Genomic DNA, 52,559 nt, shown 5'->3' with positions numbered 1-52,559 from the left:
TCCACTACGATTCCGAAAGGAATGCCTATATCTGTCCGAACGGACAGGAACTCCGGTATTCGACCACCAATAAGCAGGGCTACCGGGAGTACAAATCGAACGGGGCCAAATGTGCAGGTTGTCCGCTGCTTGCTCAATGCACTCAAAGCAAGAATCATGTAAAAGTCATCACCCGGCATATCTGGCAGGACTACCTCGATCAGGCAGAGGCCATTCGGCTCACCCCAGAAAACAAAGAAATCTATGCAAGGCGGAAAGAGACCGTAGAACGCGGTTTCGGAGATGCCAAGGAGAAGTGTGGCATGCGTTGGACAACCCTTCGTGGAAGGGCAAAAATGTCCATGCAGGCGATGCTTACTTTTGCTGCCCTGAATCTGAAGAGGTTGGCCTGCTGGACCTGGGAGTCACCCGAACCGGCCTGACGGCCGGTCATTCCAAGGGGATTTAAGGAGAAAACCACGATAAATTTCCAATAAAATTACTAAACGGACCTAGAGAGATTTCCTCTAGGTCCGTTTTGTCTACAGTCTGAAACCGCCGGGGTTCCGGCGGTTTTTCCATATCCCGATTATTCGATTCCAAAGTCTCTCGCGAAGACCATCTTGGTGTCGACGAGGACCCCTTCTGCGTTTTCATCGAGGTTAAAGACGCGTGCGCCGCGGAGGCGGTCGTTTTCCTCGCCACCAAGGCCGTAGGAACCGAATCCGGCGCTACCTGCATAGCCGAGCTTGATGCCATAGTAGTCGCCGACAAAGGTGTTGATGTGGTCATGGCCGGAGAAGACGCCTTGCACGTCGCCGCGCTCCAGCATGGCGGCGAACATGCCGCTGTTGAATGGTCCGGTGCAGACGCATTCGTTCTTTTCTCCGACGATGTCATGCTTGTCGACCGCTTTCTGATGGGCTTCTTCTGTCCGTTCAAACGGGCTGGCGTACCACATATACTCAAACTCCGGGAGCGGGATGTGCATGAATGCGAGTGACGGGACTTTGTGTCCTGTTGTCTGTTCCAGCTTTTCAGAAGTCTCGTAGTACCACTGGACTTGGTCGTGGCGAAGCCAGTCCCATGTCTGGTAGCCTTTGAAGTCCTGTCCTTCGATCTGATCCGGCGCATAGCGGCCGCTGTCGAACAGCCAGACGTTGAATGCCGCCGCCGTGTTCTTGGAGTTCTTGATCTCAATCGATGCATTGCCGGTTCCGGTGACTCCGTTAGGACCCGGTTTGTTCACGTTGTGTTCATACGACATGTAGACATCCAGCATATCTGCTTCGGTCATGCCGGTCTTCGATGTGTGGTCTTCATCGTGGTTTCCGAAAGTCACGGCCCAGTGGACGCCCCGGTCTTCCATCGGTTTGGCGATATTATCTATAGCCTGTTTGACCTCTTCTTCCGTGTCGATGTCCCCGTTCATCATATCGCCGTTCAGAATGGCCAGATCCGGTTTTTCCGCATCCAGCACCGTATTCATCAGTTCGATCGTCCGTGGATCAATCTCCTCGTCATCCTGGATATCGTTGAACTGAACAATCTTATAGTTGCCGTCAGCGTTGAATTGCAGCTTTTTGTTCTCGTTCGTCTTCCCCTCTACCGAAGGGCTGATGAGGCTGGTTGTCATCAGAACGACTGCACAGGCAATGGCGATGATGCCGGCCAGCGATTTCCACTTCATGATAAGACCCTCTTTCCTATGTATGTAGTGTTGCGCAGGCTTGCTCCCAATTTCACCGTCCCTCCATGATTTGGCATCTCTTCTCGCTCTAGTGTAGGTAAGGTCTGTTGATACATTGTTAACTGGGTATAAACTTTTGTTAAACATCTGATTAAGCCAGAATAAAAAAACCGCCGAATGCTTCGGCGGTATCGTATACTCTTCTGCTGATGGGCTCGATCATAGTTTTTTGTATTCGGATGTCTCCATGAGCTTTATAAAAAAACCGCTCTTCGCTTCTCTGTACTTATCCATATCGTTTCCTTCATGACTTTTCTTTAGCTCATCATATTCCTTCAAATATTTATTATTTTTCAGTAGAACCTCTCTGAACTTCCAAAAGAAATCTACTTCAGAATCGATAACAGTTAATTGGATTCCCAAAGGAGGAATGGCTGAGTCGTCTTGAAATGCTCTGAAATAATCCGTTTTTGAGCTGCCTTCATTAATCTCATATAACGCATCAAGTGATTTTACTGCAGTCGGAAATTGTTCCCTTGTAACACGCACCTGAATGTCCAGATCGCCTTTAGTCAGACAATTGGGTATGGCTGAACTTCCTACATGTTGGATATCAGCAAATGGCAGCTGTCCGCTTATTATTTTCTTGTTTGACAAAAATGCTTCTTTCGCATGTTCAAAATTGTTCTCGAAAAAAGTGACTTGCTCCATGTTCCTCACCTTCTGTACTCATGACATTCGTTCCTATTGGTTTGCTGTCTACCAACCATTTCAACAACTTGAAAAACCGCCGATTCCCTCGGCGGTTTCGTTTTACTTGGCATTCTCATCCGGCTGATGGATTCCGAAGAGGTTGCCTTCCGGATCGGTGTAGTAGCCCTGCCAGGCCATGCCGGGGAGAGCGTGCTTTGCGAGAGCGACAGTGCCGCCGTTTGCGAGGATCTTCTCATCCGTGGTGTCGTAGTCTTCGACACCCATTGTGCAGGCGAATCCGTTGAGCGGCTGCCCGGACTCCGGTGGCGGGCCTTGGCGCTGCATGAGGGCGCCGTTAATGCCCATTTCGTCCTTGTCCCCGGTCACAGCCCCGAAGTACGGCATGCCGGCGTATTCGCTCCAGTCTTCGAACGTCCAGCCGAATACTTCCCCGTAAAACTTCTTCGCGCGCTCCATGTCATCGACGTGAATTTCAAAGTGAATCGGTCTCCCCAATTTGCATTCCCCTTCCTCATCCTGAATGGTTCTTGTTCGACATGAAACCTAATGATCAACGTTGCGCCAATTACACCCCTTACCAGGTTTTATGTTCGCCTCCGAGTGGGCGAAGCCCTCTCAGTGTGAAAGATTTTCTTTCATCCAACTATGGATGAAGGACTTTCACTTCCGGCCAAAGAAATGGTGTAATCAGCAACACCATCCTTCCGATAAGGGGTGAACGATGAATGATCAGTAAAGTCGGCCAGATTATGCTGTATGTCAATGACCAGGACGAGGCCGTGAAATTCTGGACGGAACAATTGGGGTTTGCCGTGATCAATGAAGAGAACAATCAGCAGGGCCTGCGATGGATTGAAATTGCGCCAACCAAAGACGCGGAAACCAGCATCATCCTTCACGACAAGGAATTCGTTTCGAAGATGTCACCCGGCTTGAACCTGGGCACGCCTTCCTTGATGTTCTTCACGGACAATTTCGATCAACTACATCGTGATTTAAAAGAGAAGACGACTATCGGGGAAATCGTGGAGATGCCGTCGGGCAGGGTGTTTAACTTTGCCGACAATGAAGACAACTATTTTGCGGTGATGGAGAAGAAGTAAATTCCATTAATGAAGGAAGTCCCTTCGAGACGCCAGTTGTCGGCATCCGAAGGGACTTCTCTTTTGTTTATTGTTATTCCCAGTCAGAAAAAGATCAGCAGCAGAATACCGGCGATGAAGCAATAGTATGTAAAGTACACGAGCTTCCCGCTTTTCATGACGCCCATGAACCATTTCAGGGCAAAGTAGGTCATGAACAGGGTGGCGACAAATGCGGCGAGGTAAGGGATCATCAGGTCCGCTTTGTTCGGTTCGTCCACAAAGTCGCTCACACCGAGTACCAGGCCGCCGAGACTCACGGGGATGTAGAGCATGAACGAGAACCGCAGGGCAGTCTCCTGCTTCATGCCGACGGCGATTGCCGAAATGATCGTCGCGCCGGATCGGCTGATGCCCGGTGTCAGCGCAACGGCCTGTCCCAGACCGACGAGGATGGCATCTTTCGTCGTGATGTCGCTTTCGCCCTTGGCGCCTTTCATATTACGGATCAGCCACAGGGCGATCCCCGTGACGAATAGCATGATCGCGATCGTCGTCATGCTGACGTTCTCCGCGATATAGTCGCTCAGCAAAAAGCCGAGGGCCCCTGCCGGGATGGTTCCGATGACGATAAAGCAGACGAAGCGGAAGTCGCTTTTGTATCGTTCATTTTTCGTCTTCAAATAGTGCCATGAGTTGATCGTCAGCCTTGCGATGTCCTGACGGTAGATAAACAGGATCGCAAGCAACGAAGCGGTATTGGTCAGGATCGCGAATGTGAACCCCTGCTCCCCGAGCCCGAGCAGTTCGCTCGCCACCATGACGTGTCCGCTGGACGAAACCGGGATCGGTTCGGTGAATCCCTGGACGAGCCCGATCACGATCATTTTGATGATGAGTATTAAATCAGTTTCCATGTTGTCCTCCTTGTAAAACCCCTCCCCATTCTATCTGACCTGGCCGGTGGATGAAACAAGGAAAAGTCTTCGGGATTCGAAGGCTTTTCTTCTTGAGTTTGTCTGGTAGTGAAACGTCTCAGGAAAGACGGGAGGCCGATGTTGCCCAACTTCATGGACAAGGAGGAACTGTATCAGGTCGCCTGGTACCTCGAGCTGGACCTGGACATGGCGTTGAACGTGCTGAAGGCCAAGGGGTAGATAAGAAACCTGAAAGCCTGCCGAGATCATGAAGGATCGGCAGGCTTTCACGTTCAGAAAAATATTGTCGGACAAGGGTGATGCTGCATGTAATCGGCAGTAGGCGATGATTTCGTCATTCGCGGTCCGGAAAAGGACGAATGACGAGATCGGGGCGTTGAATGATGAAACTGAGTGCCCGAATGACGAAACCGCCGGAATCCGCGGTCGTTTTCCCTGCTGGGGAAGTCACAGAACAAATCCGTTTCCAGGCTTTTCCGGCGTGTTCCAATTCCGGGGCCTTATTGATTAGTTTTCTCATCTTTTTTCCACTTTAGATACTCATACACGATGTCACCGAGAGTGGCCAGAGTAGCAATAAGTGGTATCCAGAACCTAAAGTACACATTATCAAAATCCGGATGGCCTTCCGCCTCTGCAACTGCCCAGTACAAAAACGCCAGAATTAAAGGGCCACCCCAAAGCGTTCGGATGAACTTTCCTTTGGCATTCAGTTCCCCGTAGCCAATCTTAATATCTTTCTTGATACCAACACCCCCGTTTCATCCTCCTCGGCGCCGCCACTCAGTTTCTCAAACATTGAGCAATCATTTTTTACCTTTTAGCTCCAAAAGAATCGGTGCGCTATTAATCAAGATCGAGGCGACGGTCAATACCCATAATGCCCGTTCCATGCCAGGCACGACATCCATTAGAGCTGCCCAATCTTCAGCTTTCACCCAGCCGGATACCAGGCTGTATTCTGCACAATGGGTTAAAGCCGTGAGCGATAACCCCATCGCCATGGCAAGCTTATAATCCTTCCCTGCTTTGTACAAATAAAGATTCGTAATCGTTGCGGCTATCGCGAGAACCCCTAATATGATCCACATAGCTACATCCCCATTTTTATGTACTCCCCTAAATGCGAGTGCTGGTAAATTGGACGTTAGAACTTGCTTTATGATTCTTTTTTCCACTTTCTGTACTTATATACTAAGTCTGCGAAGTAAAGCAGCGTAAATAAAAGTGGAACCCACTCTTCAAAAAATATATTGTCAAACGAAGGATGTTCAGGCGCAAACCAAACAGCCCAGTACAGAAATAGCAGAGCTAAAAAGCCACTCCAAAGCGATCGGATGAACTTTCCTTTGGCATCCAGCTCCCAATAGAAAATCTTGAACTCCTTTTTCATGCCGCCACCCTCACATACACTTTACCATTATTCATAAAACCCATATAAATTTCCAGAAAATCAATTTGTCATATGGATAAATATGTTACGATGGGCAGACAGTTTGACGTGAAGGAAGGACAAAGTGAGTACGACGTATCTGGTGATTATTCTTGCCGCCGGGATTCTCTTATCCGCCCTGTTATCGTATGTATTTAGGGACGGAAAAAGTGGATCGAGGCCGTGAGTTCTTTTACGCGAAATTAACTCACAGAAGGAAAATGATCCGGACCCTTTCCCTCTTTCCATTCTTCATCCTAATCTTAATTGCAGGCTATTATTTGATCGAATGGAAAGAGGAACCCAATATACTGTTTGGTCTTTTCCTTCTCACCCTCCCGTCGATTCAGTTTTTCTACGAATATTGTATGTGGAGGAAACACGAATACGAAAAGAATTCATGATCTCTCAAACAAAAAGGCTTCTCCAACTTATAAGGGGGAATGAGGTTGTCTCGCCAAAAGAAAAGGCTTTTTAACATTGGCTATTGGATCTACCTAATCGGATTGGTCATTGCCTATTTCACCGTTGACCCGAGAAATTTCCATGTACCTTTATTCACCTTAACCATCCTGTTTGGCGCCTTTAACGTGTTTCTTTTTTTCAGGAAAGATCATGCATCGTAGAATGACTCCTATGATATACAGAAGAAGATGGTTGCGTAGTCGTCTTATTCGGGTCAAGAATTCTTTTTCTTTATCGATTTGATTTTTCTAAAGAGGAATCTCACAACATCAACCATCACCCCTACAATGGCTACGGTTATAAAAGACCATATGGAAGGCACAAATGGGCCAGGCCCGAACAGCAAGTTTACAATGGTCCCATACACCAACAAACCTATACCGAAGAAGGTATACCTGCGATCAGCGTCCATCCAACCTTCCCCCTCCCCAATCACTTCTCCGGACCGGCTATGCCCGAGCCTGATGCACGTGTCGCTTGTTCTTAAAGAGCCGTTCCAACACTACCTCGACAATCCAATAAACCAGCGCAACGACAGTTCCAATTAAGATGGAAAGTAGGAGCGCTGGAAGAACGAAGTCATCCTGCATTGCCAAAATTGCGATCAACCCTGCGTTACCGGCTCCGCTGAGTACATAGGCCTGCAGTTTCTTAAACTTGCTGCGAGTGTATTGGGCTGCTGTCCACGACACGCCAATCCCCAAGGTTAAATAAATCGGAGCGATATACATGACGTTAATGATAAATAACTCGGTCCACCCGAAATGATAAACCCCATGCTCGAGCTCATCTTTCGGTGTGTATAGGAGCGAGCTCAGCAATGCCGTTAAGATGACCGATGATGCTATGGCAGCAATAAACCTGACCAACTGAATCCCCCACTTCGCCCTTCCTTTCCGCCATTTTACCATATGCAGGAAAATCCATACATTGCACATCGAAAAAGACCGCCAAGTCGTAGCCGATTTGGCGGTCTAGTGTACTGCGTGTTGTACCAACGTTCCGATTATTTTCGCGCGAAATGTACGAAATCAGTTAGCCGTATGGGTGTATAATCCCCCGCCGAATCTCCCACACTAGGTTCATCTCAGAATCTATTGGAGGAGATCCGCTATGACCATCCAACTGCCGCCGATCCGAAAAGCTGCCGTATATGTCCGTTCGACCTACTGGGGCCGCGCGCCGCTCCATGCATCTGCCGACGACAATGAAGAGCTCCTCTTGCGGGTGGTCGAGGGGCGCTGTGACTATGATCTTTTTTACGAAGCCAGCAGCTACAAGCGGAACGAAGCCGCGATGGAACTGCTGAGGTGGGCCGACATGGGCGAATTCGATGCCATCGTTACGCGGCACATCCATTCATTTGGACTAGGAATCAAGTTCGACTGGGACACGATGATGGGCCTGATGATGGCCCGGGGCATCCGGATCATCACACCGGAGAAGGTGTATTCAAGGGAAAACCGGAACGACATGACGTATCTGGAATTCATGATGCGCGCGCTCCGGGATGAATACGAAATCAAGTTCGGGGCGGAGTGGGACCGCGTGAAGATGAGCTACCGCTTGAGGAAGACACCGGTGGAGCTGATGAGCCTGTACGAGCGGCCTGCTTCTGCGCAGGTGATCGAGTTTCCGGGGAGGTCCGGACGGGAGCAGTTGCCGGGAGAACCGTCTTAAGTCAGGGGCGGCGGTTTCGTCATTCGCGGCGGCGGTTTCGTCATTCGCGGCTCCGGTTTCGTCATTCGTGACGCCGATTTCGTCATTCGTGGCCGCAGTTTCGTCATTCAACCTTAATCGCATGAAAAAGGGACCATCGGCAATCGATGGTCCCTTCTTGCTGTATTTCTTTTAATAAGAGAAGAGCGGCTTTAATGAACGTCCCACATAATGTGCGGGGACAGGAGTGAGATCAAGTTCTCTCGCCCAGACCGAGAGCTGTCCGATGTGGTGGATTTCATGTGCGATGAGGTGATGCAACACCTCATCCACTGTGTACACCTCATCCTCCCACGGGACACGTACCACTTCCTCATTCCGCCCCTCTCCTTTAACCTTCAGAAACTCTACGACCTCATTTCTGCATCGGGCAGAAAGGGATTGTACTTTCTCAAGCGTATCGAAGTCGGCAAAGTCGAACACGATATCTTCCTTGTCCTGAATTCCCCGGATCCAGCTGTATTCGACGTCAATGATATGAAATAGCGTCTTCAAGATACTGCCCACGCCTCCGGTTCTGGACCTGACCAGCTCTTCTTCAGGCAGCTGCCTGCACCAGGCAAACCACTCGTCTCTTACCTGCCAGTTGTATTCAAAGAAAGGGATCATGCGCGTACGCTCCTGTTTATTATTGTTTATATTAGGCTTCACTGAGAGGCCATGAGAATACACAAGTCCGTTCCTTAAAAATTTTCATTAACCTGACCCTGAAGGTTCTGCCTCAACAGCTTCTGTATAATCTTAGTTTTCCAGATCCCAAATCCCATCAAAGCACCAAGCATGTTAAGAATGAAATCATCAATATCAAAGCTTCCTCTTCTAGTAACCACTTGCACCACTTCAATCAAAATTAAAATGACGCTCATCGCAATCGCTAAATCTCTTATTTTATTTATCTTTGTTATGTAGTAAGGCAGATAGATTCCCATTGGCAAGAACAGCAGTAAGTTACCGAAGAGATTTTTTATAGGAATATCCCTATTCATGCTGCCATCGAAAAACCTTGTAACATATGTACTTATAGTTTTAAACGGTACAAAATTCGAGGAGTTTCTGATGTATTCCATCCACGTTAAACCGGACCATAAAAAGCCTCTGGAACTTAAGAACAGCAAAACGGCCAACGCAACTAAATAACACACAAAGCTTATGTTAATAACGATTTTAATACCTTTTTTCATCTAACCCCCCCCAGGCTTAGCTACACGAAGTAATACAACGGCATACAGATAGATTATACCAAAAAGGTCCTGTATTTCCTGATTTTATTTATAACTCGCTAATAAATTGAGTTACCAAAAGGACCATCCGCGATGGATGGTCCCTTTCCTCATGATTCCTCTATATGTGGTGAAAGTACACAATCGTCTCACGAAAGTACATTAAAGGTCCGCGAAAGTACACCAAGAGTCCTTGAAAGTACACCATCCGTGCCCGAAAGTACACTATGCGACAAATACGCCCGCTTTTACTCCTCTTCCCTATACTCCAGAATGTCCCCCGGCTGACAGTCGAGCGCTTTGCAGATGCCTTCAAGCGTCGAGAAGCGGACGGCCTTGGCCTTTCCGTTTTTCAGGATGGACAGGTTGGCCATCGTGACGCCGACTTTTTCGGAGAGTTCGGTGACGCTCATTTTGCGCTTGGCGAGCATGACGTCGAGATTAATAATGATTGGCATTTGACTCCCTCCTCAGACCGTCAGTTCGTTTTCTTGTTTGATGTCGATCGCCTGTTTCAGCAGCCGCTGGAGCACCGCGGCGAAGACGGCGATCACGAGCGACGCGCCGACGATGACCAGGCCGATCAGGGCGAGGCCCGGGGCGTCATCCCATTCGGCGATCATGAAGATGAGCGGAAGCGCGGCCACATACAGTGCACTGATCGTGACGGCACAGTTGCGGATTATCTTGAGCGACGTGACCGACAGCTCCGAGAACGCCTCGTTGCGGTCGATGTAGCCTAGGAGCTTCAATGCCTGGTAAAGAGCCATGTAAAACGGGATGGCCGAAATGTACATGATGGCCATCAGGCCGAGGACAATCGAAGGCAGTTGCATCCCTTCGCCGATATACCCCATTGCTTCCAGGACAATCTTCGGAAGGATCAGTACCGCAATCAGGAGCACCGGGATGCCCATTACGATGACTGCAAGCCTCAGAAGTAACGTAGAACCTTTTTTCATATCGTGCACCTCGTTTCTTAATTGATGGATCAGACAATGAATTCATTTTCCGCACGGATGGAGATGGCCTGTTTCAGAAGATGCCCGAGCACCGCCGAGAAAACGGCGATTACGACTGAAATCCCGACGATGCCCATGCCGATGACGACGAGGCCAGGAGCGTCTTCTATTCGTGCGAGGGCAGCAAACACAGGCAGACCGAATGCAAACATGACGCCGACGATCGCGGCACAGCGCCGGATCTTCCTTAATGCAAGGATAGACGGCTCCGAGAACGCCTCCCCGTGGTCGATCATGACCAACAGCCGCCAAGTCTCACGCAGTGCCATGAAATAAGGTACTGCCGATCCGGCCAAAACGGCGAATAGTCCCCAGTCAGCAAACGGCAGTGCTTCCCCGCGGATCAGCGCAAGCGATACTTCGAAGCCAAGCTGGAGGACGACCGCAAGCACCGGCAGGCCCATCACAATCAAAGTGAGCCTCAGGAACAATGTAGATCCCCTCTTCATCAAGCACACCTCTTCCCGTTGATTCTTCTCGATTATAGATAAATGTATATCGAATATCAATAAATAATGATTGGAATTCGAAAAACTTTTTCTTCACACAAGAAACGTGCTGCACCCTGGTCGGGCAGCAGCACGCTTTTGGGCTGACGGGCGAGTTTGCACGTTCGGTGCTTGAGATTGCACGTTAGGACCGCGAGTCTGCTTGTTGGAGCCGCAGTTTGCATATTCGGCCACCCAGATTTCACATTCGGAAGCTATCCAATGTATAAAAATTGCAACAATTCCCTTTCCTTATCCTTCTGTCCTTGCAGTATAGTTGGGTTAACACGTTTTTCCGGGGGGATGCGGATGAGGAGGAGTACGCTGTACGGATTGCTGATCGGGGGCATCGGGGTGTCCCAGTTCGGCAACTGGATTTATTTGATCGCGCTGAATCTGCTCGTGTTTAACATGACCGGTTCGGCAGCGGCCGTCGCGCTTCTTTATGTCATCGGCCCTTCCGCCCGGGTAGTCATGAGTTTGTTCGCCGGCTCGGTGATTGACCGCTCCGACAAGAAGCGGCTCATGATCGCCTCCGACATCATCAGGGGCGTGCTTGTCTTCATGATGCCATTCGCCGGGTCGATCTGGGTGGTCTATCTGCTGGTCTTCCTGACAAACGCGACCGGTACGTTTTTCGGTCCGAGTTCAACATTCGTCATCACGAAGCTTGTCCCGGACCATGAACGCAAGCGGTTTAATTCGTTCATGGGGATGATGAATTCCGGAGCGTTCCTCGTTGGTCCGGCGCTTGCGGGTGTGCTGATCATGACTGTCGGGACGACTTGGACGGTTTTCCTGAACAGCGCGACGTTCTTCGTCTGCGCTGCCGCCATCGCGCTTCTGCCGGTACCAAAAGAAACGGGTGCCCCATCCGGACGGTTTGGTTGGCAGATGCTGCGTGATGATTTCGGCGAAGTCGCCCGATTTATCCGGTCGGAGCCGTTCTTCTTCCGCATCTACTTGATCTTCCAGACCGCGCTCATGCTGGCGTTTGCCCTGGACTCACAGGAAGTGACGTTCATCAAGCAGGACCTGGCTCTCGGCGACCAGAAGTACGGGCTGCTCGTGAGCATTGCGGGAGCCGGGTCGCTCATTGGGGCGTCGCTATCTGCCGCATTTGCGAAAAAGCTGTCTCTGCAGGCCTACCTCGGATTCGGGACCGTGCTGACAATGGTGGCGTATGCGGCATTCTACAGCTCGGCCGGCTTTTATACCGCGATGGCCGCCTTTGTCCTGCTCGGCATCTTCATGGCGTTCAGCAATGCCGGATACGACACGTTCTATCAGCGCAACGTGCCGACCGCTCTCATGGGACGCGTCGGCAGTCTGGCGGCCATCTTCCAGAACGTCCTGCAGATTCTCTTCACCCTTCTGCTTGGCATGCTGGCGGAATGGTTCAGCGTTCAGGGGGCGGCGATCGGCTTCGCCCTGCTAGCGATTGTGCTCGCGGGCATCCTGTCCGTTTCGGTATTTGACCGGAAGAAAGCCGGATACTTTGAGGCGGAAAGTGCATAAAAGAAATGAAGACCACCAAGGGGGATGTAGACATGGACACACTGATCATTAAAGAACTTGAGTCAACCAGTGAGCTGTTGGCCGCATTTCCGGTCATGAAGCAATTGCGGACGCATCTTGATGAAACCACCTACCTTGAACTTGTGAAAGAAGCAAAGGAAAAGGACAGCTACAGGATTCTGGCCCTTCAGGACGGCAATGAAATTATTTCGGTGATCGGCTTTAAACCGATGATCACGCTCTACTACGGCAGATTCGTCTGGGTGTGCGACCTGGTCACCGATCAGAACCGCCGCTCCGGCGGATACGGTCAAAAGCTGCTGGATTACGTTCACGGCTGGGCGAAGGAGAACAGCTACACAAGCGTCGCCCTGTCTTCGGGCCTGCAGCGTGAGGATGCACACCGTTTCTATGAAGAAAAGATGGAGTATGACCGGGTCAGTTACGTGTTCAGGAAGGCCCTTGACTAACCTAGCCCAGAAAGTTGCAAAGCCCCCGCCGGATTGCGATGAAGCGATTCGGCGGGGGGGCTTTTGTCAGAATGATTTCAATTCCCTCTACATCAAACTCTGATTTTACAGTATAGTGGAAATAACAGGGGGATTTGGGGGATAAAGATGGGGAGTTTTCTGCTGATTTCACTATTTGTACTTTGTGCCGCTCTGGCCGGCATCTTGCTGCTGGTCCGGCTGCTTGCGCAAAAGCAGGCTCCAAAAGGGATGCTCGCCGCATTTCTGGGACTGGCGGCAGTCGCCATCGGTCTTTCGATTTATGAAACGCAATTCCACCCGTTCGACCGCAGCGGAGGAGAATCCTACATGGAGCCGCTCGATTCCCCTTCCGGCCGATACACCGCAAGCGCCTATTATCGTCCGTACGGAGGAGCGGCCGGCGGTGTCACGGTCTGGGTGGATGTTACGGGAGATGGCGGCAAACCGAAGACGGTCTACTACGCGGAAGCCAACAGCCGCTTTGATGTCCAATGGACGGATGAAGGCCTCCTTTCCGTCACGTATGAAGAGCCGGGCTATCCCGATTCCGACCGCAGCGTAGAGCTCAAAGTCGGCAAAGAAATTTATAATGACACCGGAAAGGCTTGCGGGACCTTACTGGTGAAAATGAAATACGAAAATTGCATTGCGAAAATGGAAAGGGAACAATAGGGGGAGGCACTCTTATGAAGACAACGGATAACCTGGAGATCTATAATGACCCGCTCCAATATGACAGGGAATACGGTGGGTACGACGCAGATGTCCGGTTCATTCTCGGGCACCTGCCCCCCGCCGGCTCGGTAGTCATCGACCTTGCCTGCGGTACGGGGCGGATCACGCTGCCACTCGCAGAAGTCGGGTATGAAGTGACCGGCGTCGACCTGCATGAGGGAATGCTTGAACGTGCCCGGGAGAAAGCGGCGGAACAAGGACTGCCCGTCCGCTTCCTCCAGCAGGACTGCCGGTCGCTCGACCTTCCTGTTTCCTCTCAGCTCATTGTCATGGCGGGCAACTCGTTCCAGCACTTCCTGACGAATGAGGACCAAGACCGGATGATGGAAAGCGTCCGGCGGCATCTCGAGCCGGGCGGCCGGTTCATCTTCGATACGCGAAATCCCGTGCCATCGGAACTCGCCGTACCGGACCGTTATGAAGTGGATGCGGAAGCCGGCGGTCGTCGGATCCGAGAGGTTCACACCGAGACCTATGACCCCGTCACACAGATCCTTCATTGCACGACGGAGAAGTTCACCGAAGACGGCGCACCGCTCGGCCAGGATGCCATCTCGCTCCGCTACACCTATCCGCTCGAACTGGAGCGGCTCCTCCGGCAGCAAGGCTTCCGGCTGGAGACCATGTACGGTGACTGGAGCGGGCGCCCTTTTGAAGCGGAAAGCGGACAGATGATATGTGTCTGCAGGATAGAAGAGCCATGATCATCACCGCCAACCAATGGAAAATCACCTTCGAGCTGCTCTTTTATCTGTCAGCAGTCACCGCGATTGTTTCGGTGTTCGAACGTACATCAGAGTGGGAAGCCATACTTGTGTTCCTCGCCCTTGGCACTATCCGGGAGATTCTAAACAAGACGATTGCAAAAGACCTCGATACTGTCTTTGACCACAAGGCCTTTAAATTCCTGGATTCCGTCTTGATAGCTGTACTAGTGGTCGGAATGTACTGGCGCTACCGGGATATCGGCATCCTTATTTCTACCGGAATCACTGCGCTCCTCGCACTATTTACATTTCTATTTCGTTTATTTAAGCGGGACGACCCGGCCAGTGAAGACAAGTTTTAAGCTCCCGTTGAATCCACATCATGGACGTCAACAGTCCGCGTCCCGTGTTATCATTACAGTACAATTCATTTTTCCCTTGGAGGCGAGTGACATGGACAAGCAGGGCCAGGAAAAGTTCCTGAGTTTCATCCTGGAGCGGGTGCAGGATGGCAAAGAGGACGAAGCAAGAGCGATCCTGAAGGAGAATTTCCGGAAGCAGGATGAGGGCACGTTTTCTCAGCAGGAGATCCAGGAGTTCGTTCCGAAGATGATCGGCCTCATCAAGCCGGAACGGCTGGAGGAAGTACAGGCCGTCGTGAGGAAATTCTCCGGGGATTTTGGCAATCGATGAAGTTTGCCCAGTAGAGTCCGCTGTACGGGCTTCTTCTAATACATCTTCACCAAAAAACGACCCATTGCAGGTCGTTTTTTCATTTTCCCCCAATGATCAAAAACCTTTTGGAGTTTGTCCGGATTCCCTTGTCAGTCCGATTTTTTTCGATAAAATCATTCAAGGTGTTGAAGTCTTTCTGATCGCGCCCGAAGTCCGGAACGATGGGGGTATGCTTCAATAAGAAAAGGAGATCTTCCGGCCGCTCATAGTATTCCGTCGCATCATATTCAAGTGCCTGAACATGTGAGAAGCCGGCTTCATGCAATTCTTGTATGTACCTTTTTTTCAATGCGCCATCTTCATGATTTAACGATTGCCCTCTGCCAAACGCCTTTTTGATATTCAATTTATCAGATTCACTCACTTGCTGTGTCATAAACAATCCACCGGTTTTTAGAGCTCGAAATACTTCCTTTGAAGAGAATGGAGCGTGGCGGCTGGTAACCAGATCAAAAAATCCATCCGGGAATTGCAGCTTTTCAGCAGGCATTTGAAAGAACCTGATGTTGGACACAGCTGAATTCCGAAGGTTTGATTCGGCTGTTTGAATCATTTCTTTGGATAAGTCAATTCCAATTGCAAAAAGCAGTGAAGGTGAAAGCTTCAACAGATTTTTCCCGCCGCCAGTGCCGATATCCAACAGCACCTCACTGCTGTTGCACCTGCTTTTCACCTCTTGAACAAAGTCCCATTCCACGCCTTCGGATAAAACCTTCACATCACCAAAATCCCATCCATTCACCTTACCGACTTTGTCGTAAAAACGCTCGTAACCGCTCATATGGATCCCCCCTTCGCATATGTTTACGTCTATCATACGATTCCTGAGGTCCCTGGACCACTTCATGAAAGGCGATGCAAAAAGGACCATCGCCAACGATGGTCCCTTTCCTGATCGACTATTTTGCTGAAAGTACACTAACGGACCGCGAAAGTACACAAGCGTCCCCGAAAGTACACAACCGGCTCTTGAAAGTACACTAAGCTGCCAGACGCCGAGGACCCTCTCTCTGCTTACGGCTGATCCACCTCGATCCCCCGCTCCTTCAGCATCTCAATCACGCCGAGCGCGGCCTGTTCCTTCATCTTCGCCTCGACCATGATGTCGACGTCCTGCCCGTCCAGCTCGGCAAGCAGCCAGTCCAGGTCTTCGGGAACGATGTAGTTATGATGCGGGCGGTCATCAGGTCGGTCGCGGCCCGAGCTGATGTGGACTTTAGGGGTGCCGACCGGCTCCCACGTCTTCCAGACACGGGGAAGCAGTTCGTCCAGCGGTTCGTCCGCCGGATGGCAGCGGTGGTGGTGGATGTCGAAGCAGGCCGGGATGCCGGCCGCTTCACATACATATAGCACGTCCGCCAGATTATATGTACGGTCGTCATTTTCATATCTCAGTTTCGTGCGAATCCACTCCGGGAGCCGCTCCGTCTCGTCAATCAGCCGCCCGAGCGCTGCCTCCGGGTCGCCATATTTGCCGCCGAGATGGAGGATCATATCCTCCGCCCCGGTCAGTTCCATGAGGGTTGCGTGGTGCTCAAGATCCTCGTGCGTCTTCCTGACGACCCCGGGGTTAGGCGAGTTCAGCACCGAGTACTGGCCAGGATGCATCGAGATCCGTAGATTGAATTTATCACGGAGGGCTTTGATTTCCCCGCAGATTTCCTGCACGTCGGGGTCATTCGCCCAGTCCCACGTGTTCACCGGGTGCGTCGCGAGCACGATCAGGTCGCTGCTCAGACGGTAAAATCCGGTGCCGTGGACGATGTTCCACCCGATGATTTTCTTTGTATGGCGCAGATTTGCGAGCGTCAGCTCTTTGAGCACCCGCTCGCCCTCCTTTTCCGCCGTCGCCACCCGGCACGTGCGGAAACCGCCTTTTAATGTCGTATTGATGCAGGCATAACCGACTTTCATGATGCCGTCCTCCCGTCCGATCCTTCATCTCTTGAGTATCTTTACCCCAACATCAGGATTTTACCGGGGACCGGCGAATCTTTACCGCATCCAGGTGAACAATTACCTCTGCACGTTTAGGCGTCTGTCCTTGACACGAATCGTTTACAAACGTAAACTTTAATCAACACTAAAACGGATGGGAAGGGAGGATTGCCGGATGGGTACTGAAACAGATTTCAAAGTCACCGACTCCGAATGGGAGGTCATGCGTGTTGTCTGGGCACACGGCCAAGTATCCAGCAAGGAGATCATCAACGTCCTTGAGCAGAAAATGGGATGGAAGCCCGGCACGACCAAAACCTTCATCGGCAGGCTAGTCACCAAAGGCATGCTGGATACCCAGACGGAAGGCAGACGTTACCTGTACTCGGCGAAAGTTAGTGAAAACAAGTTTGTCCGCCATTCGCTGGGCGACTTTTTCAGCCATGTGTGCAATAAGGAAGTCGGAAAGACAATCGCGGAAGTTCTGTCAGAGGCCACATTAAGCCATCAGGACATTGCCCTTCTCCAGGAAGTGCTAGAGGCGAAAAAGAAAGTTGCTGTGGATGTGGTTCCCTGCAATTGCGTCCCGGGGCAATGTCATTGCAACGTGCATCATCACTGAGTTTCACCCTGTCTTATTACGGTGCAGTAATAGGACAACTTTTTCGCCTTTCATATACCCCCTGCAAGTATTTAAGCCAGACTCTTGACACTATTCGTTTACAAATGTAGACTGAAGTTAGAAAGACTACAAACGTAAACCATTGCTGTCAGCCGGTGATGAATTTTCTCATTATAGGAGGAAAACAAATGAAAGAAATCACTCTTGATGTCCGTGGCATGTCTTGCGGACACTGTGTAAATGCCATTGAAGGAAGTGTCGGTGAACTCCAAGGAGTCCGTCATGTAAAGGTGGACCTTCAGAAAGCCCAGCTGTCCCTCTCTTACGACGAATCAGCGGTATCCCTCTCAGAAATCCAAGAAGCCATTGAAGATCAGGGTTATGAAGTAGCCTAATTCTTTTTTGCCAAAACATACCCCCATGCGGTATGAGGAAGGTGGAATGAAAATGACTGTGTCAGCCAAAGAAGCAAGCATCCAAATCACAGGGATGACTTGCGCGTCTTGCGCAACCCGGATCGAGAAAGGGCTGAACAAGATGGAGGGGGTGGAGCAGGCGTCCGTCAACCTGGCCCTTGAGAAATCCTCGATCATGTACAATCCGTCCAAATTAAGCGAAGTTGACTTTCAAGAGAAAATCGAAGCGCTCGGGTACGGAGTGGTAAAACAGAAAGCAGAATTTGAAATCACGGGAATGACGTGTGCCGCGTGTGCGACACGGATCGAAAAAGGCCTGTCCAAGACGGACGGCGTGACCGCGGCCAACGTCAACCTGGCCCTTGAAAAAGCGACAATCGAATACAATCCTTCTGAAGTATCGGTCCGTGACCTCATCGGGAAGGTTGAAAAACTCGGCTACGGTGCACATCAGAAGCAGGACGGCCAGGAGCCTGCCGACTACCGGGAACAGCACATCAAAGACCAGCAGGGCAAGTTCTTCGCTTCCCTGATCCTTTCCCTGCCGCTGCTCTGGACGATGTTTGCGCACTTCTCCTTCACTTCATTTATGTACGTGCCGGAGATCCTGATGAATCCGTGGGTGCAGATGGCGCTCGCGACTCCCGTCCAGTTCATCATCGGGAAACAGTTCTATGAGGGCGCCTATAAAGCCCTCCGCAACGGCAGCGCGAACATGGACGTTCTCGTCGCGATGGGTACCTCTGCCGCCTACTTCTACAGTGTCTATCAGGCAATCGCGACTGCAGGAACCGGCCATGCGCCCCACCTGTACTTTGAGACAAGTGCGGTGCTGATCACGCTCATCGTCCTCGGGAAACTCTTTGAAGCGAAAGCCAAGGGACGCTCTTCCGAGGCCATCAAGAAACTGATGGGCCTCCAAGCCAAAACGGCGACCGTCCTGAGAGACGGAACGGAAAAAGAGATTCCGCTGGATGAAGTCCTTGCCGGGGACACCATCCTCGTGAAACCGGGCGAAAAGATCCCGGTCGATGGTGAAATGCTTGAAGGGAACACCGCGGTGGACGAATCGATGCTTTCCGGCGAAAGCCTTCCGGTCGACAAGCAGGCCGGCGATGCGCTCTTCGGATCCACCATCAATAAAAACGGGTTCATCAAGATGACCGCGACCAAGATCGGACGGGACACTGCACTTGCCCAAATCATCAAAGTGGTCGAAGATGCACAGGGCTCGAAGGCACCGATCCAGAGAATGGCGGATAAGATCTCGGGCATCTTCGTCCCGATCGTCGTCGGGATCGCTGTCCTGGCATTTCTCGTCTGGTTCTTCTTCATCCAGCCGGGTGAATTCACACCGGCACTGGAAGTGCTCATCGCCATCCTCGTCATCGCCTGCCCTTGTGCCCTCGGCCTTGCGACCCCGACCTCCATCATGGCGGGCTCCGGCCGGGCAGCGGAATATGGAATCCTGTTCAAGGGCGGCGAACATCTCGAGCAGACACAGGCGCTCGACACGGTAGTCGTCGATAAGACCGGTACGGTCACGCACGGAAAGCCGGTACTGACCGATGTCCGCGTTGCGGACGGCCAAGATGAAGCGGCATTCCTCGCGCTGGTCGGCGCGGCCGAAAAGCAGTCCGAGCACCCATTGGCTGAAGCCATCGTCCAGGGCGTCACGGATAAGGGAATCCCACTCGGCAATGTTCAATTCTTCGAAGCGGTGCCGGGCCATGGCGTCATCGCAACCGTCGACGGGCAAGGGATCATCATCGGCACACGCAAACTGATGCAGGAATACGGCATAGACGTGCAGACCGTCCTTCCTGTCATGGAAAAACTGGAACGCCAAGGCAAAACGGCAATGATTGCAGGCATCAACGGCCAATACGCCGGAATGGTCGCCGTCGCGGACACGATCAAGGACACGTCTGCCGAAGCCATCAAACGCCTGAAAGACATGGGCATCACCGTCATCATGATGACGGGAGACAATGAACGGACGGCACAAACGATCGGAAAAGAAGTCGGTGTCGATGCCGTCATCGCCGAAGTGCTTCCGGAAGGCAAAGCGAAGGAAGTCGAGAAACTTCAAAAACAAGGCAAGAAAGTCGCCATGGTCGGCGACGGCATCAACGACGCCCCTGCCCTTGCCACCGCCGACGTCGGCATGGCGATCGGCACAGGCACGGACGTTGCGATGGAAGCCGCCGATATCACGCTCATCCGCGGAGACCTGAACAGCATCGCCGACGCCATCCTGATGAGCCGTAAAACCATGCGCAACATCAAAGAGAACCTGTTCTGGGCATTCGCCTACAACAGCGCCGGCATCCCGATTGCCGCGGCAGGCCTCCTCGCCCCCTGGGTCGCAGGCGCCGCGATGGCTTTCAGCTCCGTGTCGGTTGTTCTGAACGCTTTGAGGCTGCAGAGAGTGAAACTGTCCAAGTGAACCAGTAGCATCAAGAGCCCCTGGAAACGCATATCGTTTCCAGGGGCTCTTTTACATTGTCATGTATTTCTAAATACTTTTACTGATGCTGTTCCATGATCTCATCCAAGTCATCAAGCATCAGGTTCGCTGCGATCACACCGCCGGCAGTGTTCCATATCGAGTCGTTGACTTTATAAATATTTCCTGCCTGAACAGCCTCGAGGTTCTTGAATAAAGGCTTGTTCAACCACTCGTCTTCCAAAGCCTGTGCTTCTCCGTCACCCGTTTCATAGGTGAAATAGAAGATGAGGTCCCCGTCCATTGCCGGGATGCGTTCTTCAGAAACATTTTTCTCTGCAAAGTCATCCACATTCTGGCTTTCCGGTCGGCTAAATCCGATTTGCTCTAAAATCACACCAGCAAAGGTATCCTTATGATAAATCCGGACATCCCCCGCCATGAAGCGGACAAGCGAAATCTCCGTATCCAGTTGATCCGCATATTTTTCTTTCAGTTCACCGATGCGCGCATCAAAATCGGCAAGGACCTTTTCCCCCTCTTCCTGTTTGTTGAGGGCTTCAGCATAAAGTTTGAAGTTCTCCTTCCAATCCCCGCGCAGTGTCTCGGCAAACACTGTCGGAGCGATTTTCTCCAACTGAGGATAGATATCCTCCTGACGCATCTTATTCCCGATGATGAGATCCGGCTTAAGTTTGGCAATTGCCTCAACATTGACTTGGCTCTCCTCACCGACGACTTCCACGCCTTCCATCTCATCAGAGATGTGATCATACCAAGGTTCTCCAACCCATGACTTCACAGCACCCACCGGCTTTACACCCATTGAGAGCAGTGATTCCGTTCCTTCATTGGTCAGAATGACGACTCGCTTCGGCGTATCCGGGATTTCAGTCGTTCCCATTGCATGCTCAACGGTGTAACTGTTTCCTCCGGACTCTTTCCCTCCGGACTCCTCTTTTTTATCGGTGTTTCCACCGCATGCTCCGAGCACAAGCACGGACAGCAAAATGCTTATCAACCAGAACCTTTTATTAAAAGACATCCCTTGTTTCCTCCTCGTAAATGAAAAGCATTATCAATTAACAACCCTATCATACAAACCACAGAGAAGACTGTCAATATTATATTGATAATGATTTTCAATGTCATTGACACAAGATGCCAGATTTATTACACTTGAGCGGTCAAGACCAACAGGAAGGTACATTTGAAATATGAAGATTGTTCAACATATAGGAAAGATTGTCTGGCTATCCGTTAGTACAGCAGCTTTAGTCTTGCTGATGGGGTTGAGTATCGTTTTGGGATATACGGATACATCCATCCAGACTGCTATAGATGCATTTACAAGCTTCGACGGATCCAACGAACATATCATCGTCCAGTCGATCCGCCTGCCGAGAGCCTTGATCGCAGCATCGGTTGGGGCGTGTCTCGCTATCGCTGGTGTAATCGCCCAAAGCCTGACGAGAAACCCGCTGGCTTCTCCCGGAATCTTGGGCATCAACGCGGGTGCCGGGTTTGCCGTGGTGACGGGGGTTGTGATTTTTCATATCACGGACCTTCAGACATTTGCGTGGATGGCGTTTCTGGGCGCAACTTTTGCAGCCATCACGGTGTATACCATCGGTTCATATGGCCGGGAAGGGCTAACGCCTATGAAATTGACTCTGGCCGGAGCAGCGATGGCAGCACTCTTCGCTTCAGGCACACAAGGGCTGCTTGTTATGAATGAAGCGGCACTTGAGCAGGTGCTATTCTGGCTGGCGGGGTCGATTGCCGGACGAAAGCTTGAAATGCTGACGGCTGTACTTCCCTATATGGCGGTTGGCTTTTTGCTCGCACTGTTACTGGCATCCAAGCTGAACGTTTTAATGATGGGTGAAGATGTAGCCAGAGGCCTCGGCCTGAAAACCGGACTCGTTAAGCTGACTGCCGGGGTTTCCATCGTCATTTTGGCCGGAAGCGCGGTCGCGATTGCCGGTCCAATCGGATTCATCGGCATCGTCATTCCTCATATTGCCCGGAAGATCATCGGTGTGGATCATCGCTGGCTTATTCCGTTTTCAGGGGTACTGGGCGGAATTCTCCTCCTTGCCGCTGATATCGGCGCAAGGTATGCACTCATGCCGCAGGAAGTGCCGGTCGGGGTGATGACTGCAGTTATTGGAACACCCTTTTTCATTTACATCGCGAGAAAGGGGTTCAACCACTCATGAGAAAGTATAAAAGCCTTAGGATCTTAGGAGGACGCATCTCCGTCCTTACCGAGAAAAAGGCGGCATTAACAATTACCACACTCTTTTTAATCATGGGGGCAGCCATTGTAGCCAGCACAGGTTTAGGCGATGTAAAGGTGTCACCGATGAACGTTTTGAATGTGTTTTTCGGCGGTGGTTCCGATTTGGAACGCTTGGTGGTCACCGAATTTCGTCTGCCGAGAACGATTGTAGCCGTGTTTGTAGGTATGGCGCTGGCTGCGGCTGGTGCCGTTTTACAAGGAATGATCCGCAACCCGCTTGCTTCCCCTGACATCATTGGGGTGACCGGTGGTGCAGGTGCAGCGGTCGTCGGATTTCTGGCAGTGTTCAGCAACGAATCCAATGCACTCACTGTCAGTGTGAACTGGATATCACTGGCTGCATTTCTCGGTGCATTGCTGACAGCATCGATTGTCTATTTTCTGGCCTATAAAGACGGCATCTCTCCTGTGCGGCTAGTATTAATCGGGATTGGCGTTTCGGCTCTGATGCAGGCGCTTACGACTTTCCTGATGATCATGGGGCCTATCCATCGTGCGGCCCAGGCCAATATTTGGATTACAGGAAGTGTCAATGGCTCTAACTGGGGGAACGTCCAGGTGCTCGTTCCTCTGGTCACTGTATTGCTGCTGACAGCATTTATAACAGCCTCCAAGCTCAATATCCAGGAGCTTGGTGAGCAATTGGCCACCGGGCTTGGCGGCCGTGTACAGGCACAGCGCCTATTCATGCTGGTCATCAGTACTGCACTTGTCGGTGCGGCCGTTGCTTTTGGCGGAACAATGGGCTTTGTTGGCCTGATGGCACCCCATATGGCAAGAAGGTTGGTCGGGGGCACCTATGGCGCACTGCTTCCGGCTGCTGCACTGATCGGCGGCCTCCTTGTCCTATTTGCGGATATGATCGGCCGGACGCTTTTCCTTCCGCTCGAAGTGCCGGCCGGCGTGTTCACCGCGACCATTGGAGCACCGTACTTTATTTATCTTCTGCTAAAGACAAGAAATTCATGATAAAAGGAGCCGAACCTCAAATGAACGTGATTCAAACGGATTCCCTGACCCTTTCCTATGGTGACCGGATCATTATAGATGATCTGGATTTGGCAATTCCCAAAGGGGAAATCACGGTATTCATCGGGGCCAACGGTTGCGGCAAATCGACGCTGCTTCAATCCATCGCAAGGCTGCTGAAGCCGAAAAGCGGTTCAGTACTGCTTTCAGGATCAGATATTGCCAAGCTACCGACGAAGGAAGTCGCGCGGAAGATGGCGATGCTTCCGCAGTCACCGGTACCTCCGGAAGGCCTGTCTGTTCTTCAGCTTGTCAAACAGGGGCGATACCCGCATCAGAGCTGGCTGAAGCAATGGTCAAAAAGGGATGAGGAAATTGTGAAAAAAGCCCTTGACGCAACCGGCCTGACTGAATTTAAGGACCGGCAAGTGGATGAACTGTCAGGCGGCCAGCGCCAACGGGCATGGATTGCCATGACACTCGCACAGGATACCGATATCATTCTTCTGGACGAGCCCACCACGTACCTTGACATGGCCCACCAGATTGAAATCTTGGATCTCCTGTATGAGCTGAATGCAAATGAAGGCAGGACCATCGTGATGGTCCTGCATGATCTGAACCTCTCCTGCCGATACGCACACAACGTCATCGCCATTCGTGATCAAACGATCTATGCACAGGGGAAACCGGAAGAAGTCGTCAGCTGCAAGCTGGTGCAGGACGTATTCGGAATGGATTGCAATATCACAACCGACCCGATTTTCGGCACACCTCTCTGTATTCCACACGGAAAAGGCCGTTGCATCCTAAAAGGCGGGAAACTGAATGCCGTACCCATTGCTCAATAAACAGGAAATCGAGCAACTGTCGAGATACCGCCTGAAACTGGATGCAGCAGGAGAAACGGTTGATTATTTATCCATTGCAGATCCTGAACAGTTACCCGATGTCCTCGACCGCCTCACCCGGAGATTGGAAGCACCAAACGCCTGTGTGACCGCCTCCATTCTGACGAAACGTCTGGCCTTTTATGCGGTGATTCACCTGTATGCGATGACCGTACTCGGGAAACGGCTCCGTGTCGATTTGCGGGAATTTAAATTAGTCGATGAGTCCCGGGAAGAGCTCTGGCTTCCCGTGTTCGACTTTGGGAACTTCTCCATAGAAGAGCCGGTAGGGTCACGGACAAAGTGGCGTGCACAGATTGTGGAGCATGTATTTGGCGAAACACTATCCCCTGTGATCCGCAGACTGAAGGAACAGACCCGCCTAAAGGAATCGATTATGTGGGAAAATACAGCGCTATACGTTCATTGGATCTATAATCAGATTTCCGCAATTCCTGATTTGAGACGGTTAGCCATGGATGACTTGCATTATATCTTCCATGAGGCCCCTGCGTCGGCCTTCGGAGCCTCAGTAGAAAACCCCCTGACTGCATTTGCAGGAACGGCCGAATTGGGGCGGAGCACTTGTTGCCTGTCTTACATGCTCAAAACTCGGAATTGCTGTAATGGATGTCCGATCGCCCCCCGGGTTCAATCGTAGAACGGAAATGCGGAAAGACCGCCAGAATATGCGGTCTTTTTACTTTGGTTCGACACTGCATTCTCATGCTTAGCGGTAGCTAGGGCTTTCACTTCCGTTACAAAATAGACAGCACAGATCCCGCCCGGAATCTGTGCTGTCTATTTATTTTTTCAATTTCTGATTCGTCCAGACACCGCCAAAGATCAAAATGGCAACCACCAGGTGACGATAGTTTATGTTCACCACCGACACCTCCCGAATCAGACGTTGGACCATACCATTGCATCAGCTCTTGCGATGAATTCTGACCTGATACTGAGCCCACTCCACGTTGAGCTCCTCCAAACTGACGATCTTCCAAGGATTAAAGAACGTCTGGCCATTCTTATTGAATATCATGTGATTTCCGATGTGATAGGCTGCGTGCTGGATCTCACCAGCCTGATCCACATACGTGATAACATCACCCTGCATCAAATCCCCTTTTGCCGGAGAATAACCGGCCCGCCGCAATCCGTTCATCAGCGTTCCGGGATGAATCCATTCATGAATCATCCATTCTTGTTCTGTTACGGCATACAGGGCAGCAGCGAAGCAGTTGCTTCCGGGGATGGCTGTAAAACGGTTGGCATACTTCCTGATATGGACCGGTGTCTCTTCAGGCACTTTTGCAGCTTCCCATTTGTCCCACATCCGGGCATACGCCTGAATGGCAAGTGCCTTTACCGGATGCGGCAGCCCTTTCCACATTCCTTTCCGTATGACGACAAAGGTCCCCTCTTCCACTTCCACGATATGGTCGTCAGGAATCCCCTCTTCAGAAGGAAACAATCCGATTGGAAAAATCATACCCTTGCCCATCCTGCACTGATTGAATAGAAGAGTCCGCCTCTCCTGGCCGGGCAATTGTTCGAGCCATTCCGGCGGGGCCACAATGACAGACGTGGCCTGCTTGGAGAGTGTCCAATACATATAGCTGTTGTTCATCTGGATCTGACTGTAGGTAGAGTGCGCGGAAAATTCTTTCTGCGGCGTGATCAGGACTCCGTCCAGATACGCATCCAACTCCTCCAACATGGAATCATCCATGAAAAATAGATCCTTCTCAGGAACAAATTGATCGACCCAAGACTCCACCTGTTCAGCTGCTGGCCTGATTGTAACCGCCATGCCCATCCCCCTTTTATCCCCGTCACGCCTCCTGTGGCTGGTTCCATTTTAGCAATTGTTCGGTGACTCATGATACAATGAAGCAGACTGAATTTTCTGCGGAGGGGATAGGTATGCGTTTGACTGTTTATTTGGCCGGGGAGATCCATTCGTCCTGGCGTGATGAGATCAAGGAAAAGGCGGCTGCCCTAAAGATGCCGATTGACTTTGTCGGGCCGCAGGAGAACCATGACCGCTCAGACAATATCGGTGAAGAAATCATTGGTGAGCAGCCGGGTGCGTTCTACAAGGACTGGGCAGCATCCAGCTTCAACAACCTGCGCACGGAAGTGCTCATGCAGAAGGCTGATCTCGTTATCGCCCTGTTCGGCGAGAAATACAAGCAGTGGAACACCGCAATGGACGCAAGTGCAGCGGTCGCGCTCGGCAAGCCGCTCATCCTCATCCGTCCGGAGCAACACATCCACGCGCTGAAGGAACTTTCCCGCAAGGCGAACGCCACCGTGGAAAATTGCGACCAGGCAATCAAGGCGCTCAAGTACATCTTGGATTGAGCGGAGGGTTCCGATGTTGGAGAATGAGAACAAATCGTTCAGCCCAGCTGAAATCCACACCGGCTACTACATCTTCTTTGGCGCCGTGGGCGGTGCAATACTCGGCCTGCTTGCCTATGTGAAAGATTGGCTGTAATGGAGAAAATAGAGGAAAGCCGTCCGGCGGATGCCGGACGGCTTCTTCAATTCCGGAATCAATTTCGTCATTCGGATTCGCAATTTCGTCATTCGGAACGGCAATTTCGTCATTCCGCCTTCCAGTTTCGTCATTCGCTTTAGAGACAGCCATGAATGACGAGATTAATCGGGTGAATGACGAGATTTAGCCGATGAATGAGGAAATCTAGAGCTCGAATGACGAAATCGGCTACGATTCATCCATCCCAAAACTCTCCCGGCTAAGCGAATAGATGACCTGCTTCTCCCCAAACCGTTTAACTCGCCGCTCCTCTTTCATTCCCAGCCGCTCCAGCAGCCGGCGGGAGGCGGTGTTGGCGGCCTGGGTTTCCGCGAGCAAGCGCTCCTGGCCAAGGTTGCGGAAGGCATGTCGGATCACTTCCCTGACTGCTTCGGTTCCATACCCCCTGCCCCAGAACTCAGGCAGAAGCTGATAGGAAATCTCCAGCGCCTCCCCGTCATGGTGGAGATCCAGTGAAATGGTTCCGATGAATTCCCCGTCATTCTGCTGCCGGATCACCCAGCAACCGTCAGGATTCTCGAGCATGTCAGCGAAGGCCTTCTCCACTTCAGTCGCCTCTCTTGTTCCGCCGAGATAGGCGCGTACTTGCTCATCCCCGTAAAGCAATTTGACGTTATTCAGGTCCTCTGCAGCCGGCGGCGCCAATACACATCGGGCGCTTTGCATGGTCATTCTGCCATCGCTCCCCTGAACTTCTTTTCTAAGGAGTGAAAGTCGACCGTAGCTGCGTCGATCTCCGGCTCCGTCCAGCCGAATCCGTCTCCTATGTATCGGGGAACTATGTGCATATGATAATGCTCCACATCCTTGAATGCCCCGTTGTTCTGCATGACGGTGATGCCGTCGGTACCGAGGGTTGACTCGATTGCCCGCGCGGCTTTTTGGGCAGCGAGAATCACCGACTGCAGGCTCTTCGGATCCACCTCGGTGAACTCCACAGCATGCCGCTTCGGCACGACAAGAATATGTCCCGGGTTGATCGGAAACTTGTCCAGGAAACAGCAGACAAGTTCATCCTCATAGACGATATTTGCTTCGGCTTTCCGATTGATGATGTCGCAAAAGATACAGGACGGCATAGACTTTTCCCCTTCCAAAATTGATTTCGTCATTCCGATTCGCAATTTCGTCATTGGAGACTGCAATCTCGTCATTCCGCCTTCCAGTTTCGTCATTCGCTGTGAAAACGGTCACGCATGACGAAATTAATTGGTTGAATGACGAAACTAAGCCGATGAATGACAAAACCGGCGGAGCGCTACCTGCATCCGCCGATTAACATCCTTCTCCTAATCCTGTACACTTGGAGAAAGATGGGAGGTGACCGGATTGAGACGGAAATGGATTTGGCACGGCATCGGTGCCGGAATCATCGGCGGCATCCTGCTTGGAGCATTCCTCTGGGCGGTTGAAGAACAGAGCGGCCGGCGTGTGTACACGCTGCTTATGAATGTCGACTATATTCCGGTTGTGAACTCGGTCACCTATCCTGCTACGGTCGAATTCCTCTTCCACCTGGTCGTGTCGGTCATTCTCTCGGTCGTTCTCCTGTGGCTCGTCAGGCGGATGAGGATGCTCGGCTCCCGCGTCATCGTCTGGCTCGTCACCGTAAATACACTGATCGGTGTCCTGATATGGCCGGTCACTTCCCTGTCTGACCGCACGCCGGCACCCGGCGACTGGGCGTCGCTCGCCTGGTGGCTCGCAGGACATGCACTTTACGGCACCGTACTGGGGTGGCTCAATCGGGAAACGGAAGACTGATCAGTTACCTTCCAGCTTAAATTCATATCCCTTATAGTCAAAAGCATTTCTGAATCCCAGATTCTCTGCGACTGCAACGGAACCCTTGTTGGACTCCATACAGTCCCAATAAGGGAGAAGACCACGTTCCAGACAATCCTTCACAAAAGCAACAGCCACACGTTGCGCCAGCTTTTTTCCCTGATGTTCTTTCAGTGTCTCAATGTCCACACAGTGAACATGGTCCACGACAAACCCGGAAAAACAGACACTGACCACTTCATTTTCGGTAACCGCACAATAACCCACACCTGTTTGGAAGAAGCTTTCAGGTGAAGGCCAGAATTCAAGTATTTTGGAATGCAGAAAACCGATGTTGCTGATCAATTGATTGCCGTTTTCAAAAAGTGTTTTGCTTATCTTTTTAATCGCATATCCGTCTTCAAGAGGAAATGCCAAGCCGGAATCAAACTCCTCTTTCCCCAAGGTATACACCTTCTGATTCCAGCTTCCTAAATCCCGCGATTCAAACGCCTTTTCAATCGTCTCATTCCAACCAGAATGGTTCCCAATACCCTCGAACCAAGTTAATCCGGCCTTCTTCGCCTCCGGCTGGATGACGTTATCGATGAAATGATTGATTCCAGCGTTGAACCCCTGATTCTTTTCATCCCCGATAAACAAAAACCCATCGTTGTTTCCCAACCAAATCAGTCCGGATGCAGGGGCCTCCACATCATCCACAAAAATCCGGCCCGGATTCACCCCTTCAACAATCGCTTTCGCTTCCAACTGGCCCTGTTCATTCAGCAAAGCCCTGCACTTTTGGAAATCGGTTTGTTTCAATTCCTTGATCATTGTCTTCTCCTCTTATCCAAGAATCCGAATGATATCCTGGGGTTTCTCAAAGTTGTAAGTCGCGGAAATCCGCTCCGGATGTTTGCAGCCCCACAATGCCAAACCGAAGTCGATGCCTGCATCCCTTGCACATTCATAGTCGTAAACCGTGTCCCCTATGTAGATCGATGTCTTCGGATCAGCGCCCGAAACCTCAAGAAACTTCAACAACGGATCAGGGTTCGGTTTGTGTTTTTCGGTGTCATCGGCGGAGACCGTATACGTCATATAACCTGAAAGTCCGAATGGCTCGAAGTCATCTATGATTTCCTGATTCGTTTTTGAGGTCACGATCCCCACAGCAAATTCCCGGTCCTCCAAGGTCTCCAATACTCCCTTAATGCCGTCAAACACCTTGATCTCATGAAAGAAATCTTTCATGAAATGATTCCATCGTTCGTTTGCCTGATCGACATCCTTGATATTCAGCCGGGGAAGTGAACTGGAGCCCGGGATTCCAAGAACGAACGTCAGCTCTTCCATCGGCACCTGTTTGCCATAGTCTTCTTTCAGCATTTTCTGGAGCGAACCCAAGACGGCTTTTTCCGTATCAATCAGCGTACCGTCGACATCGAAAATAATGGTGTTATACACTCAATCCATCTCCTTATCCCTGTTTATTCGGATCAAACGGACTGTCAGAGAACCGCTCCGGCAATGGCTGGTCCACGCCGTATCTGGAAAATCGATATCAAGATCCGGATATTGCGCTTCCACAAGCTCCAACGTTTCTCCAAGCACTTCCCGAAGTCTATCAGCCGCGTCAGTCGGGGCTTCCCTGTACATCTCCCTCAGCCGCCATTCCAGGTTTTCCGGTTTGGCCGGCAGTTCGTGAAGCCGCTTGAACATCCATTTATAGGTCGGGAAATAGGAGCCGTTCAACGCCAAGAGGACGATGAAAAGGCTGGAATGGATGTTGCTCAGGATGTTATAGAAAGCAGCCGGATTGTTGCGGTGGGCCGCGAATTGGACCTGGCGCAGATGAAAGTGCGGCAGATACTCATCCAGGAAACGGCGGGCCAGCTCATCCGGGTACGGCTCTGTCCTCTTCTGCCACCCCTGAACCAGTTCCTCCCCGTACAGCGGGATGCCGGTTCGCACCGTGTCAACCACATTGTTGTCCACTAGATCGGTGCTGAGGTCCTTCATCACGCGGTCAAGGACATCCTCTTCCTCCGTTATAGACTTATGCCACAGATCCACCGGGAAGCCTTCGATCTCGAGTGCGCTCTCATGGCCATGATCGATTTCCGGATAACGGTGGACGGCACCCAGTTCTCCTGAGATGACCCGTTTTTCCTCTGTGCCCGGCACCCTGTCCCAGTAGGCGATCAGTTCCAGGTCCGAATAGACATCCGCATAGCCGCGAGCCGCAGAACCCCCGGCGATGATTGCCCGGATGCCGGCTTTCCCTTTCAGTTTCTCCGCGAGCGCGCGGGCGGCGTCCAGTCTCCATTCCGTCTGATGATCCATCCTCTCCAACTCCTTTCCTGATTGGCTCTCACTTTACTATTTGATTCTGTTTGTCCGTCCGGAGCCGGGGAATAGAAAACTATTCTCAGGATTCCGGGGTGGCAGACAATGAAAAAGGTCGGAAAGCTTGCACTCATCGGTTTTATAGCGGGTTTGGTGCTGATTGCGGTCATGAAAGTGATCCAATGGGTGACCGGAAGCCCGGCATATGTGCTTTTGTTCAACTTTGACTACATACCGGTCGTCAACACCTGGGAGCCCGTATGGCTGGTCGGGTTCATGTTCCACAACATCACCTGCATCGTGAGTGCGGTCGTGCTGTATTACCTGCTGAGGCCGTTCGGGATGGAGAAGCAAATTGCGCCGTACATAGCCGTCTATTCAATCGGCGGCGGGCTGCTGTTTTCGCTGACGGCGCTATCCGAGCAACCTCCGGACTTCTCTGACGGCGAGGCGTGGATCTGGTGGACGCTCGGCCATGCCGTGTTCGGCTGGGCGGTCGGCGGACTCATCAGGCGTTATGTCTGAACCCCAACTTAATGCGAAAGGAATTTCTCTTTGTAGGCCGGGCTCAGTTCGCTCCATACATCGAACCGGTTGCCATCCGGATCATCGAACACAAAATTCCGCCCGGCATGGCCCCGGTCTTCGATGTCACCGACATGGATTCCTTTAACCCTGAATTCCTCATGGACGGATTCAAGAGCCTCCAGGCCATTCACCTCGAAGGTCAGCGAAAACCGCTCCTTCCCGTGGATATCGATGAAATTCGAGCATTCGCCTTCCGCCGCTTTCACAAGAAAAAAGCTTTGGTCCGCAAGATTGACGATTGCTTTGTCCTCGTCCCGGTAACTGACTTCCGCACCTAAGTGATCCGCATACCATCCGGCAGATTGTTCCACATCCGTCACCGGAATGTAGACCGTGCCGACTCTCAACAACTTTCCGCTCATCAGTATCCCTCCTGAATCCTTGTTCAGTAACATTCTCTTTCCCGTTCCCGTTCTCCTTCACACGGCAAAAGCCTCCGAACCATGATCGGTTCGGAGGCTTTCTTGTTTAATTCTCCAGTTTCGTCCTGTCCGAGAGCGCAATCAGTGCCGGAAGCAGGATCGGCATCATGATGAAGGCCAGGAGGACGAGTCCGACGATGACGACGATCGCAACCTGGATGAGCGTCAGGATGCCGGACGGGATCAGCGCGGCGAATGTGCCGCCGAGGATGATCGCGGCCGAAATGACGACACTGCCCATGTGGCGGGCGGCATCGACGATCGCGCGTTTTGGATCTCCGTCAGTCTCCTTATAGCGCATCATGAGGAAAATGCTGTAGTCGACACCCAGCGCGACAATCATGATGAAGCTGAAGAACGGTACGTTCCAGCCGAGTTCGCTCATGTCGAGGAACCAGCTGCTCAGCATCTCGGTGGCGCCGAGGGCCGTGAAGTAGGACAGGATCAGCGAGATGATGATGAAGATCGGCTGGAGCACGGAGCGCGTGATGAAAATCAGCACGATCGCGATGCCGACCAGCATGATCGTTGCCGTCCTGCTAAAGTCGCCTGACGACATTTCCTGGAGATCGGCGTTCTCGGAAGATTTGCCGCCGACGGCCATGTCTGCCTCCGCAAGTTCCGTTCCTTTTACTGCGGACTGTGCCTGGTCGCGGACCACCTGGACGACATCCATCGCTTCCGCGGAGAACGGGTTGACGTCGAGGATGACCGTCATCTGAGCAGTTTTCCGGTCAGGCGACATGTACATATCGAGGGCCTGCTGGAAGTCCTCGCCTTCCAGGACATCTTCCGGAACAAAGAACGCGCCGGAAGCTTCCGAGTCGCTCAGGCCGCCGAGGTAGCTCTGGGCCTCTTCCAGCCCTTCGCTGACCTGGCCTAGACCTTCCGTACTCGCCGCGAGTCCGGACTGAAGCTGACCCATCTTTTCCTGGAGGTCGGAGAGCCCGGCCAGCAGTTGCCGCTGTCCGTCATTGACCGTATCCAGACCGGTCGCGAGCCCGCCGGATTCCTGCTGGATCCGACCGGCGCCGGCTGCCCCATCATTCAGGCCCGATTCCAGTTCGGATGCGCCGGACTGAAGCTGGCCGACCCCTGTCTGCAGGGCGGCAAGGCCGTCTTCCACGGACTGAAGCGAGGCGTTCGCTTCGCGGAACTTGGCAAGCGCACCCTCATACTGCGGCGTCATCTCGTCCAGTTGCGCGGTCAGGCCGCTGAGCTGTTCCTGGGCCGCTTTGGCCGTTCCGAGTGCCTGCTGGACATTCGGATCCTGCGCCATGTCAGGGTTGCTTTCGATCAGTGCGCCCAGCGAGGCCTCGATCTGGCCGAACGCTCCCTGTGCACCGGCCACCGCTTCGCGGATGCCATTAAAGTACTGTGTGAACGAGCCGAGGCCCGATTCAATCGCCGTATAGCCGTCTTGAAGTTCTGCGACCCCATTTTGGAGGGTCTGCACGTTTTCATTGACCGATGAGAGGCCCTGCCGGATGTCTCCGGCACCTGCTGCCCCGTCCTGCATGCCGGACGTCACCTGGCCGAGCGCGTCCTGCAGTGAGACCGCGCCCCGGCTCAGTTCGCCGGTGCCGTCAATCAGGCGCTGGACATTGGAAAGGTCGGTGCTGCTTCCGCTGCCGACCTGGCCTTCCGCATCCGTCAGGCCGCCACGGATCTCTTCAACACCCGATTTGGCATCGCCGAGCCCGCTGTTCAGCGTCCTGGACTGGTCGTCGATATAGAGTTCGCCAATGCGTTCGCCGGCAGGTCTTGTCGGTGACAGCACTTTGGAGACGCCATCGACCTTGCCGATCTTGGCGGCCAGTTCATCCAATGTCTTTAGATCTTCCTGTGAATCCATCGGTTCGTCCGTCTGGATCAGGATGGTCGCAGGAGACGAAAAGCCCGGTTCAAAGTGCTTTTCGATCACGTTGATGCCCTGCTTGGATTCGTATTTATCGTCCACTTCGTACAGGTCGTTGTAGTTCAGCGTCCCGTCATGCAGAAGGATGAACGGTACGCAGATTGCGAGCGTGAACAGTACGGCGAGAAACGGCCGGAGCACCGACTGTCTGGACAGGAAATGCCAGAGCTTGCTGTCGCCGTGTCCTTCGAACTTCTTCGACGGCCAGAACATCTTCCGGCCGAGAAGCGCCATGAAGAACGGATTCAGCGTCATGAGGACAAGCAGCAGCACCGCGACGCCGATGCCGATCGCGGACGTCGACTGGTACAGCGAGAACTCGGCAAGCGCAAGCACTGCGACACCGATCATGACCGCGACGCCGCTGTAAAGCACCGTTTTCCCGGCGGTCCGATACGTTTCAATAAGGGCGGCCACCTTGCTTTCCTGGCGGCTCAGTTCCTCCTTGAAGCGCGTGAACAGCAGGATGTTGTAGTCGGTCCCGATCCCGAACAGAATGACGACGAGGAACACCTGCGTGAAGTTCGAAAACGGGAAGTCCAACTTGTCGACCATCTGTGTGACGACGCCAAGCGAGACGAGGTACGACACCCCGACTCCGAGCAGCGAGATAAACGGCACGACCGGCGAGCGGAACACCGCGATCAGGATCAGCACGATAAAGACCACCGCGATCAGCTCGGTCTTTTTCACCCCGTCCTGCGTCGAGCTCGAGAAGTCATCGGTAATCAGACCGGCGCCGGTCAGGTATGTGTCGATGCCGTCCGCCTGAACCGCTTCCCGGATGTCTTTCCGGACGTCCTTCAGCTCACCCTGTGCCTGGTCGACAGAAATCTGGGTCAGGTAGGTCGTTCCGTCTTCGGATGCAAGCTGGGCTTCCGCCTGCTCGCTGTCAAACGGTGTCAGAAGATCCGTGATACCGAGTTTTCCCCGGTCCGATTCCAGCCCTTCGATGACCGACCGGATCTCTTCTTTCTGGGTTTCGGTCAGCGCCTCACTATTGCCGCTGTTAAAGACGGCGATCAGCTCATACCGGTCCCCCTCCCCGCTCAGGTCTTTCGCCATCTCGTCCGCAACGACACTCTGGAACGAGTCTGGAATCGTGACCTGCCCTTTTTCCCGGACCAGCTGTTCCATGTCCGGCATCGTGACGACGGCCAGCACCGTGGCCGCCAGCCAAAGGACGAGCGCCGTAATTCTTGCTGTTTTTGATTTCATCATTGGATCACCTTTCGTCTTATCTCTGCATGAGGAATGAATGTTCATTCCGTTTTGTGCAAGTTCCGGAATGAAGATTCATTCCGCTTAAGATGGGAAAACCATCAGTCTGCACTGATAGCGTCCCAGCAGCTTTTCTCGAGGCCGGCCAGCAGCTCATCCGACGGCTCAAGCGTCCCGTCTTCAAACATCCGGGACAGGTGGAAGATCGTCCCGTAGACAATCGCAATAAAGGCCTGGGCCGGCAGAGCGCGCAGCAGCCCCGCTTCCTTCCCCTCATCAAGGTGGCGCTCGATAAAGTCCATGAAGCCCTCGAAATCCGACTTGCTCTGTTCATCGAGGAAATATGCGTTCACCGTCGCATTGATGAACCGGAAAGCTTCCGGCTGCTCGCGGGAATACCGGATCAGCCGGTAAAACACATGACGGAATTTTTCCCGGAAATCCTTTTCTTCCGGAAAGCCGTCCCGGAGCGTGGCCGCAAACTGCGCCACCGATCCGCGGAACAATTCATTCACGAGCTTCTGCTTGTTCTCGAAATATCGGTAGATCGTCCCCGCGCCGACCTTCGCCTCTTCTGCAATCATCGGCACCGTTGTTCCGTCATAACCGCGCTCGGCAAACAACTTCTGCGCAGCCTTCAGTATCATTTCATGCTTATTCTCCGCCACAAAACCCCTCCTGTTCTCTCCGGCAGCAAATCCGGAATGAACGTTCATTCCATTATTATAATCCCCTTAACCTGGATTGCAAGAACCAATATCTGAAATGATGTCCCGGAAGTACCCGGTTCAGTTCGGGCGCACTCATCTGATGTTCAGTCTGCATTCCGGCTCAGTATAAAAGCACTCGCCCATCTTTGCTTAATTCAAAAGAAAAAGCCGCCCATCCGGACGGCTTTCCAAAATCAGCTGTTCAGTTCGTTGTAGGCAACCGCAATTTCCGTGCCGACTTTCGCGTTGTGCTTGACGAGCGCGATGTTGGCGACGAGGCTCTTGCCTTCGGTGAGATCTTTTACTTTGCCCAGAAGGAACGGAGTCGTTTCCTTGCCGGAGATGCCGTTCTCTTTCGCTTCCTGCAGGGCGTTCTCGATAATTCCGTTGATGAAGGCCGGGTCGAGCTCGTCCTCTTCCGGAATCGGATTTGCGATGACCGCTCCGCCTTCGAGGCCGAGGTCCCATTTCGCCTTCAGCATGCCCGCCACATCTTCTGCACTGTCGGTGCTGATGCTGAGCGGGAAGCCGCTCTTGCGCGTGAAGAATGCAGGAAGTTCATCTGTGCCGTAGCCAACGACCGGAACACCTTTTGTCTCCAGGTATTCGAGCGTGAGGCCGATGTCGAGGATCGACTTGGCACCCGCACAGACAACTGCGACATTCGTCTTGCCGAGTTCGTCGAGGTCCGCGGAAATGTCCATCGTCGTTTCCGCACCGCGGTGTACACCGCCGATGCCGCCCGTTACGAACACACGGATGCCGGCGAGGTCGGCGCAGATCATCGTGGCTGCGACCGTTGTCGCGCCGAGCTGCTTCGTTGCGAGCAGGTAGCCGATGTCACGGCGGGAAGCTTTCGCAACATTGTCCGCGTTGCCGAACATTTCAAGCTCATCGTCGGACAGGCCGATCTTGATCTTGCCGTCGATCAGCGCCATCGTAGCAGGAACGGCTCCGCCGTCGCGGACGATCTGCTCGACTTCGCGGGCGGTCTGCACGTTCTGAGGGTATGGCATGCCATGGGAGATAATTGTCGACTCAAGCGCCACGATCGGCTTGCCTGCTTCAATCGCTTCTTTGACTTCCTTGGAAAATTCGAGATATTGTTTCATCGGAGTTCCTCCATTTCAAGTTTGAGTTGTTCTGCCGAGAGCTCCGGGCGCACGGTCGCGTCCGAAGCAAGTGTTTTCGCAGCGTTCACCAGCCCGCAGCGGATCTTGTCATCAAAGCCGAAGCCTGACAGATGACCGTGGAGCAGACCCGAGACGAACGCATCGCCTGCACCCGTCACGTCTTCCACATGGACACCGCTGATTGCCGGGTAGTGACGGATTCCGTCCCTGTTGCCTGCCATGACGCCCTTGGCACCGGCCGTCACGACCGCATTTTCGACCCCTTTGTCCAATAAGAGCTGTACCGCTTCTCTCCAGGAAGATTCGTCTTCCACCGGGATGCCGGTATAGGTCTCCGTCTCATCCCGGTTGCAGACGAGCCAGGTGACGCCTCCGAGATCATCCGGCATCCTATCCATCTTCGGGGAAGAAACCGGGACGACCGCCAGTTCCGTACTGCTCTGCCGGGACAGTTCCTGCACAAAGGCGACCGTCTCCTTCGGACAGTTCAGGTCAATCACCGCGAGTGCCGCTCCCTGGATCACCGGGGCGTGGGAGTCGATGTAATCCGGGGAAAGGTCGTCATACACATCCATGTCCGCCAGCGCAATGGCCATCTCGCCGTCTGGGTTAAGTACGGCGGAATAGGAGCCTGTCGTCCGGCCCGGAAGAAGCGCAGCATGCGCCAGTTCCACATGGGGTGCAGTCGCCTGCTCGATGCGCTGCCAGTCGGCATCATTGCCCGCGACCGTCAGGAGGCTCACCGGATGTCCGAGGCGTCCGATGTTCTCCGCAACGTTTCGCGCGACGCCGCCGACCGACGAGGTCACCGTCGACGGATTGGACGTTCCCGCCTGGGCATTTGCCTTCAGATGGAATTTCCGGTCGACGTTCGCCCCGCCGATTGCGACCACGCGGTTTTCCTCGGCGAGAATATATGCCCGCCCCCGGATGATCCCCCGCCGCATGAGCCCGGAAATCAGATTTGCCAGCGCCGGCCTGGAGATGCCGAGCGATTCCGCCATCCCCTGCTGGGAAAGGTACGGATTACGCCGGATCAGCTCCACGATGGCTGCTTCTTTCTCATTCATCCACCGGCACTCCTTCCTCTAACATTTGTTTCGATTATAAACTTTTGCTCACAACCTCGTCAAGTGTTTATATTGCGGACAATTGTTTATAGGATTGGCCATAGTCCATCCTTCCCCTCCACCAAGCGAAAAAACCGTCCGGTTCTCGCAAGCGGACGGTTTCCGTCTATTCATTCATCTTGGCCACAATGTCGATCAGTTCCAGCGGTTCTCCGAAATGTACGGTATAAACCACATTCTCGGCCTGCCACTGAAGCGAATGGGCCGATGCCCCGTCTCCGGTCATGTCGAATGTACCTGACCCGACTTCCTGAGGTGCCGGGAGCATCTTTTCCTCGAGTTTCTTCACAATCTCTTTTGCCTGTCCGACCATCTCTTCGCCCGCGTCTTCCCCGTTCCGTTCGTGAATCAGAAACGACCATCGACCCTCGTGCCAGACGAGACCGATGCTTCCCGCGCCGGCATCCATATAGCCTGTGATGCCATGACCGAGGTCTGCGGGCTGTCCGGCTTTCCTCTCCGGCTCGTAATCGACTCCGGCCCGGGCGCCTTCAGCAGTGTCGTAGACGATTGCGCTGACGGTCAGATAAGGGTCCTTTTGCTCCAGCTGCGCATCATTCACCGGCACCGGCTCCTCCATCAGATAATAGAACACCTCATATCCTTCGGGGTTGGCGGTCACCCTGGCAGTCAGATAACGGTCGCCGGTCTCCAGATCACGCGGAAGCTTCGGTTCCGCAGCCGACTTCTGCATGACCTTCTCCCAAACGTCCGCCAGCACGTCCTGCTTCACCTGTTCTGGGTCATCCTGTGCCTGACTTTGGTCCGCTCCAGCCGGCAGTTCGTCGTGTTCCGCTTCGGCCTGCTCTTCCCCGGCTTCAGGTTTATCTACATCCTCCGGCCCGCATGCCCCGAATACGAGCAGCAAGGTTGCGGGGAATAGGAGCCAACTAAACCGCGCCATCTGCATCTGCCCCTTTCTGGGAAGTGATCCCTTCTTTACCATCTTGTTTACCCGATCCATCCCAAATCAAAAAGATCCGCCCGGAATTTCCGGACGGATCTCCATCATTCTATTAAGCTTCCGTGCCCATTTCCGCGCGGACGACTTCCGCGATGCGGTTTACGTAGCGGGAGGCTTCTTCCTCGGACTGCGCTTCGACCATGACACGCACGAGCGGCTCGGTGCCTGAAGGGCGTACGAGGACGCGGCCGTTTCCTGCCATATCCTTCTCGACGTCCGAGATGACGGCTGCGACCTTGGCATTATCCGTGACGGCATGCTTGTCGGTCACGCGGACGTTGACCAGTTCCTGTGGGAACATCCGGACGTCCGAGGCAAGGTCGGACAGCGTGCGTCCGGTCATCTTCAGGACGTTCACAAGCTGGAGCGCGGTCAGCAGGCCGTCGCCCGTAGTGTTGTAGTCCAGCATGATGATGTGGCCGGACTGCTCGCCGCCAAGGTTGTAGTCGTTTTTCTTCATTTCTTCGACGACGTAGCGGTCGCCGACTGCAGTCTTGACGCTATCCATGTCGTATTCGCCGATCGCCTTGTAGAAGCCGAGGTTGCTCATGATCGTGGAGACGACCGTGTTCTTGGTCAGACGGCCTTCCTCTTTCAGGTGGCGCGCGAGAATGAACATGATCTGGTCGCCGTTGACGACATCTCCGTTTTCATCGACCGCGATCAGGCGGTCGCCGTCACCGTCGAAGGCGAGGCCGATATCGGCGCCCTTTTCCCCGACGAAACCGGCGAGCACTTCGGGATGGGTCGAGCCGCAGCCATCATTGATGTTCAGGCCATTCGGCGAAGAGCCCATCGACGAGATATCCGCATCCAGGTCGGCGAACAGATGGGTCGCAAGGGAGGACGTGGCGCCGTGTGCGCAATCAAGTGCGACATGGATGCCGGTAAAGTCCTCATCGACCGTCTGCTTGAGGTACTGGATGTACTTCTGGCCGCCTTCCTTGTAATCGGTGACTGTGCCGAGATTGACACCGGTCGGGCGCGGGAGTTCGTCGGTTCCCTTGTCCAGCAGTTCTTCGATTTCAGCTTCCTGCTCATCGCTCAGCTTGTAGCCGTCGCCGCCGAAGAACTTGATGCCGTTGTCTTCCACAGGGTTGTGCGACGCGGAGATCATGACCCCCGCATCCGCGCTCATCGCACGGGTGAGGTAGGCGACGCCCGGCGTGCTGATGACGCCGAGGAGCATGACGTCTGCCCCGATTGACAAAAGTCCTGCGACAAGCGCGTTTTCGAGCATATGGCCGGAAATGCGAGTGTCACGTCCGATCAGCACCTGGGGCTTGCCGGATGCGTGTTTTGTGAGGATATATCCGCCATAGCGGCCGAGCTTGAATGCGAGTTCAGGTGTCAGGCCTTCATTGGCGACACCGCGCACCCCGTCTGTTCCGAAGTATTTACCCATCATGACTCTCTCCTTCACTGTTGACGTTCATTTCATATTCAGGCGGTGGCGATGCGCACGGTGACCCGTCCCGGAGCCGGTTCGGCTTTGATGCCGGATGGCCCGTCCACATGCACCACGAGTGATGCTTCTCCTTCACTGACTCCGCCTGCATTGACAAATAGCTTAAAGTCGCCGGATTTGGCGCTGTCCACGGCGCTTTTCGGCCCCCGGATCTTGAGGGAGAGCGGCCCGTCCGGCTGGATGACCTCTCCGGTCTGCCCTTCCTCAAGACCCCGGACTTCCACTGCAAGTCCGTCGAGGGTGCCGGACGCCTCTTCTTCTGCAGTACTGCCGGATTCGGGGCCGGATTCATCGCTCTGGGCGGTATCCCCGTCGGCGGCCGACCCAGCGGCCGGGCTTTCGGGCTCCTCTTCCTCCTCCGGCTGGCCGGATTCGGCGACTTGTTCCTCCGTCTCGTCCGGCGCTTCCGCCGTTTCTTCATCATTGCCGTTGACAGTCGCACGGACGTCCACATCAATCGACCCCGGCGACACCTTGGTCACTCCTGCCGGCTTCTTAAGTTCCACGGTCACTTTCCCGCTGGCGGTCACTTCCGAAACATCGACCGCGACGGAAAGTTCGCCGATTTCATCAAGAACATTCCTGGGCCCGAAAAGTTTGACGGTCTCCGTTGCCGTGCTGATCGAATCGATGGTGACGCCTTCCTCCGGCGTGCCGGATTGCTCCAGCGCGACCTGTACCGACCGCGAATACTCCGATATGTCCGCTTTGACCGTCACTTCGGCCGGCTCGATGATGACGTTCAGTTTATTCAGGTCACGGTCGAGCACACGGACGCTTGCCTGCTGTTCGAGCGGCCCGTCCACTCCCGGGTCGGCGGTGACCGACGCCTTGACGAAGCTGATCGACTCGATGACACTCTTGGCACCCGTGACCATGACGGTCGACGGCTCTGCCTCAAGCGAGTTGATGACATGGTTTTCTGCGAGCAGCCGCTCATTCATCTCCGGATCCACACGGAATTCCTGGCTGATCCGTTCTTCGATGACGACATCGACTGTTTCGGGATCGATGGATACTTCCAGCTTTTCCGAAAGATTCTCCGTCTGCACCGTGACTTCATGCGCGCCCATTGTGAGAGCGCGCAGATCGACGAACACCGTGAAGTCCTTTAGAGACCTTGTCGTCCGGACGAGGTTGCCCGGCCCTTCGATGGTGACACTGACCGTCTCGGGCGCTCCGGTGACGACCGTATTTTCATCATCATAATACACTTCAATCGGCACATCCTGCAGGACGGCGATATCCGTCCCGCCCGCGGCGCGGCTTCCCTGCTCCTCATCCGACTGCACGACGAGGAACATCAGGACGGCGAAGAACAGGGCGATGCCGCGGATAAACCACGGGTTGTCCATGAACTTATCCATTCTTCTTCCCTCCCCGTTTCCGCTTCGAGGCGGCCTGAGGCTCCGGCACAGGACCAAACCACATTTTCCGGAGCAATGTCTCAAACTCCTCAGGCGGCAGGTTGCGGTGAAGATCGCCGTTGCGCGTCAGGCTGATAGCCCCGGTCTCCTCGGAAACGACGATCGTGATGGCGTCGGTCACCTCGCTCAGGCCGAGCGCCGCGCGGTGGCGCGTGCCGAGCTCCTTCGAGATGAACGGGCTTTCCGACAGCGGCAGGTAGCAGGCCGCTGCCGCGATACGATCCTGTTGGATGATGACCGCCCCGTCATGGAGCGGTGTATTCGGGATAAAGATGTTGATGAGGAGCTCCGACGTGAGATTGGAATTCATAGGGATTCCGGTCTCGACGTACTCCGACAGCCCGGTCTCCCGCTCAATGGACATGAGCGCGCCGATGCGCCGCTTCGCCATATAGCCGACCGATTTCGTGACGGCTTCGACGAGGCGGTCCCGCTCCTCTTCCTCCGCCATGCTGCTCCGGGCAAACAGCTTCCCGCGCCCGATCTGCTCGAGCGCGCGCCGGAGCTCCGGCTGGAAGATGATGATGACTGCGAGGAACCCCCACGTCAACACCTGCTCCATGATCCAGTACATCGTCGTCAGGCCGAGCTGTTTCGTGACGAACCAGGCGATGACGACAACGAACACGCCTTTCAGCAACTGAACCGCCTTCGTGCCCTTGATGATGGTAATCAGTTTATAAAGAACGTACCAGACCAGAAGAATGTCCAGGATATTCACCAGGACTTCCACCCAAGTCAGGTCCGTAAAACGCTCAAAGAACGCCACAGGCATCCCCGCCTTTTCTTAACGCATGCATATCCGATAGTATACCATACCGGACCACTTCACCGCTCGGCTGATGGAGACTTTTGGCGGCAGGAACCGGTGCCCGGAAGACTTGCGGGTCAGGACGGATTCCGGGCGGGCCACAGAAGCCTGACGAACGCTCATCAGGGAGACCATTTCTTGATGCTGCGCCGCATTCAATACAAAACTATTTTACTATAGCGATATTTCATATTTCCTCATTTTGACTTATAATTACTTATAGAGGGGACCGGGCCTTTTTTCTCACTTCCCGGTCCGCATCAAGATGATGGAGTGTGAATCAACATGAGGAATTTGGGCCGTTTCGAGTCACTCAATGGCCGGACGGCAAGGAAGGACATTCTCGCCGGCATCACGGTCGGGATTGTCGCCATTCCGCTCGGCATGGCGTTCGCGATCGCTTCGGGCGTAAAGCCGGAATACGGCATTTACACGACCGTGATCGCCGGGCTTCTTGTAGCACTTCTCGGCGGTTCCCGTTTTCAGATTGCAGGACCGACGGGCGCGTTCATTCCGATCCTGCTCGCCATCGTCCTGGAATATGGTTACGAGGACCTGCTCGTCGCCGGTTTCATGGCCGGAGTGTTTCTTGTCATCATGTCGTTCCTGAAGATCGGGGATCTGATCCACTTCGTCCCGAGGGCGGTGACGATCGGCTTCACCGCCGGGATCGCCGTCACGATCTTTACCGGCCAGATCGGCAACTTCCTCGGCCTCGAGGGGTTGGAGCGCCGTGAATTCTTCCACGAGAACATGTGGGAGATTTTCCGGACCATCGGCACATTCAACGGGTATGCGTTCCTGACGGCGGCGATCGGGCTGGCCGTGATCATCATCCTGCCCCGGATCGCGCCGCGCGTCCCGCTCTTCCTCGCCGCACTTCTCATTCCGACGCTGGTGTCTGTGCTTTTCTATCCCGGCCAGCTCCCGACGATCGGGACTGCCTACGGCGGCATCCCGCAGCAGCTTCCGGAATTCCGCCTGCCGGAAATCACAGGCGGCAAGATCCTCGAGCTGTGGCAGCCGGCACTGATCATCGCGGCACTGGGCGCAATCGAGTCGCTGCTGTCCGCAGTCGTCGCCGACAATATGGCCGGCGGCAAGAAGTCGGCTTCCAACCGTGAACTGTTCGGGCAGGGTGTCGCGAATATGGCCGCTCCGCTATTCGGAGGCATCCCGGCAACGGGCGCCATCGCCCGCACGGCGACAAACATCCGTGCCGGGGCCGTCAGTCCGCTGTCCGGCGTCGTCCAAAGTCTGTTTGTCCTTCTTGTCCTGCTGCTGTTCGCACCTTTTGCCTCCCACGTCCCGCTCGCCAGCATGGCGCCGATCCTTATGCTGGTCGCATGGAACATGAGCGGACTGCGGTCGTTCGCTAAGATTTCACACCTGAAGACGGGAGACTCGGCTGTTCTGTGGGTGACGTTCCTGCTGACCGTCTTTGTCAACCTGACTGTCGGCGTCGAGGTCGGTTTCCTGCTCGCCGTCCTTGTCTTCCTGAAGAAGATGAGCGGCAAGCTGAAGCTTCAGACGGGTGAAGCCACGGCCGATGACTTTATCTACAGCGGGGTTCCGAAGGGTTCGGTATTCCGCAGCGTACGCGTCGACGGCCCCCTCTTTTTCGGAACCGCCCAGCAGTTTGAGCGGGAAATCGAGAAACAGCTCGAGACGCCTGCCGATGCCATCATGCTCCGGCTCCATGGCCTTTCCGCACTGGATGCCGGGGGCGTGGCCGCCCTGTCATTCGCCCATGATCTTGCAGACCGCCAGGGGGTCCGGCTCCTTTTCCAGGGCATCCCCGAAGAGAAAAAAATCCTTCTCAGAAAAAGCGGCCTGTATGAAAAGATCGGCACGGAGAATATGGTGAAATGAAAATCCGCCGTCCCGGTACTGGGGCGGCGGATTTTATGTGCAAGTTGCGAAGTTTGGCCGTGGTGCCTGGTCTTTCATTGTCTCTGCTTGGACTCTTATCTTGCGTGCCTGGTCTTTCGTTGTTTCTGTTTGGACTCTTATCGCGCGCGCCTGGTCTTTCGGTCTTTATCCATCTCAAAAAGAAAAAAGGGGTACCAGATTGAACTGGTACCCACTAGCCTTTAAGGACTTTTTAGAAATCGTATCTCTTTCTTTTTTCTTGATCAGAATCAGATTCATTGCGGAAACGAACCTTGACCTCAGAGTCGCTGTTAACGTTAATATTGATTTCAACTTTGACTTCATTGTCGCCAGATCGATTTTTGCGATTGTCCCGCTCATCCTTCTCGGATTGACGCTTTTGACGATTTTCCCGCTGCTCGTTTTTATCCCGGTTCCAATCTTCGAAGAAGGAATCGTTCATCCAGACTTTGCTCATGATTTCCCCTCCTTTCCCTATACTTCTTTAATATATTCAAAGGTGAAAATCTAACTTTGGACAAATGCCTTTGATTCTTAATTTCAATGAATGAGGTAATCGCACAGAGAATATTCCCCAGTTCGGGAGAATGTCACTATGCATCCTGCTCGCCCGGCAAGGCCTTGCAATCAATAAAAAAACGGGAATGAAAGATGTCACTCTCCCATTCCCGTTTTATTCCTAGACTCTCTTCAGTTTCACCACTATCGCTCCAAGTTTCGGCATCGGCCACCCAATCTCATCATTTACAGCGGCCAATAACCCTGACTAAAAAAACCGCAGGCAAAGAGAAAATCCCTTCGCCTGCAGTCCGGCACCCGCTCCGCAGCGGGTGCTTCCCTTTATTTTTCTTCGTCGTCGGGATCAGGGCCTTCAAAGACGGAGAGGCCCTCTTTGACGCCGGACTTGATCGTGTACCAGAGCCACTCGAAAGCGCGGTCGATCTCTTCGATCTTGCCGGTGACGACGGCCGTGGAGGCCATGTATTTGGAGCCATTGATGACGGTGACGTCACCCTCGACTTCCCCTTCGATATGCAGCTCACCGTTTCTCACAAACAGATCGCCTTCAACCTTCTCGCCTTCGGGAACGATAACTTTGTTCCCTTCGACGACGAGGTTCGGCTGGGTGGACACGGCCAGCTGCTGGTCGGATGTATTGAAATTCGAGAACAGGGCGAGCCCGGCGAGGAGCACGAACATGGCGACCGCGGCAAGCATCGGATGACGCCCAAACCAGCGGCGCACGCCTGCGCCCTGGCGCTCCTTTGGCAGCGAAGCCATGATGCGGTCGCTGAAACCTTCCGGCGCTTCGATGTGCGAGGCGCTTTTCAGGAATGCGACCGAACGGCTGAGCTGATCCATATGTTTTTGGCAGGCCTGACACTTCTCGAGATGCTCGCTCAGAATTTGCTCGTCCCGGCGGGTGATTTCCCCGTCCAGATAGTCATGCATATACTGGACAATTTCTTCCGGACACGGTTTCATCCCGATTCCCTCCTACAACTTCTTCATTTGTTTCCTAAGAGCTTCGCGACCCCTATGGATGCGCGTCTTCACTGTGCCCAGCGGCAGCTCGAGGATTTCGCTGATTTCCTGGAGGGGCAGTTCCTCGATGTAACGCAGAACAATCGCCGACCGGTATTTGTCCGGCAGCCGGCTGATCTCGTACTGGACCCGCTCCTGCTGTTCCATCTTCTCGACTTCCTCTTCCGGCAGCGGAGAATCGTGTGCCAGGCTGGAATAATGGTCCAGCCCATCGGTCCCCGGCACCGGCGCATCAAGAAACGTATCCGGTTTTTTCTTGCGGATCCGGTCGATGCAGAGGTTCGTCGCGATGCGGTACAGCCACGTCGAGAACTTCCGCTTCTGGTCGAAGGTATGCAGGTTGATGTACGCCCTGATGAACGCTTCCTGCGCGATATCCTCGGCTTCATGCCGATTGCCCAGCATCCGATAGCATACTTGGTATAGCCGGTTCTGATAGAGGGAAACGATTTCTTCGAACGCCGACTGGTCCCCCTTCAGGACTTGTTTGATTCGTTTTTTGACGATGTCTTCCATTCTTCTCGATTTCCCCCCGCTTCATGCGGCTAGTTGGTATACGGACGGGCGCACCAAAGGGTTTCACTTTTTCCGCGAAAAAGTTTGAAATCAGAATACCCTTTTTCCTTCCGTTCGACTCCGGCCCATTTATTGACTTCATTGTATCAAAGGAAAATCTAAAAATGTTGAAAAACTGAAAAACCGGCTCCCTTAAGCGGGAACCGGCTAAAGTGCCTTTAAATCAAGGTTTCGCCGAACAAAGAGCCCATCAGTCCGACTGCGACGTCTGCTGTTTTATTGCGCTCATCGAGGATCGGATTCACCTCTACAAATTCAGCGGAAGTGATGCGGCCGGTCGAATGGAGCATCTCCATCGCCAGGTGGCTTTCCCGGTAGCTGAGGCCGCCCTGCACCGGCGTGCCGACACCCGGTGTGTAAAGCGGATCGAGCCCGTCGAGGTCCAGCGACAGATGCACACCGTCCACCCCGCGTTCTTCCAGGTAGCGGATGGCATCCTGCATGATGGCGGTCATGCCGTCCCGGTCGATTTCGTGCATCGTATACACACGGATCCCCTTTTCCCTGACAAGCTCACGCTCACCCGGATCAATCGAGCGAGCCCCGATGACCACGATGTTTTCAGGCTTCACCTTCGGCCCGCTGCCGATCGAGGTAAGATCCCCGTGCCCGAGTCCCATCGCGACGGCAAGCGGCATCCCGTGTATGTTTCCGGAAGGCGATGTCTCTGCCGTGTTCAGGTCGGTATGCGCGTCATACCAGATGACCCCGAGGTTGCTGTAATGCTCGTTCAGCCCGGCCAATGTGCCGATCGCGATGCTGTGGTCGCCGCCGAGGACAAGCGGGAAGCGCCCGTCGCGGACTGTCTCCGATACCTTTTCGGCGAGTTTCCGGTTCCCTTCGGTCACCGCCTTGAGGTTTTTCAGGTTCGTGCCCGACACTTCGCGCGGCGCATCCATATCGACCGGGATATCCCCTTCATCCCTTACGATATGCCCCAGCGCCTCAACCCGCTCCACGACACCCGCATAGCGGATCGCGCTCGGCCCCATGTCGACCCCGCGCCGGCTTTGGCCGAAATCCGCGGGAACCCCGATAATTGAGATTTCTTTGTGACTGTTCATGCTGCCATCCCCCTTTTCCGATCTTGGCTACTATTATGAATCGAAAAGGGCAGATGGCTCAACCGGACAAAGATTAGGATAATTATTCATCGGAAGAGTCTGTCTGTTTCGTTATAATGGCTGTAGACTGCATGGAAAATGGGGGTGTTGAGATGATCACGGGACTGTATGAAGCCCATCTGCCGGTCAGAGACCTGGATCGTTCACTGAAGTTTTATACCGGTCTCGGGCTGGAAATTGCGCATACCCACGGGGAGGGGCTGGCTTTTCTGTGGATTGAGAAAGACAAAAGCTGGCTGGGGCTATGGCAAACCGACAAAGTCGAACTGGACTATCATCCATCCATCCGGCACATCGCCTTTCAAGTGTCGCTTGATGGTCTGAAAAACTCTATCAGCTGGCTCAGGGAAAGGGGATACGAGCCGAGGGAGGCATTCGGATTCGGTCCGGACGAACCGTTCGTGATGCCGCAGGAGGACTACGCCCATGCCAAGATCCACTTTAACGACCCGGATGGCAACAGCCTGGAGTTCATCTGCAAGATGGACAATCCGAACAAGCTGACGGAACGGATGACACTGAGCAAGTGGGAAAAGCTGAACTCCTAATAAAAGCCTGTATCTGAGGAGGCGCCTCCTCCCAGATACAGGCTTTTTTCGGTCTCAGCACCGGACATATCTTCGCTTGAATCCGAGCCTTCCTTTGTCCAGGTCCTTCTGGATGTTTTCGGAGGCGTTCAGTAAACTGTTTTTCTTGTTGGGACGCTTCATCTCGACAGTGCCGACTTCCCGTGCGGTTCCGACCGCCAGTTCACTGAGCGGACTGTAAGAGATCCCCACGGTATACATGAAGTTGCTCATCGCCGATTTTGTACGCTCCGGGGCGTCATGGATGCCGTTTTTCACGGCCTCTAACATCCCGGCAAGCTTGCTTTCTGAGAATTCATCGTCCGGGCGGCTTCCGAGCAGCCAGCAATAACAGCTCCAGCCCGCCGACATCTTGAGCTCCTCGCCACTCGCGATCCATTTGTCGGCGATCTCCTGTGCCAGTGGCGACTCGGACAGAGTTACGGCCACCACATAATCGGACAGCATGTAGAAATACGCTGCGTCCATCCAGCGGTCAAAATCCGTTTCCGTCATGGTTTTCGGATCGGCAATGACCCCTGCGAAATACATGGCGTCATAATTTCCCGTCGCATACAATTCCTCCGCCAGGGGCTGGTTGATCTTGATCGCTCTCTTCATCGGCTTCATCGCACCAGTCGCCACACCGAAAAGAGGCTCATGCGCGCCGTTGGACATGTACATCTTTTTCGTGCGTTCCTTGCCCAGGGATTCAAGCTCCTGCATGACTGTTTCGAAATCCATATTGGATGACTCCCTTCCAGCCTGTTTTGATCACTTCTAGTCTTTTCATATTCTACTTGTGAGTTAAGCTATAAACAACATGATAAGGGAGATGGGATCATTGACCAACCTGGGTGACCTTTTAACCATCATTTTTTACCTGGCCGTTGCAGCAGGCATCATCGCCGCTTTTGTGCTGTTCAGTCGTTCCGCCAAAAAGCGGAAAGAGCAGCTCGATAGAATCGAAGCGAAATTAAATGACCTGACCGGGAAATGAAACCGGCATGCCTCCTTTTACGGATGGTATGCCGGTTTCTTCAATCCCTTTCCATCAGCCGCTCCAGATGCCGTTTCACTTCCGGCCATTCGCGGTCGATCACCGAGTAGAGGTGGACGTCGCGCGGATTGCCGTTGGAGCGGATACGCTCGTTCCGCATGACGCCTTCCAGCTTCGCGCCGATCCGCTCGAGTGCTTTCTGTGATCGCACATTCTCCGAGTCGGTCTTGAACTGGACACGGATCATGTCCATTCATTCAAAGCAGTGGCGGAGCAGCAGGTACTTCGATGTCGTATTGACATGGGTCCGCTGGTATGACTTGCCGTAGAAGGTGGAGCCGATCTCGCAAAGCTTATTGAACGGGTCGATGCCGAAAATCCGGGTAGTCCCCATCATGGCTCCCGTGCCGGCGTCTTCCACCGCAAATGCCAGGCAGCTGGAGCCTGTCTCCATCGCAGTAATTCCTGTTTCAAGCCACTGGTCGAAACGCTCTTTCGTCTCGACCTGGTGCAGCATAAAGAAGAATATATCCGGTGAATACAATTCCCAGAGCGCTTCGAAATCTCCTCGTTCAAGCGGCCGGAGCCTGACGCCATTCAATTCGAGAACCCGCACACTGCCACCTCGCTCTTTAGATTAAGCTTATTCTTCCGTCCTGAAGGTCGTCTCCGTCACTGCCGGCTGTGTCTCTGCGATCACTTCGCCGTTCCTGACCGACAGGAGGACCGGTGCCTGTGTGCGGACCGCTTCGTATTCTGAGTCGGCATTGATGACGATGAGGTTGGCCGGATTGCCTTCCTTCACGCCGTATTCTTCGTCACCGAGATGGAGCGCCTTTGCACCGTTGACACTGACCAGGTCGAGCGCCTTGACGATATGGGCGTAATCAGTCATGTGGCAGGCGTGCAGGCCGGCGTCGACCACGCTCATCAGCTCGCCGTTTCCGAGCGGGTACCATGGGTCCACGATCGAGTCGAGCCCGAAGCAGACGTTGATGTCTTCCGCCAGCATCTCCTTGACCCTGGTCACGCCGCGGCGGACGGGGTGTGCGTCAAAGCGGCCCTGCAGATGCAGGTTCGCCTTCGGAAGCGACACGAAGTGGATACCGGCTTTTTTAAGTGTCTGGAACAGCTTGTACGTGTAGGCGTTGCTGTAGGAAGCCATCGCAGTGGTGTGGCTTGCCGTCACCCGGTCGCCCATGCCGCGGCGGAGCGCTTCTCCCGCCAGCACTTCCAAGTATCGTGACTGGTCATCGTCGATCTCGTCGCAGTGGATATCAACGAGCTTGCCGTACTCATCCGCGAGTTCAAGCGCCCGGATCACCGATTTCACGCCATCTTCGCGGGTGAGCTCATAGTGAGGGATACCGCCGATGACGTCCGCGCCCATCTCGATTGCGCGAATCAGCAGCTCTTCGCCTTCCGGCTTCGTGTACAGCCCTTCCTGAGGGAACGCCACAAGCTGGAGGTCCACCCATGGCTTCACTTCCTCCTTCACTTCAAGAAGCGCTTCCATGCCCTTGAGTGTCGGATCACTGACGTCGACATGTGTCCGGACGTGCTGGATACCGTTTTTCACCTGGAGTTCGATCGCCCGCAGCGCGCGCTTTTTCAGGTCATCCTTCGTTTCATTCAACAGCTTTTTGCGCTCTGCCCAGATCTCGATTCCCTCGAAGACCGAACCCGACTTGCTCCAGCGCGGCGTGCCTGCCGTAAATACGTAGTCGAGGTGGATATGCGGCTCCACATAAGGCGGCAGGACCAGTTTACCTTCCAGGTCTCTTACATCCTTGCCCGATACGTCCGTCTCTCCGGCAGCGGTCACCGATAGGATCCGTCCATCCTCAATATCGATTGTCCACAGGCCATCCTGGCCATACAGCTTCGCGTTATTCAGAATCAACGTCGAATCCCCCTCTCAATTAATCCATGACTATTATATCAATCTCCCTGACGGAATCCCGTCAGACCGCTTCCCGACAGCCATCCCCATAAAGTGGCAGTCATACACCTCTGTTTAAAGGGTATAGAGATAGGGTAGAAACAGCGGATGGAAAGGCGGAGATGCCGGTGTTCGGACTTACGGATCTGATTTCGTTGATCATCTCGGCATTTATCATCCTGCCGGTCGTCATATTTTTGCGTGAGCTCGGCTACGTGATCACGAGCGCGATCTTCGGCGTAGTGAACCCGCGCCTCACAGTCGGTTCTGGACCACGCATATTCAAGTTCTGGATTTTCGATGTGAGGAAGTATTACCATCTCTACAGCTGGTACTCTTATGATGACCTGAAACGGAAAGGTAAATTCGCTTACGTGCTCATCTATGCGGGACCGATCCTGATCAACCTCGTTCCGGCACTGGTCCTGAACGCGTTGATCGCGAACGGTGTTGTCACTGAATACGAGACCTTCTGGAACCGCTTCCTGTTTTATCAGTTCTATTACGTGCTGTTCGACATCGTTCCGATGAAGACCGTCAACGGCATGCCCAACAACGGCATGATCATCTACGAGATGCTCCGCTACGGCAAGCGTGTCGATTACAATAATGAACCGTTCATCCCCTCCACCACCAAGGTTGAGGAGGAGTACCAGGAAGAGATGGAGGAACTCGAGGAGCAGATGGAAGAAGTGGAAGAAGCCGCCGAGGAAATGAAAGAACCTTCCGGGGATCAGGAAATCAGGCGGGACGGAGAGGAAGACGAGGAGGATCGAAAGGAACGCAAAATGGGCGGGCTGGAAAACTGACATAAGAAAAAACGCCTTCCCGCTGCCGGGAAGGCGTTCCGTATGAGCCATGCAGGGCTCGAACCTGCGACCCTCTGATTAAAAGTCAGATGCTCTACCAACTGAG

General features: G+C 53.5%; 63 protein-coding genes. 24 read left to right on the top strand and 39 right to left on the bottom strand.

Annotation, left to right across the window (positions count from 1 at the left end):
- The coding region (locus tag DZC51_RS14560) for a transposase (RefSeq protein ID WP_157296289.1) at positions 1-422 on the top strand (422 nt) is incomplete at its 5' end.
- Positions 423-568: 146 nt separating this feature from the next.
- On the opposite strand, the gene DZC51_RS14555 is transcribed toward DZC51_RS14560, so the two are convergent.
- From DZC51_RS14555 to DZC51_RS14545, 3 genes are all read right to left on the bottom strand, one after another.
- Positions 569-1,669 carry a metallophosphoesterase family protein gene (locus DZC51_RS14555; RefSeq protein ID WP_157297128.1) on the bottom strand — a complete coding sequence of 367 codons (1,101 nt, stop codon included), beginning with the start codon at positions 1,667-1,669 and terminating at the stop codon, positions 569-571.
- Positions 1,670-1,888: 219 nt separating this feature from the next.
- Entirely contained in the window at positions 1,889-2,380 is a 492-nt protein-coding gene (locus DZC51_RS14550; protein ID WP_157297126.1) for a GrpB family protein, read from the bottom strand.
- 102 nt (positions 2,381-2,482) lie between these two features.
- Entirely contained in the window at positions 2,483-2,878 is a 396-nt protein-coding gene (locus DZC51_RS14545; protein ID WP_157297124.1) for a VOC family protein, read from the bottom strand.
- Positions 2,879-3,108: 230 nt separating this feature from the next.
- Between DZC51_RS14545 and DZC51_RS14540 the strand changes: the two genes are divergently transcribed.
- On the top strand, positions 3,109-3,486 hold the full coding sequence (locus DZC51_RS14540) for a VOC family protein (protein ID WP_157297122.1): 378 nt from the start codon (positions 3,109-3,111) through the stop codon (positions 3,484-3,486).
- 83 nt (positions 3,487-3,569) lie between these two features.
- On the opposite strand, the gene DZC51_RS14535 is transcribed toward DZC51_RS14540, so the two are convergent.
- From DZC51_RS14535 to DZC51_RS14515, 5 genes are all read right to left on the bottom strand, one after another.
- The gene (locus DZC51_RS14535) at positions 3,570-4,382 is read right to left on the bottom strand and encodes an undecaprenyl-diphosphate phosphatase (protein ID WP_157297121.1); all 813 of its coding nucleotides are present in this window, start codon (positions 4,380-4,382) and stop codon (positions 3,570-3,572) included.
- Positions 4,383-5,209: 827 nt separating this feature from the next.
- Positions 5,210-5,494 carry a hypothetical protein gene (locus tag DZC51_RS14530; protein WP_157297119.1) on the bottom strand — a complete coding sequence of 95 codons (285 nt, stop codon included), beginning with the start codon at positions 5,492-5,494 and terminating at the stop codon, positions 5,210-5,212.
- A gap of 68 nt (positions 5,495-5,562) precedes the next feature.
- A complete protein-coding gene (locus DZC51_RS14525; RefSeq protein WP_157297117.1) occupies positions 5,563-5,796 on the bottom strand; it encodes a hypothetical protein in 234 nt (77 codons plus the stop codon).
- Positions 5,797-6,514: 718 nt separating this feature from the next.
- Positions 6,515-6,712, bottom strand: a complete 198-nt coding sequence (locus DZC51_RS14520) for a hypothetical protein (protein ID WP_157297109.1) — start codon at positions 6,710-6,712, stop codon at positions 6,515-6,517.
- A 37-nt stretch (positions 6,713-6,749) separates the two neighbouring features.
- Entirely contained in the window at positions 6,750-7,238 is a 489-nt protein-coding gene (locus tag DZC51_RS14515) for a hypothetical protein (RefSeq protein WP_198304131.1), read from the bottom strand.
- A 175-nt stretch (positions 7,239-7,413) separates the two neighbouring features.
- Between DZC51_RS14515 and DZC51_RS14510 the strand changes: the two genes are divergently transcribed.
- Entirely contained in the window at positions 7,414-7,980 is a 567-nt protein-coding gene (locus DZC51_RS14510) for a recombinase family protein (RefSeq protein ID WP_157297105.1), read from the top strand.
- Between the two features lie 171 nt (positions 7,981-8,151).
- Here the strand turns inward: DZC51_RS14510 and DZC51_RS14505 are convergent, their stop codons facing one another.
- From DZC51_RS14505 to DZC51_RS14485, 5 genes are all read right to left on the bottom strand, one after another.
- Positions 8,152-8,628, bottom strand: coding sequence for a DinB family protein (locus DZC51_RS14505; protein WP_157297103.1), 477 nt, complete (start codon positions 8,626-8,628; stop codon positions 8,152-8,154).
- Positions 8,629-8,702: 74 nt separating this feature from the next.
- Positions 8,703-9,200, bottom strand: coding sequence for a VanZ family protein (locus DZC51_RS14500; RefSeq protein ID WP_157297101.1), 498 nt, complete (start codon positions 9,198-9,200; stop codon positions 8,703-8,705).
- A gap of 287 nt (positions 9,201-9,487) precedes the next feature.
- Positions 9,488-9,697: a helix-turn-helix domain-containing protein gene (locus tag DZC51_RS14495; RefSeq protein ID WP_157297100.1), complete on the bottom strand. Its 210-nt coding sequence runs from the start codon at positions 9,695-9,697 to the stop codon at positions 9,488-9,490.
- A 12-nt stretch (positions 9,698-9,709) separates the two neighbouring features.
- On the bottom strand, positions 9,710-10,201 hold the full coding sequence (locus tag DZC51_RS14490; protein WP_157297098.1) for a DUF2975 domain-containing protein: 492 nt from the start codon (positions 10,199-10,201) through the stop codon (positions 9,710-9,712).
- Positions 10,202-10,230: 29 nt separating this feature from the next.
- Positions 10,231-10,710, bottom strand: a complete 480-nt coding sequence (locus DZC51_RS14485) for a DUF2975 domain-containing protein (RefSeq protein WP_157297096.1) — start codon at positions 10,708-10,710, stop codon at positions 10,231-10,233.
- A 348-nt stretch (positions 10,711-11,058) separates the two neighbouring features.
- Between DZC51_RS14485 and DZC51_RS14480 the strand changes: the two genes are divergently transcribed.
- The 6 genes from DZC51_RS14480 to DZC51_RS14455 all read left to right on the top strand — a co-directional run bounded on the left by DZC51_RS14480 (position 11,059) and on the right by DZC51_RS14455 (position 14,893).
- Positions 11,059-12,267, top strand: a complete 1,209-nt coding sequence (locus DZC51_RS14480; RefSeq protein ID WP_157297095.1) for an MFS transporter — start codon at positions 11,059-11,061, stop codon at positions 12,265-12,267.
- A 32-nt stretch (positions 12,268-12,299) separates the two neighbouring features.
- On the top strand, positions 12,300-12,737 hold the full coding sequence (locus DZC51_RS14475) for a GNAT family N-acetyltransferase (protein ID WP_157297093.1): 438 nt from the start codon (positions 12,300-12,302) through the stop codon (positions 12,735-12,737).
- 147 nt (positions 12,738-12,884) lie between these two features.
- Complete coding sequence (locus DZC51_RS14470) at positions 12,885-13,430, top strand: DUF5412 family protein (protein ID WP_157297091.1); 546 nt, start codon at positions 12,885-12,887, stop codon at positions 13,428-13,430.
- A gap of 14 nt (positions 13,431-13,444) precedes the next feature.
- Complete coding sequence (locus DZC51_RS14465; RefSeq protein ID WP_157297089.1) at positions 13,445-14,197, top strand: class I SAM-dependent methyltransferase; 753 nt, start codon at positions 13,445-13,447, stop codon at positions 14,195-14,197.
- A complete protein-coding gene (locus tag DZC51_RS14460; protein ID WP_157297087.1) occupies positions 14,194-14,562 on the top strand; it encodes a hypothetical protein in 369 nt (122 codons plus the stop codon). Before DZC51_RS14465 ends, DZC51_RS14460 begins: the two co-directional genes overlap by 4 nt.
- Positions 14,563-14,653: 91 nt before the next feature.
- Complete coding sequence (locus tag DZC51_RS14455; RefSeq protein ID WP_157297085.1) at positions 14,654-14,893, top strand: hypothetical protein; 240 nt, start codon at positions 14,654-14,656, stop codon at positions 14,891-14,893.
- A gap of 79 nt (positions 14,894-14,972) precedes the next feature.
- Here the strand turns inward: DZC51_RS14455 and DZC51_RS14450 are convergent, their stop codons facing one another.
- Both DZC51_RS14450 and uvsE read right to left on the bottom strand, forming a co-directional pair.
- Complete coding sequence (locus DZC51_RS14450; RefSeq protein WP_370513700.1) at positions 14,973-15,722, bottom strand: class I SAM-dependent methyltransferase; 750 nt, start codon at positions 15,720-15,722, stop codon at positions 14,973-14,975.
- A 227-nt stretch (positions 15,723-15,949) separates the two neighbouring features.
- A complete protein-coding gene (uvsE, locus tag DZC51_RS14445; protein ID WP_157297081.1) occupies positions 15,950-16,849 on the bottom strand; it encodes a UV DNA damage repair endonuclease UvsE in 900 nt (299 codons plus the stop codon).
- 199 nt (positions 16,850-17,048) lie between these two features.
- Between uvsE and DZC51_RS14440 the strand changes: the two genes are divergently transcribed.
- From DZC51_RS14440 to DZC51_RS14430, 3 genes are all read left to right on the top strand, one after another.
- Positions 17,049-17,495 carry a CopY/TcrY family copper transport repressor gene (locus tag DZC51_RS14440; protein WP_157297079.1) on the top strand — a complete coding sequence of 149 codons (447 nt, stop codon included), beginning with the start codon at positions 17,049-17,051 and terminating at the stop codon, positions 17,493-17,495.
- Between the two features lie 188 nt (positions 17,496-17,683).
- The gene (gene copZ, locus DZC51_RS14435) at positions 17,684-17,890 is read left to right on the top strand and encodes a copper chaperone CopZ (protein WP_157297077.1); all 207 of its coding nucleotides are present in this window, start codon (positions 17,684-17,686) and stop codon (positions 17,888-17,890) included.
- Between the two features lie 52 nt (positions 17,891-17,942).
- Entirely contained in the window at positions 17,943-20,360 is a 2,418-nt protein-coding gene (locus DZC51_RS14430) for a heavy metal translocating P-type ATPase (RefSeq protein ID WP_157297135.1), read from the top strand.
- 79 nt (positions 20,361-20,439) lie between these two features.
- On the opposite strand, the gene DZC51_RS14425 is transcribed toward DZC51_RS14430, so the two are convergent.
- Positions 20,440-21,405 carry an ABC transporter substrate-binding protein gene (locus DZC51_RS14425; RefSeq protein ID WP_157297075.1) on the bottom strand — a complete coding sequence of 322 codons (966 nt, stop codon included), beginning with the start codon at positions 21,403-21,405 and terminating at the stop codon, positions 20,440-20,442.
- 241 nt (positions 21,406-21,646) lie between these two features.
- On the opposite strand from DZC51_RS14425, the gene DZC51_RS14420 reads away from it, so the two are divergent.
- The 4 genes from DZC51_RS14420 to DZC51_RS14405 are packed head-to-tail and all read left to right on the top strand — an operon-like array spanning position 21,647 to position 25,185.
- Positions 21,647-22,582 carry a FecCD family ABC transporter permease gene (locus DZC51_RS14420; protein WP_157297133.1) on the top strand — a complete coding sequence of 312 codons (936 nt, stop codon included), beginning with the start codon at positions 21,647-21,649 and terminating at the stop codon, positions 22,580-22,582.
- Positions 22,579-23,634, top strand: coding sequence for a FecCD family ABC transporter permease (locus DZC51_RS14415; RefSeq protein ID WP_157297073.1), 1,056 nt, complete (start codon positions 22,579-22,581; stop codon positions 23,632-23,634). Before DZC51_RS14420 ends, DZC51_RS14415 begins: the two co-directional genes overlap by 4 nt.
- A 20-nt stretch (positions 23,635-23,654) precedes the next feature.
- On the top strand, positions 23,655-24,485 hold the full coding sequence (locus tag DZC51_RS14410) for an ABC transporter ATP-binding protein (protein WP_157297071.1): 831 nt from the start codon (positions 23,655-23,657) through the stop codon (positions 24,483-24,485).
- Positions 24,463-25,185, top strand: coding sequence for an IucA/IucC family C-terminal-domain containing protein (locus tag DZC51_RS14405; RefSeq protein WP_157297069.1), 723 nt, complete (start codon positions 24,463-24,465; stop codon positions 25,183-25,185). The genes DZC51_RS14410 and DZC51_RS14405 overlap by 23 nt, the downstream gene beginning before the upstream one ends.
- 267 nt (positions 25,186-25,452) lie before the next feature.
- Here the strand turns inward: DZC51_RS14405 and DZC51_RS14400 are convergent, their stop codons facing one another.
- Positions 25,453-26,337, bottom strand: a complete 885-nt coding sequence (locus tag DZC51_RS14400) for a hypothetical protein (protein ID WP_157297067.1) — start codon at positions 26,335-26,337, stop codon at positions 25,453-25,455.
- A gap of 113 nt (positions 26,338-26,450) precedes the next feature.
- On the opposite strand from DZC51_RS14400, the gene DZC51_RS14395 reads away from it, so the two are divergent.
- Together DZC51_RS14395 and DZC51_RS16350 are read left to right on the top strand one after the other, a co-directional pair.
- Complete coding sequence (locus DZC51_RS14395; protein ID WP_157297065.1) at positions 26,451-26,891, top strand: YtoQ family protein; 441 nt, start codon at positions 26,451-26,453, stop codon at positions 26,889-26,891.
- 13 nt (positions 26,892-26,904) lie between these two features.
- Positions 26,905-27,027, top strand: coding sequence for a hypothetical protein (locus DZC51_RS16350; RefSeq protein WP_255448131.1), 123 nt, complete (start codon positions 26,905-26,907; stop codon positions 27,025-27,027).
- A gap of 231 nt (positions 27,028-27,258) precedes the next feature.
- On the opposite strand, the gene DZC51_RS14390 is transcribed toward DZC51_RS16350, so the two are convergent.
- The gene (locus DZC51_RS14390) at positions 27,259-27,762 is read right to left on the bottom strand and encodes a GNAT family N-acetyltransferase (protein ID WP_232524157.1); all 504 of its coding nucleotides are present in this window, start codon (positions 27,760-27,762) and stop codon (positions 27,259-27,261) included.
- Positions 27,759-28,169 carry an HIT family protein gene (locus DZC51_RS14385; protein ID WP_157297064.1) on the bottom strand — a complete coding sequence of 137 codons (411 nt, stop codon included), beginning with the start codon at positions 28,167-28,169 and terminating at the stop codon, positions 27,759-27,761. Before DZC51_RS14385 ends, DZC51_RS14390 begins: the two co-directional genes overlap by 4 nt.
- 250 nt (positions 28,170-28,419) lie before the next feature.
- On the opposite strand from DZC51_RS14385, the gene DZC51_RS14380 reads away from it, so the two are divergent.
- Positions 28,420-28,854, top strand: a complete 435-nt coding sequence (locus DZC51_RS14380) for a hypothetical protein (protein WP_157297062.1) — start codon at positions 28,420-28,422, stop codon at positions 28,852-28,854.
- Here the strand turns inward: DZC51_RS14380 and DZC51_RS14375 are convergent, their stop codons facing one another.
- Genes DZC51_RS14375 through DZC51_RS14365 form a run of 3 tightly spaced genes read right to left on the bottom strand, consistent with a single transcriptional unit; the run spans position 28,855 to position 31,203 of the window.
- Positions 28,855-29,691, bottom strand: coding sequence for a GNAT family N-acetyltransferase (locus tag DZC51_RS14375; RefSeq protein ID WP_157297060.1), 837 nt, complete (start codon positions 29,689-29,691; stop codon positions 28,855-28,857).
- A gap of 12 nt (positions 29,692-29,703) precedes the next feature.
- Positions 29,704-30,324: an HAD family hydrolase gene (locus DZC51_RS14370; protein WP_157297059.1), complete on the bottom strand. Its 621-nt coding sequence runs from the start codon at positions 30,322-30,324 to the stop codon at positions 29,704-29,706.
- Positions 30,325-31,203, bottom strand: coding sequence for a DUF4037 domain-containing protein (locus tag DZC51_RS14365; protein ID WP_157297057.1), 879 nt, complete (start codon positions 31,201-31,203; stop codon positions 30,325-30,327).
- A 108-nt stretch (positions 31,204-31,311) separates the two neighbouring features.
- On the opposite strand from DZC51_RS14365, the gene DZC51_RS14360 reads away from it, so the two are divergent.
- On the top strand, positions 31,312-31,731 hold the full coding sequence (locus DZC51_RS14360; RefSeq protein WP_157297055.1) for a hypothetical protein: 420 nt from the start codon (positions 31,312-31,314) through the stop codon (positions 31,729-31,731).
- An 8-nt stretch (positions 31,732-31,739) separates the two neighbouring features.
- Here DZC51_RS14360 and DZC51_RS14355 read toward each other — a convergent pair whose 3' ends face one another.
- The 9 genes from DZC51_RS14355 to cdaA form a co-directional block, all read right to left on the bottom strand.
- Positions 31,740-32,156 carry a VOC family protein gene (locus DZC51_RS14355; protein WP_157297053.1) on the bottom strand — a complete coding sequence of 139 codons (417 nt, stop codon included), beginning with the start codon at positions 32,154-32,156 and terminating at the stop codon, positions 31,740-31,742.
- A gap of 106 nt (positions 32,157-32,262) precedes the next feature.
- Positions 32,263-35,355 carry an MMPL family transporter gene (locus DZC51_RS14350; RefSeq protein WP_157297051.1) on the bottom strand — a complete coding sequence of 1,031 codons (3,093 nt, stop codon included), beginning with the start codon at positions 35,353-35,355 and terminating at the stop codon, positions 32,263-32,265.
- A 101-nt stretch (positions 35,356-35,456) separates the two neighbouring features.
- Entirely contained in the window at positions 35,457-36,023 is a 567-nt protein-coding gene (locus DZC51_RS14345) for a TetR/AcrR family transcriptional regulator (RefSeq protein WP_157297050.1), read from the bottom strand.
- Between the two features lie 236 nt (positions 36,024-36,259).
- The gene (locus DZC51_RS14340) at positions 36,260-37,177 is read right to left on the bottom strand and encodes a pseudouridine-5'-phosphate glycosidase (protein WP_157297048.1); all 918 of its coding nucleotides are present in this window, start codon (positions 37,175-37,177) and stop codon (positions 36,260-36,262) included.
- A complete protein-coding gene (locus DZC51_RS14335; RefSeq protein ID WP_157297046.1) occupies positions 37,174-38,268 on the bottom strand; it encodes a carbohydrate kinase in 1,095 nt (364 codons plus the stop codon). Before DZC51_RS14335 ends, DZC51_RS14340 begins: the two co-directional genes overlap by 4 nt.
- Before the next feature lie 166 nt (positions 38,269-38,434).
- Complete coding sequence (locus DZC51_RS14330) at positions 38,435-39,232, bottom strand: hypothetical protein (RefSeq protein ID WP_157297044.1); 798 nt, start codon at positions 39,230-39,232, stop codon at positions 38,435-38,437.
- Between the two features lie 112 nt (positions 39,233-39,344).
- The gene (gene glmM / locus DZC51_RS14325; RefSeq protein WP_157297042.1) at positions 39,345-40,697 is read right to left on the bottom strand and encodes a phosphoglucosamine mutase; all 1,353 of its coding nucleotides are present in this window, start codon (positions 40,695-40,697) and stop codon (positions 39,345-39,347) included.
- A gap of 38 nt (positions 40,698-40,735) precedes the next feature.
- Positions 40,736-42,127, bottom strand: a complete 1,392-nt coding sequence (locus DZC51_RS14320) for a CdaR family protein (protein ID WP_157297040.1) — start codon at positions 42,125-42,127, stop codon at positions 40,736-40,738.
- Complete coding sequence (cdaA, locus tag DZC51_RS14315) at positions 42,120-42,962, bottom strand: diadenylate cyclase CdaA (protein ID WP_198304129.1); 843 nt, start codon at positions 42,960-42,962, stop codon at positions 42,120-42,122. The genes DZC51_RS14320 and cdaA overlap by 8 nt, the downstream gene beginning before the upstream one ends.
- A gap of 321 nt (positions 42,963-43,283) precedes the next feature.
- On the opposite strand from cdaA, the gene DZC51_RS14310 reads away from it, so the two are divergent.
- On the top strand, positions 43,284-44,870 hold the full coding sequence (locus tag DZC51_RS14310; RefSeq protein WP_157297035.1) for a SulP family inorganic anion transporter: 1,587 nt from the start codon (positions 43,284-43,286) through the stop codon (positions 44,868-44,870).
- A gap of 232 nt (positions 44,871-45,102) precedes the next feature.
- Here DZC51_RS14310 and DZC51_RS14305 read toward each other — a convergent pair whose 3' ends face one another.
- From DZC51_RS14305 to rocF, 4 genes are all read right to left on the bottom strand, one after another.
- Complete coding sequence (locus DZC51_RS14305; protein WP_157297033.1) at positions 45,103-45,348, bottom strand: hypothetical protein; 246 nt, start codon at positions 45,346-45,348, stop codon at positions 45,103-45,105.
- A gap of 383 nt (positions 45,349-45,731) precedes the next feature.
- Positions 45,732-46,376: an anti-sigma factor family protein gene (locus tag DZC51_RS14300; RefSeq protein WP_157297031.1), complete on the bottom strand. Its 645-nt coding sequence runs from the start codon at positions 46,374-46,376 to the stop codon at positions 45,732-45,734.
- 12 nt (positions 46,377-46,388) lie between these two features.
- Entirely contained in the window at positions 46,389-46,952 is a 564-nt protein-coding gene (sigW, locus tag DZC51_RS14295; protein WP_063182271.1) for an RNA polymerase sigma factor SigW, read from the bottom strand.
- Between the two features lie 218 nt (positions 46,953-47,170).
- Entirely contained in the window at positions 47,171-48,076 is a 906-nt protein-coding gene (gene rocF / locus DZC51_RS14290; protein ID WP_157297029.1) for an arginase, read from the bottom strand.
- A gap of 152 nt (positions 48,077-48,228) precedes the next feature.
- On the opposite strand from rocF, the gene DZC51_RS14285 reads away from it, so the two are divergent.
- On the top strand, positions 48,229-48,684 hold the full coding sequence (locus DZC51_RS14285; protein ID WP_157297027.1) for a VOC family protein: 456 nt from the start codon (positions 48,229-48,231) through the stop codon (positions 48,682-48,684).
- 54 nt (positions 48,685-48,738) lie between these two features.
- Here the strand turns inward: DZC51_RS14285 and DZC51_RS14280 are convergent, their stop codons facing one another.
- On the bottom strand, positions 48,739-49,446 hold the full coding sequence (locus DZC51_RS14280; protein WP_157297026.1) for a DNA alkylation repair protein: 708 nt from the start codon (positions 49,444-49,446) through the stop codon (positions 48,739-48,741).
- Between the two features lie 100 nt (positions 49,447-49,546).
- Here DZC51_RS14280 and DZC51_RS16225 point away from each other — a divergent pair, with 100 nt between their 5' ends.
- The gene (locus DZC51_RS16225; protein WP_198304132.1) at positions 49,547-49,702 is read left to right on the top strand and encodes a hypothetical protein; all 156 of its coding nucleotides are present in this window, start codon (positions 49,547-49,549) and stop codon (positions 49,700-49,702) included.
- Between the two features lie 40 nt (positions 49,703-49,742).
- On the opposite strand, the gene DZC51_RS16310 is transcribed toward DZC51_RS16225, so the two are convergent.
- Genes DZC51_RS16310 through codA form a run of 3 tightly spaced genes read right to left on the bottom strand, consistent with a single transcriptional unit; the run spans position 49,743 to position 51,605 of the window.
- A complete protein-coding gene (locus DZC51_RS16310; RefSeq protein ID WP_232524156.1) occupies positions 49,743-49,949 on the bottom strand; it encodes a GNAT family N-acetyltransferase in 207 nt (68 codons plus the stop codon).
- Positions 49,950-49,955: 6 nt separating this feature from the next.
- Complete coding sequence (locus tag DZC51_RS16305) at positions 49,956-50,318, bottom strand: GNAT family N-acetyltransferase (protein WP_232524155.1); 363 nt, start codon at positions 50,316-50,318, stop codon at positions 49,956-49,958.
- A 27-nt stretch (positions 50,319-50,345) separates the two neighbouring features.
- Positions 50,346-51,605 carry a cytosine deaminase gene (codA, locus tag DZC51_RS14270; protein ID WP_157297024.1) on the bottom strand — a complete coding sequence of 420 codons (1,260 nt, stop codon included), beginning with the start codon at positions 51,603-51,605 and terminating at the stop codon, positions 50,346-50,348.
- A 161-nt stretch (positions 51,606-51,766) separates the two neighbouring features.
- Between codA and DZC51_RS14265 the strand changes: the two genes are divergently transcribed.
- The gene (locus tag DZC51_RS14265) at positions 51,767-52,453 is read left to right on the top strand and encodes a zinc metalloprotease (RefSeq protein WP_232524154.1); all 687 of its coding nucleotides are present in this window, start codon (positions 51,767-51,769) and stop codon (positions 52,451-52,453) included.
- Positions 52,454-52,559 lie beyond the last annotated feature (106 nt).

The sequence above is a fragment of the Bhargavaea sp. CC-171006 genome, assembly GCF_009761675.1.
In the GTDB taxonomy this organism is placed as follows: Bacteria; Bacillota; Bacilli; order Bacillales_A; family Planococcaceae; genus Bhargavaea; species Bhargavaea changchunensis.
The sequence above is the reverse complement of the archived record's forward strand: the minus strand, read 5'-3'. Positions and strand labels throughout refer to the sequence as shown.

What these genes read in the sequence shown, in the direction of transcription:
- DZC51_RS14555 (WP_157297128.1), bottom strand. Translation starts at nt 1,669, where the DNA reads ATGAAGTGGAAATCGCTGGCCGGCATCATCGCCATTGCCTGTGCAGTC.
- DZC51_RS14550 (WP_157297126.1), bottom strand. Translation starts at nt 2,380, where the DNA reads ATGGAGCAAGTCACTTTTTTCGAGAACAATTTTGAACATGCGAAAGAA.
- DZC51_RS14540 (WP_157297122.1), top strand. Translation starts at nt 3,109, where the DNA reads ATGATCAGTAAAGTCGGCCAGATTATGCTGTATGTCAATGACCAGGAC.
- DZC51_RS14535 (WP_157297121.1), bottom strand. Translation starts at nt 4,382, where the DNA reads ATGGAAACTGATTTAATACTCATCATCAAAATGATCGTGATCGGGCTC.
- DZC51_RS14530 (WP_157297119.1), bottom strand. Translation starts at nt 5,494, where the DNA reads ATGTGGATCATATTAGGGGTTCTCGCGATAGCCGCAACGATTACGAAT.
- DZC51_RS14525 (WP_157297117.1), bottom strand. Translation starts at nt 5,796, where the DNA reads ATGAAAAAGGAGTTCAAGATTTTCTATTGGGAGCTGGATGCCAAAGGA.
- DZC51_RS14520 (WP_157297109.1), bottom strand. Translation starts at nt 6,712, where the DNA reads ATGGACGCTGATCGCAGGTATACCTTCTTCGGTATAGGTTTGTTGGTG.
- DZC51_RS14515 (WP_198304131.1), bottom strand. Translation starts at nt 7,238, where the DNA reads ATGTGCAATGTATGGATTTTCCTGCATATGGTAAAATGGCGGAAAGGA.
- DZC51_RS14510 (WP_157297105.1), top strand. Translation starts at nt 7,414, where the DNA reads ATGACCATCCAACTGCCGCCGATCCGAAAAGCTGCCGTATATGTCCGT.
- DZC51_RS14505 (WP_157297103.1), bottom strand. Translation starts at nt 8,628, where the DNA reads ATGATCCCTTTCTTTGAATACAACTGGCAGGTAAGAGACGAGTGGTTT.
- DZC51_RS14500 (WP_157297101.1), bottom strand. Translation starts at nt 9,200, where the DNA reads ATGAAAAAAGGTATTAAAATCGTTATTAACATAAGCTTTGTGTGTTAT.
- DZC51_RS14495 (WP_157297100.1), bottom strand. Translation starts at nt 9,697, where the DNA reads ATGCCAATCATTATTAATCTCGACGTCATGCTCGCCAAGCGCAAAATG.
- DZC51_RS14490 (WP_157297098.1), bottom strand. Translation starts at nt 10,201, where the DNA reads ATGAAAAAAGGTTCTACGTTACTTCTGAGGCTTGCAGTCATCGTAATG.
- DZC51_RS14485 (WP_157297096.1), bottom strand. Translation starts at nt 10,710, where the DNA reads ATGAAGAGGGGATCTACATTGTTCCTGAGGCTCACTTTGATTGTGATG.
- DZC51_RS14480 (WP_157297095.1), top strand. Translation starts at nt 11,059, where the DNA reads ATGAGGAGGAGTACGCTGTACGGATTGCTGATCGGGGGCATCGGGGTG.
- DZC51_RS14475 (WP_157297093.1), top strand. Translation starts at nt 12,300, where the DNA reads ATGGACACACTGATCATTAAAGAACTTGAGTCAACCAGTGAGCTGTTG.
- DZC51_RS14470 (WP_157297091.1), top strand. Translation starts at nt 12,885, where the DNA reads ATGGGGAGTTTTCTGCTGATTTCACTATTTGTACTTTGTGCCGCTCTG.
- DZC51_RS14465 (WP_157297089.1), top strand. Translation starts at nt 13,445, where the DNA reads ATGAAGACAACGGATAACCTGGAGATCTATAATGACCCGCTCCAATAT.
- DZC51_RS14460 (WP_157297087.1), top strand. Translation starts at nt 14,194, where the DNA reads ATGATCATCACCGCCAACCAATGGAAAATCACCTTCGAGCTGCTCTTT.
- DZC51_RS14455 (WP_157297085.1), top strand. Translation starts at nt 14,654, where the DNA reads ATGGACAAGCAGGGCCAGGAAAAGTTCCTGAGTTTCATCCTGGAGCGG.
- uvsE (WP_157297081.1), bottom strand. Translation starts at nt 16,849, where the DNA reads ATGAAAGTCGGTTATGCCTGCATCAATACGACATTAAAAGGCGGTTTC.
- DZC51_RS14440 (WP_157297079.1), top strand. Translation starts at nt 17,049, where the DNA reads ATGGGTACTGAAACAGATTTCAAAGTCACCGACTCCGAATGGGAGGTC.
- copZ (WP_157297077.1), top strand. Translation starts at nt 17,684, where the DNA reads ATGAAAGAAATCACTCTTGATGTCCGTGGCATGTCTTGCGGACACTGT.
- DZC51_RS14430 (WP_157297135.1), top strand. Translation starts at nt 17,943, where the DNA reads ATGACTGTGTCAGCCAAAGAAGCAAGCATCCAAATCACAGGGATGACT.
- DZC51_RS14425 (WP_157297075.1), bottom strand. Translation starts at nt 21,405, where the DNA reads ATGTCTTTTAATAAAAGGTTCTGGTTGATAAGCATTTTGCTGTCCGTG.
- DZC51_RS14420 (WP_157297133.1), top strand. Translation starts at nt 21,647, where the DNA reads ATGGGGTTGAGTATCGTTTTGGGATATACGGATACATCCATCCAGACT.
- DZC51_RS14415 (WP_157297073.1), top strand. Translation starts at nt 22,579, where the DNA reads ATGAGAAAGTATAAAAGCCTTAGGATCTTAGGAGGACGCATCTCCGTC.
- DZC51_RS14410 (WP_157297071.1), top strand. Translation starts at nt 23,655, where the DNA reads ATGAACGTGATTCAAACGGATTCCCTGACCCTTTCCTATGGTGACCGG.
- DZC51_RS14405 (WP_157297069.1), top strand. Translation starts at nt 24,463, where the DNA reads ATGCCGTACCCATTGCTCAATAAACAGGAAATCGAGCAACTGTCGAGA.
- DZC51_RS14400 (WP_157297067.1), bottom strand. Translation starts at nt 26,337, where the DNA reads ATGGCGGTTACAATCAGGCCAGCAGCTGAACAGGTGGAGTCTTGGGTC.
- DZC51_RS14395 (WP_157297065.1), top strand. Translation starts at nt 26,451, where the DNA reads ATGCGTTTGACTGTTTATTTGGCCGGGGAGATCCATTCGTCCTGGCGT.
- DZC51_RS16350 (WP_255448131.1), top strand. Translation starts at nt 26,905, where the DNA reads ATGTTGGAGAATGAGAACAAATCGTTCAGCCCAGCTGAAATCCACACC.
- DZC51_RS14390 (WP_232524157.1), bottom strand. Translation starts at nt 27,762, where the DNA reads ATGACCATGCAAAGCGCCCGATGTGTATTGGCGCCGCCGGCTGCAGAG.
- DZC51_RS14385 (WP_157297064.1), bottom strand. Translation starts at nt 28,169, where the DNA reads ATGCCGTCCTGTATCTTTTGCGACATCATCAATCGGAAAGCCGAAGCA.
- DZC51_RS14375 (WP_157297060.1), bottom strand. Translation starts at nt 29,691, where the DNA reads ATGATCAAGGAATTGAAACAAACCGATTTCCAAAAGTGCAGGGCTTTG.
- DZC51_RS14365 (WP_157297057.1), bottom strand. Translation starts at nt 31,203, where the DNA reads ATGGATCATCAGACGGAATGGAGACTGGACGCCGCCCGCGCGCTCGCG.
- DZC51_RS14360 (WP_157297055.1), top strand. Translation starts at nt 31,312, where the DNA reads ATGAAAAAGGTCGGAAAGCTTGCACTCATCGGTTTTATAGCGGGTTTG.
- DZC51_RS14355 (WP_157297053.1), bottom strand. Translation starts at nt 32,156, where the DNA reads ATGAGCGGAAAGTTGTTGAGAGTCGGCACGGTCTACATTCCGGTGACG.
- DZC51_RS14350 (WP_157297051.1), bottom strand. Translation starts at nt 35,355, where the DNA reads ATGATGAAATCAAAAACAGCAAGAATTACGGCGCTCGTCCTTTGGCTG.
- DZC51_RS14340 (WP_157297048.1), bottom strand. Translation starts at nt 37,177, where the DNA reads ATGAAACAATATCTCGAATTTTCCAAGGAAGTCAAAGAAGCGATTGAA.
- DZC51_RS14335 (WP_157297046.1), bottom strand. Translation starts at nt 38,268, where the DNA reads ATGAATGAGAAAGAAGCAGCCATCGTGGAGCTGATCCGGCGTAATCCG.
- DZC51_RS14330 (WP_157297044.1), bottom strand. Translation starts at nt 39,232, where the DNA reads ATGGCGCGGTTTAGTTGGCTCCTATTCCCCGCAACCTTGCTGCTCGTA.
- glmM (WP_157297042.1), bottom strand. Translation starts at nt 40,697, where the DNA reads ATGGGTAAATACTTCGGAACAGACGGGGTGCGCGGTGTCGCCAATGAA.
- DZC51_RS14320 (WP_157297040.1), bottom strand. Translation starts at nt 42,127, where the DNA reads ATGGATAAGTTCATGGACAACCCGTGGTTTATCCGCGGCATCGCCCTG.
- cdaA (WP_198304129.1), bottom strand. Translation starts at nt 42,962, where the DNA reads ATGCCTGTGGCGTTCTTTGAGCGTTTTACGGACCTGACTTGGGTGGAA.
- DZC51_RS14310 (WP_157297035.1), top strand. Translation starts at nt 43,284, where the DNA reads ATGAGGAATTTGGGCCGTTTCGAGTCACTCAATGGCCGGACGGCAAGG.
- DZC51_RS14305 (WP_157297033.1), bottom strand. Translation starts at nt 45,348, where the DNA reads ATGAGCAAAGTCTGGATGAACGATTCCTTCTTCGAAGATTGGAACCGG.
- DZC51_RS14300 (WP_157297031.1), bottom strand. Translation starts at nt 46,376, where the DNA reads ATGAAACCGTGTCCGGAAGAAATTGTCCAGTATATGCATGACTATCTG.
- sigW (WP_063182271.1), bottom strand. Translation starts at nt 46,952, where the DNA reads ATGGAAGACATCGTCAAAAAACGAATCAAACAAGTCCTGAAGGGGGAC.
- rocF (WP_157297029.1), bottom strand. Translation starts at nt 48,076, where the DNA reads ATGAACAGTCACAAAGAAATCTCAATTATCGGGGTTCCCGCGGATTTC.
- DZC51_RS14285 (WP_157297027.1), top strand. Translation starts at nt 48,229, where the DNA reads ATGATCACGGGACTGTATGAAGCCCATCTGCCGGTCAGAGACCTGGAT.
- DZC51_RS14280 (WP_157297026.1), bottom strand. Translation starts at nt 49,446, where the DNA reads ATGGATTTCGAAACAGTCATGCAGGAGCTTGAATCCCTGGGCAAGGAA.
- DZC51_RS16310 (WP_232524156.1), bottom strand. Translation starts at nt 49,949, where the DNA reads ATGATCCGTGTCCAGTTCAAGACCGACTCGGAGAATGTGCGATCACAG.
- DZC51_RS14265 (WP_232524154.1), top strand. Translation starts at nt 51,767, where the DNA reads ATGCCGGTGTTCGGACTTACGGATCTGATTTCGTTGATCATCTCGGCA.